Genomic DNA, 40,457 nt, shown 5'->3' on the forward strand with positions numbered 1-40,457 from the left:
ATTACGCTCACAGAAGACCCGTTGTGATAGATGACTGGATTGGTATTGCTCGAACAAGGTTTGCCATTCTTTGTTGGTGCGCCGTTTTGCCATTTCAAATCTCCTTGTAGTTGGAGATTTGATCTTATGGCGGACTGAGGATGATTAGAATGTGGGGTTTATGACGCGCTTACGATAAATAGATGATCTTTGAGTGATTGACGGTCTTTAGAAGTTCACAATAGAAAAAGGGAAGCGGAGGCTTCCCTTTTTTGTATGTGATTAACTGTTAAAGCTTATTGAGCTTTGTTTTGATTCGCTTGGCAAACTGCAGCTGTGAAGACAACGTCAGTTGAGCTGTTAAGTGCTGTTTCTGCTGAATCTTGAATTACACCGATAATGAAACCAACGGCTACCACTTGCATCGCGACATCGTTTGATATGCCGAATAGGCCACATGCGAGTGGAATTAATAGGAGTGAACCGCCTGCAACACCCGATGCCCCACATGCTGAAATTGCAGCAACAAGGCTTAGTAGAATGGCAGTGAAGATATCAATCTCAATCCCCATCGTGTGTACGGCAGCCAGTGTTAACACTGTGATAGTGATAGCAGCACCCGCCATGTTGATCGTTGCACCTAGAGGGATAGATACAGAGTAAGTATCTTCGTCTAGTTTTAGCTTTTTACAAAGGTTCATATTCACTGGAATATTTGCAGCGCTTGAACGGGTGAAGAAAGCGGTTACACCAGATTCACGGAGACACTGAAGTACCAGTGGGTATGGGTTCTGTTTTGTCTTTATAAAGACAAGCAGTGGGTTAACCACAAGGGCTATGATCAGCATTGAACTGAGCAGAACCGCTAATAGTTGACCGTAGCTCGCAAGAGCATCAAAACCGGTTGTTGCGAATGTCATCGAAACAAGACCAAAGATACCGAATGGTGCAAGACGAATAATGAAGCGAACAATGTGTGACACACTGTGGCTTAGGTCTTCGAAAACCGCTTTGGTGGTTGCTGATGCGTGGTGCAGCGCCAGACCAAGGCCGATAGCCCAAGCAAGAATACCGATGTAGTTCGCATTCATTAGCGCACTCACAGGGTTATCAACAAGTTTGAATAGAAGGGTATGGATTACTTCAGCAATACCTTGAGGAGGGTGAGCGCCTTCTGCACCAGCAACCAGTGTCAAAGTGGTTGGGAACATGAAGCTCAGTACTACAGCAGTCAGTGCTGCAGAGAACGTACCAATCAGGTAAAGCACAATGATTGGTCGCATATGAGTATGCTGACCCTTCTTTTGGTTTGCGATAGAAGCCGCAACAAGAATGAAGACTAAAATGGGGGCAACCGCTTTCAGAGCGCCAACAAACAGACTACCTAGTAGGCCTGCATCATGAGCTGCTGAAGGAGAAACCATGGCGAGAATGACACCGAAAACAATACCAGCAAGGATCTGTAGAACGAGATTTCCACGAGCGATGCGGGCGAGCATGTTGTGATTTTGCATAAAATACCTGCAATTGTTAATTTATTATAGTGATGTATCTTTTTATAAAGTGATACTCAATCCAACTATATATTAGCGGAATGGGCGGTTATATTATCGGGATCTACTGGGGTGTCTAGGAATAGTTTACATTTAGGGTGATTGTTTGCGCTATGTGGTGCTTTTGGAGCTAAATGTTAATTTTTTGTGGGGGGATGGGGTATAAATTCGTGTGATAATACTCTGTCGGCTCAATGTTCTGATGAAGGTGAGCTTAGAATCGATTTACAACATCATTATGCGCGAAATGCGGTTATCAAGATCAAGCTGAACCCCGAAAGCACTAAGCTTTATCGGTTATAAATGAATAAAGCGAATGAGCCTGAGTCGAATTTAATATAGATAGGGCTCTAGAGAGCATCATGTGTTATTGGGTAGGCAAGCAGTGTTCATTGATCAAACAATAGTAAACCGGGTAAAAATGTACGCTAGCCACGATGGTAAGAAATCATCGTGGCTGACATGATTTTATCATTTATGAACAGGATTAATGATGGTTGTGATTCATCTTTTTCATACCGCTCATTACTTTTTTCACGGGTGCATCAAAGGTCTGTGTTTCACCATTGGCGAAGGTCAGTGTCACTTCGATTTGCTCACCTTCTTTTAGGCTGCTGTTTAGATCGAACAACATGATGTGTAGGCTACCTGGTTTAAGTACCGCTTCACCATTCGCAGGAATAGTGATCTCTTGAACTTGGCGCATCTTCATTATATCGCCGTCGACGATAACATCGTGAAGCTCTACCTTTCCTGCCGCAGGCGTCGTTGCAGAAACGATAGCGCGATCTTTGTTGCTGTGGTTGACTAAGGTCGTGAATACTGCGCTGTTCACTGCTGAAGGCGGTGTTGCACGTGCATATGCGTCATGAATCAGAATGTCGTTATTCGCTTGAGCAAGAGGAGTGAGTAATAAGCCAGCGAGAGCCAATGCTTTTAACTTCATGTTGTTGTCCTTAATTGTTATGTTGTTGGTCTGGGAGCTGACTTTTTTCGAATTTTATTCATTAAGTTTTTTAATTTTCTATACGTTCTCAGCCGTTGGTGGTTTCGTGCGTTAATCTGTTGATGGCTTCAACAATTGGCGCTGGCGTTAACGTATGCGGCACTTTGGTTATCAGCGTGCCATCGGGTTTTAAAAAATAAAAATATGAGCTGTGATCTAAGGTGTATTCCAACTCTGAACCTTCAAGTTTGGTCTTTCTGAAAATCACCCCATAGTTATGTGCAAGCGTTGTTGTCACCTCTAACGGGCCACTCAATCCTTCCATCATTGGGTGGAAATATTGTGCATATTCGTAGGAGGCTTGCGCAGCATCACGTTCAGGGTCAAGAGAGACAAAAATTGGGCGGATTTTTGCTTTTGCTTCATCAGAGACTTGGTTAAGCGCCCCGGCTAACATCGCTAAAGAGGTCGGACAGACATCAGGGCAACGTGTGAAACCGAAATAGACGATACGAATTCTGTCATCATTGCCATCAAAGATTTTTGTTGGTTGGTTATCTTTACCGAAAAGGGTCGTTTCAGATAATTGTTGCTTTGCAGCGTGTTGTTTTTGAGTTTCGTATTGACCATCAAGATAGCTTTTAATGCCAAAGCCAAGTACAAACGCGACCACTAATGCTAACGACCAATTTTTACTCATCTTGCCATCCTTATTGCAGGGTTTACGGTTTTAACGCCATCGGTGAGTTCACCGAGCCAAGTCATTGTATTCATGGTACACGCAGGCAAAATGACGTCACCCTCATAGATATTATTCCCAATGTTTTTCAATTGAAAACGGGCGGATCCCATGTCCATTTCTAAGCCAGTCAGTGACAGCATTAATGTGTCAGAGGCTGCATCATCCCAAATGACGTTGACTTTGGTCGGGACCAGAGGTTGAGCGGTCTCATGTTCAAGAGTCATAGCAACCGCGTTTTGTTCGCAAGACGCAGTGGAAAGCATGCAGTAGTCATCTAAGTTAACGTCAACAGAAGCATGCGCCATGGCGGATTTTAATTGCTGAATGGCTTGTGGCCCATAAAAGCCAGCCACGAGAGCAATACCAAGAGTCGCAACCTTTAATGCAGAGTGCATGTCGTGTTCTCATCGAATGTTATAACAGCAGCGATGTTATCATACCCCTCAATACGAGCTTGTATCAAAAAGCAATTTTGTGCGTATCGTAGAATTAAAAAAGCGAAGCCTTAGGCTTCGCTTTTGTCTGTGCAATAGGGATAGAACTTAGTCTTTCTAAGTTCTATCCGCTCTAAACGCTTTTCAGCAGTTCGTTGAATGGTTAGTCAGCGTTGCGCTCTGCAAATTTCTCTAGCCCTAGGACTAGAACGATCGCGGCCAACATCATCACAATAGCAAGTGCAAGTTGAGATGGCTGAGCGGTCACTGTTTCGAAATTGAATGGCGACAGATTGTGTTGAAGTAGGGGAACCTGTTCACCTTTTGAATTGATGTGCCAGCTTATGGTTTCTTTCCAAGGCCAAATCTTAGGTAGCGTACCTATCATCAAACCCGTTAAGAACACCAATGTGAAATCGCGGAATGAGCGCAATAGCCAAGAGAGCACGTGTGAGAAAGTCAGTAGACCGATCACACAACCGACGAGGAAGAGCGCAAGCACATCTATCTGAAACCCTTTAACGGCGCCAAGAACGGGGCCATACATACCTATTAGCAAGAGAATAAAGCTACCGGAGATGCCAGGTAAAATCATGGCACATATCGCAATGGCACCGGCAATGAGCAAATTAATGCTGGTTGGCTCCATTTGTAGGGGCTTAATCACGGTAATGCTATAAGCAAAGGCCATACCAAGCAGTAAAAAGACAAATCGAATCATGTCGCGCTTTTCGACTTGCTTAAGCACATGGAAAACCGACACTAAGATAAGGCCAAAGAAGAAAGACCATAGTGGAATAGGGTGTGTGACCAATAACCAAGAGATCAGCTTTGCAAGCGTTGCAATACTGGTGAAAATACCTGCAAACAGCGAAATTAAGAAAGCTCCGTTGATGTGCTTAAACGCGGCTTTGAAGCCTTCACGTTTCCATAAGCCAAGCAAACTCGGGTTAACTCTTCGAATGCTCTCAAGTAGCGTATCATAGATGCCGGTGATGAATGCGATGGTGCCGCCTGATACGCCAGGGACAACGTCGGCTGCGCCCATGGCGATGCCTTTGAAAAAAGTACTTAAGTAGTTCATGACTTTATAGAGTTGAAGGTGATTTTGTGCAGTATACAAACTTTCGTATAAAAAAAGTATGGATATACTAGGGTCTGTTGACCTTTCGAATAAAATTGAATCACGAAAGATCAACAGACCCTAGCGAGAAAGCGCTTTTATTTTTTCCGTTTTTTCTTCTCGAAGCTACCAACGAAAAAAGCGAGCCACTACCCGTGACTCGCTCCGATTCGTTTTGAGTTTGAATGGGGCTTAGTATCCCATCAGTTGCAGTAAGTTCTTAGCGGTATTAATGGCTTCTTTACGGTTAGCAATGTTCAGCTTTTGATAAAGGTTCCGAATGTGAGTCTTGATTGTTGTCCCTGCGACATCCAACTCTTGAGCGATCTGCTCGTTACTAAAACCTGAGTAAATTAACCCGAGCACTTGCCATTCTCGCTGGGTGAGTGGGCTAGTGCGTACAAGCTCAGGGATGTTGGGGTGATTAACCAGATTCTCAACAAAATCTTCGTCAAAGTGAATCGAACGGCTACGCTGAGTTGTTGAGATGTCTTTCATGATTTGTTGAGCGCGATGACGCTCTAAATCGCCTAAACCCGGTTTATTACTCAGTTTGTCTACGATATGACCAATAATGCTACCGTCGATTAAAAAGTTACCGACCATGCCCGTTTGATTGGTCATATGCAGCGCTTCTTCAAGTAACACTCGCGCACTGTCTTCGTCGTTCGTTTGGGTGCGCAGCACCGCTTCAACAATTAAGTTTCGGTTAGTGTCAGTGACAAGGTGAGACCGTTGAGCTTCGCTTTTCAAGAACGTTAATGCTTCCTCTGCGTCTTCGTATTGCTCTAAGATGATGTGAGCACGAACAATATTTCTCCATTGCAGCTGGCAGAAGTGGTTACTGGCTGATTCCGGCCGAACCGCTACATTTAGCCAATCATGGATAGCATCTTTATCGCCTGTTATTTGCCAAAAAAGTATCAAAGAAAGAGAAGCGTTTGCTGTCCAATCAACGTGGTAAGTGGACTGGCGTAACAAGTGTTGAATCTGGTCGATAAATTTCGACGCTTTATCAATTTCGCCACGGCTTAGTGCGAGTCGAGCCAGCATTGAGTAGCTGTGTAAGTGCTTACTTGGGGAGTGATGGCCAAGGATATCTAAGCCTTTGTAACAACACTCTTCCGCTTCATCTAATCGGTTCCAACACCAGAAGATCTGAGCTCGAACACGAAGCAAAAATTCGTGTAAAGGTACGTATTGAAGTTGATGCTCTTCAATCAATTTAAACGCGCTATCTTGCAGCTCGAATGCCGCCTGAACATAACCTTGAGCAATTAGAATTTCACTCTGTTGCAGAATCGCCCACAGCGCTTGATGGTAAACCTGATGCTGACGTGCCAGCTTTTCAGTCTGTTGCATCATTGGCAAAGCACGGCTTAGATTACCTATCACGTGGTTGACTTCGCCAACAACGGAGGTGGCTACAATCCGGCTGCGGTATACGGTGGTATTGAGTTGGCTCAGTGCAAGCTCTGCTAACTCTAGTGCCTTTTCAGGTTCATTGTTGTTGATCGCCACTTGTGCGCGCAGGGCGTTGTATTGACCCTGTTGTTGAGTATCCAATTCGATGTTTCGAGCTTGAAACTGCGTTTCGGCTTCTTCTAATAGCGTACCCACTTGATTATAGCGGTGCTGACTTTGTGCAAGCCATGCGCGTAGCATGGATAACTTTGGATCACTGTATAGTTGATCCGTTGTTAACTGTTTGATGGCCATTTCTAACGATGAAAGCTCGCCTTGGTTGAACATTTGCCACCCATGTTCACTCAGGATTTGAATAATCAATTGTGGGTCGTCAGCGCGCTGGGCGTGTCGCAGTGCTTGATGAGGCGTTTTTTGTTTAATCCATGCTTTCGCCGCACTTCGGTGCAATTCGGCTTCTTGTTGAGGAATTCGAGCCTGACGCTCGTGCGCTAAAAACTCGCCGAACAGATTATGGAAGCGGTACCAGTTTTTTTCGCCCTCTAGCGGGTAGATGAACAGACCGAAGCGATTGAGTGACTCGATCATTCCGAGCGCATCTTCACGCTGTGTCAGCGCACTGGCGAGTTCGTCATTGAAGTGGTCGAGCACAGAACATTGCATCAAGAACTGTCGTGTTTCAGAGTCTAAAAGGTCGAACACTTCTTCAACTAAATAATCCCAAAGGTGAGCATGGTTAAAAGTTGAGAACGACTCTGCTGATTGGGCAAGGGTGCGTTTTTGGTGTTGTGCTTGCAGCGCGATCAGTTGCATTGCAGAAGGCCACCCCTCCACATAAGTACAAATGCTATCCGCCGTGACGTCATCAATGCCATCGGTCACGCGTTGATTGAAAAAGCGCGTGGTCTCTTCGGTATCAAAAGCCAGTGAATCGTTACCTAACTCAATCATTAAGTCTCGAACTCGAAGGTTAGCGGTACCAAGCGGCGGCATACTGCGACTGGTGACGACGACGGTCAGGTTATCGGGCATATGCTTTAGGAAAAAGCGCATGGCTTCGTGAATATCGTCATTGTTCACTAAGTGATAGTCATCCAATACCAAGAAACATTCTTGGTGGAATTCAGACATTTCAGCAAACAGTTCACCAAGTAAAGAGTGCAGTGATGAAAACTGGCGATTCTCTGCTAATTTTTGGGTTTTGGGACAGGCGTGTTGAGTCGCTTTGTTCAGTGATTGCAGTAGGTAGTTGAGGAAACGGAATGCATCATTGTCACTTTCATCGATGCTGTACCAACCCACATTGGGTTTATCGATTAACCATTGGGCAGCCATGGTGGTTTTACCGTATCCCGCTGGAGAGCGAAACAACACGAGCTTATAACAAGCTGCACCTTGTAGGAGGTCAAGCACTCTTGGGCGCAGTATTGCATTATGTAAGCGGCCGGGACGAGTCAGTTTCGAAGGGATCCACATATCGAAGTCTTTCACCTATTCCATGGCTTATGTTCTGGATTATCCCAATTTATCGTTGAGTGCACTCCAATGACATTAGCCTAATTACTTAAGTCTGCACTCATAGTACGTGACGCAAAGCGATGCAGACTATGATCCTCCTCTGAAACCTTGCACTTCTGCATGTTTTTGGCCCTCTACGCCCTATATTTGTGATTTAAGTCACTTGTCGGGCGATTTTTACCTGTCTTTATCTCCTACTGTGTACGGATTGTTGTGCAAAAAATGAGACGCAGAAAATATTTTCGTGATCTGAATATCAGATTTGGCAATGAGGTTAAATGCGTTCAGTTGACGTCAGATTCAGCCAAGTGACGTTATCGAATGGGAGCTTGTGATCTTAGTCACTTCAAGTTTTTGTTCTCAGGCAGAACATGAGAGTCAGATCACTAACCCAATCGCGTTACGCCCCCTACGCCCTCCCATCTACTCCTAGTCAGTGGTGTTAGCAGGATGATGTTTAGTTTATGGTGACCGTGCACGATATGTCACAGATGAATTAGAACTATTAAAAGCGAGATTTCTGAAATGAAACCAACTCAGCAAAAAACTTTCGATAAAGTGTCATTCCAAGAGAGTGTTAAGAAACATTTATCTGCAACCTACGCCACAACTGTTGAAACAGCAGACAGTCGTTCATGGTATCTAGCAATGGGTCGTGCTCTTGCAGAGCTCACGACTTTTGACCTGCTAGAAACTGAAAATGATGAAAAAATTAAGAACGCGAAAAGCGTTAACTACCTATCTCTAGAGTTTTTGATTGGCCGTTTAACCGGTAACAATCTGATCAGCATGGGTCTGTACGAGCAAATCACTCACGCGATGGAAGAGCTAGGTCAAAACCTAACGGACCTTCTAGAAGAAGAGCGTGACCCATCACTCGGTAATGGTGGTCTTGGTCGTCTAGCGGCTTGTTTCATGGATTCTTGTGCCGCTCAAGAATACCCAACAGTCGGTTACGGTCTTCACTACGAATACGGTCTATTCAAACAATCTTTCCAAGACGGTCGTCAACAAGAAGCACCTGATGCATGGCGTGGTGTGGAAGGTTACCCATGGGAAGTCGCTCGCCCAGAACTCGCACAACACATTGGTTTTTACGGTCATGTAGAAGTTGAATACATCGACGGTAAAGAAGTTCGTATTTGGGTTCCAGGTATGGAAGTGAAAGCAATGCCTTGGGATCTCCCTATCGTAGGTTACGAGTCAAACACGGTTTACCCGCTGCGCCTTTGGGAATGTCAGGCCATCGCACCATTCTCACTTGCGAGCTTCAACAACGGTGATTACTTCGAAGCGCAACACTCGCTCATCGATGCAGGTAACATCACTAAGGTTCTGTACCCGAACGACAACCACGAGAAAGGTAAAACTCTGCGTCTAATGCAGCAGTACTTCCACTCAGCAGCGTCGGTTCGCGATATTTTACGTCGTCACGAAGCCGCAGGTTTCTCTCTAGAAGATCTGCCTAAGCAAGAAACGATTCAGCTTAACGATACGCACCCAACGATTGCGATTCCTGAGCTAATGCGCATCTTAATTGACGAGAAAGGTCTATCTTGGGATCAAGCATGGGAAATCAGTGCTCATACGTTCGCCTACACCAACCACACGCTGCTTCCAGAAGCACTAGAGACTTGGTCTGAATCTCTGATCAAGCGTCTTCTTCCACGTCACATGGAAATCATTTTTGAAATCAACCACCGCTTCATGCAAGAAGTTCGCAAGATGTGGCCGGGTGACGGTGAGAAGCAAGCGAAGCTTTCTATCATCCAAGAAGGTTTCCACCGTATGGTTCGCATGGCAAATCTCTGTGTGATTGGTTCTTACAAAGTAAACGGTGTCGCGGCGCTTCACTCACAACTGGTTAAGAAAGACTTGTTCCCTGAGTTCAACGAAATCTTCCCAGGCAAACTGACTAACGTAACAAACGGCATCACGCCGCGTCGTTGGTTGAAGTTCTGTAACCCAGGTCTATCTACACTAATCACTGGTAAGATCGGTAGTGAGTGGCCAGCAAAACTTGAGCAGCTAGAAGGCATCGCTCAGTTTGCAACGGACGCGAAATTCCAAAAAGAATTCATGGCGGTTAAGAAAGAAAACAAACAGCGCCTAGCTGATTGGGTTCAAGAGAACATGGGTATCGAGCTAGATACTAACGCTATCTTTGACGTTCAAATTAAACGTCTTCACGAATACAAGCGTCAGCATCTAGATTTGCTCCACATTCTCTCTCTGTACCACCGTATTCTTAACGAACCGGGTTTTGAGTGTGAGCCACGCGTATGTTTCTTCGCAGCGAAAGCCGCACCGGGTTACCACTTGGCGAAAGAGATCATCTTCGCGGTTAACAAGATTGCAGAGAAGATCAACAACGACCCTCGCATCGGCAACAAACTGAAAGTGGTCTTCATTCCTGACTACCGTGTCAGCATGGCTGAAATCATCATCCCTGCCGCAGACGTTTCTCAGCAAATCTCACTAGCGGGTAAAGAAGCATCAGGTACGGGCAACATGAAGATGGCGTTAAACGGCGCGCTGACTATCGGGACGATGGATGGTGCAAACGTTGAGATTCGTGAAGAAGTGGGTGATGAAAACATCTACATCTTTGGTCTAGATGTTGAGGGTGTTCAAGCACTGAAAGCTCAGGGCTACAACCCATACGACTACTACAATGCTGACCCACTATTGAAAGCGTCTCTGGATCTACTGATTGGCGATGAGTTCACTCCAGGTCAACCGGGTCTTCTGCGCGCGACGTTTGATAGCCTGCTTGATGGTGGTGACCCTTACCTATGCCTTGCTGATTTTGCCTCTTACGTGAAAGCGCATGAAGATATGAGCAAGCAATACAAAGACCAAGCAGGTTGGGCTAAGAAAGCGATTCTTAACACCGCGTTGGTCGGTAAATTCACCTCAGACCGTTCAATTCGAGATTACGTGAATAATATTTGGAAACTTGAAGCGGTTAACCGTTAATACTTCCAAAGTAGCCAAGGCAGTGTCTGTCTTGGCTCAATTAGCTTGGCGGCAAATGGATAGGTTGCCTATCACTGGCCACTTTCAAACTGATTGCCACAAGCTAATTGATGAGTAATAGACTAAATAACAACCCTACAAGATTGAAAGCGTCAGAGCGTTTTCGGAGAGAGCGATGAAAGAACAGACCGTATTAAAACAAGTCGCAGAAATGGCACATATTGCCGACAGTTACGTTAGTGCGTGGGGCGATGAAGCACAAGTATCAGACGAAACGATCACGTCGCTACTGGCTTCATTGGGATACGATACGAGCAGCGATGATGCTCTGCTAAAGTCAGCAGAAAGAAAACACAAAAAAGAGGTGCTGGATCCAGTTCTTGTCTTGCGTGATGGTGAGCCAGTAGAAGTGGCGCTAAATTTAGGTGTCAGCGCTCGTGAAAGTGAGTTTAGCTGGTGCTTAGAGACCGAGCAAGGAGAGGTACTTGAAGGCTATCTTCAATCTCAAGTCGTTCGTGACGAGCGTGCCGAGGGTGGCCCTTTAGTGTTTGCACTGCCAGGTGATTTGGCATGGGGTTACCACAAGTTGATAGTCAGCCGTAAACGCCGTAAGAAGCCTTATGAGATGACATTGATTATTACACCAAAGGCGTGTTTTAAGCAGTCACCAATTGAGCAAGGCAAAAAACTATGGGGGCCAAGTGTTCAGCTGTACACACTAAGAACTCAGCATAACTGGGGCGTAGGTGACTTTGGTGATCTAAAACAGCTGGTGGCTGATATCGCCTCTCGTGGTGGTGACTTTGTCGGGCTAAACCCAATTCACTCACTGTTTCCTGCCAATCCAGAAGGCGCGAGCCCATACAGCCCATCTTCACGTCGTTGGTTGAACATTTTATACATTGATGTGAGCTCTGTACCTGAATTTGCATTAAGTGCAGAAGCACAACAAATTGTAGGCAGCGCTGATTTTCAGCTTCGTTTACAAAAAGCTCGCGAAGCGCACTGGGTCAATTATACGGAAGTGTCTGAGCTTAAAATGAGCATCTTACCTTTGTTATTCGCAGAATTTAAGGTCCGCCACCTAAACAAAAATAGTGACCGTGCCCAAGCGTTCTTAGCGTTTGTGGAAGAGGGCGGCGACAGCTTGATGCATCAAGCGGCGTTCGATGCTTTGCATGGTGAATTACATGCTGAAGATTCAGGTATGTGGGGATGGCCGGTATTCCCTGAGAAATACCGTACATTCGATAGCACTGCGACACAGAAATACATTAAAGAGAACCTAGAACAAGTGCATCTCTACATGTATCTGCAATGGTTAGCCGATTGCCAGATCAACGATGCACAGTCTCTCGCTGAAGAAAAAGGTATGGCGGTTGGCCTTTACCGAGATCTTGCGGTAGGTGTTGCAGACTCAGGCAGTGAGTCATGGGCTGATGACGGAAACCTAGTGATGGATGCAAGCATTGGCGCTCCACCCGATATTCTTGGTCCTTTAGGACAAAACTGGGGTTTACCGCCACTGAACCCTCAAGTGCTGAAAAACACCAGTTACGACGCTTACATTAAGTTGCTTCGTGCAAACATGAAACATTGTGGTGCGCTGCGTATTGATCATGTTTTAGGTCTACTGAGGTTATGGTGGATTCCTAAAGGTGAAGACGCAACCAAAGGGGCGTACGTCTACTATCCCGTGCAGGATATGTTGTCGATTTTGGCGCTTGAATCTCACCGTTACCAATGTAGCGTTATCGGTGAAGACTTAGGTACTGTGCCGGACGAAATTGTCGATATCCTTGCTGATGCGGGTGTGCACTCTTACAAAGTGTTCTTCTTTGAAACATCAAAAGAAGACGGTGGCTTCATCTCACCTCAGCACTACGCATCACAATCAATGGCAGCATTATGTACTCACGACATGCCAACGCTTCGTGGCTTTTGGCATTGTGATGATTTGAAGATGGGTCAAGAGATTGGCTTATACCCAGATGCTGCACAACTAGACACTCTGTTCGATGATCGCCTTGAATGTAAGCAAGGTATCTTAGATTCAGTGGCATGGCATGGTTTCCTACCGGAAGGGGTTGGTCGTGATGCAAGTCAAGTACCGATGGACTCTTATCTTGCTGAGGCACTTCAACTGCATGTTGCGGCTGGTGGTTCAACTTTATTAAGTGTTCAATTAGAAGATTGGCTTGAGATGGATAAGCCAGTAAACATTCCTGGAACTGTCGATGAGTACCCTAACTGGCGTCGTAAGCTATCAATGAACTTGGATGAAATTTTTGCTCACGAAGGGGTAAACCGTATCGCTTCCAAGCTGACAGAGACTCGAGAAAAAGCCGGTAAATAGTGTCATTGAGTGACTGGAATATAGGTGGCTTTTTGCTTATGGCTTATGAAACTACAACCTCGGTCACTCAATAATGAATGCTCATCTGGTAGAATAAATTGTCATAATATTGCCCGCATCAAGAGCGGGCATTTTTGTATTATATTTTTTGAATGTTTGGTTAGGGAGAAAGGTTTTGGAACTAAGTTCGATTTCAAAGCAAAAACAAATATATACCCAACTATCACAGGCTTGCTTCACTGACCCATTTGCGTTTTTAGGTCCTTACTTACCTTCTGATCAAGGTGCATTAAGAGTATGGATTCCCGGGGCAAATAAAGTCGAGTTGATCATTGGAAAGGAACCACGTGTTGAGTTAGTGCGAGAGGGTGAAAGTGGTTTCATCCTTAAGCAAGAAAGAGACTTACGTTACACACATTACAAACTTGCGGTGGATTGGTCCGGTGTCGAACAGATCATCGATGATCCATACCAGTACCATGATCTGTATATGAGTTACGAAGATCTTCATACGCCTAAAGAGATGTATCATCACATGGGGGCTCAGTTTATTACGTTAGAGCGTGATGGTCAGGCAATTTCGGGGACTCGATTTTTAGTCTATGCTCCGCATGCTACCGCGGCAAGTTTGATCGGAAACTTTAACTCGTGGGATGGCCGCCGCCACCCAATGCAACGCTTAGATTATGGTCTGTGGGGGCTATTTATTCCTGATCTGGAAGAAGGCACTCAATATAAGTTTGAATTGAAAGGACCAAATGGCGAAGGCTTACCGCATAAATCCGACCCATGGGGTTTCTACTCAGAGCAGTACCCTTCATTTTCATCGGTGACTTACGATCATGCTCGCTACCAGTGGCAAGATGCACAGTGGCAAAATCGCCCAGTGACGCAAAAACGTAAAGAAGCACTTTCCTTCTATGAATTACATGCAGGTTCTTGGAAACGTAATGCTGAAGGTGAATTCTTAAATTACCGTGAGCTAGCCGCCGAGTTAATCCCATACTTGACGGATCTTGGCTACACACACGTCGAATTAATGCCGGTTTCAGAGCACCCATTCTATGGTTCTTGGGGCTATCAGCCAATTGGTCTTTTTGCGCCAACGAGTCGTTTCGGCTCTCCGGATGACTTCAAATACTTCGTTGACCAATGTCACCAAGCCGGTCTAGGTGTCGTTTTAGATTGGGTTCCTGCCCACTTCCCAAGTGACGATCACGGCTTAGCGAACTTCGATGGTACACCATTGTTTCATGATCCAGACCCTCGTCGTGGTTGGCACCAAGATTGGAACTCGTACATTTACGATTTAGGCAAAGAGCATGTTCGTCGTTTTTTGGTTTCTAATGCATTGTACTGGTTCGAGCAATTCCACATTGATGGCATTCGTGTTGATGCAGTCGCTTCGATGTTGTACCTCGATTACTCGCGTAGCCACGATCAATGGATTCCAAATGCAGACGGTGGCAACGAAAACTATGACGCTATCGCGACCCTGAAGTGGATGAACGAAGAAGTTTATAAACACTTCCCGAATGCAATGACGATTGCTGAAGAATCGACGGCTTTCCCTGGTGTTTCAGCCCCGACTTTTATGGGCGGTTTAGGCTTTGGTTTTAAGTGGAACATGGGCTGGATGCACGATAGCTTGTCTTACATTCAAGAAGACCCAATCAATCGAAAATATCACCACGATACGATTACTTTCCCGTTGGTTTATGCCCATAGTGAGAACTACGTATTGCCTCTGTCTCATGACGAGGTCGTGTACGGTAAGGGGGCAATCCATAATAAGATGCCTGGTGATGAATGGCAGCAAACGGCAAACCTACGTGCTTATATGGGTTATATGTATGCGCAGCCGGGTAAAAAGTTAAACTTCATGGGATCTGAATTTGGTCAGACGGCTGAATGGAACCATGATGATCAATTACAGTGGTTCTTACTCGACTTTGAGCGTCATCAAGGTGTACTGCGCTTAACTAAAGATTTGAATAATCTATACCGTTCTGAAGTCGCGATGCATGATCTTGATTTTGACCCGAACGGTTTTGAGTGGCGGCTACAAGATTCTGCACAAGCGAGCATTTTAGCTCATGAGCGTATCAGTGAATCTGGTGAACGTGTATTGGCTGTATCGAACTTTACGCCTGTGCCTCACGAGCACTTCCGTTTAGGCGTTCCTGCGCAAGGACAATATTCACTGCTGCTTAATACTGACTCGGTTGATTACGCCGGCAGTGGTTTTGAAGTGAAGCCGATTGCAGAGATCGAATCAGTAGAAAGCCAAGGCTTAGGTACTTCTATTGAGCTACGCCTACCACCGTTATCGACGGTTTTTTACAAATTGCACTCGTTTAAAAGCTAAATCAATTCAAAAATTTAATGAATTGAGACCATGAAAAAGGGAGCTTTCGAGCTCCCTTTTTGTATTGCTTGCAAATGTTTATGTCACTTAACCGCGTGGTTTTTGGCTCTCTTATGATGTGGTTATATTATTTTGCCAATCTAAAAAGGGTACCAAAACAGTTGTTCTTCAAGCATTCGTTTTGTGATTGCCAATAAAACGATCAGTGCGATAACCGCTAAACAAACAAAATCGACACGTTTTAAAGGGGCGTAACTGTACCAAGTACGGGCTTTGTGTCGGCCAAAACCACGTAGGGTCATCGCATTTGAGATCTCGTCTGCTCGGTCTAAACTTGAAAAAATCAATGGCCCTAGAATCTTTGCGACGTTTTTAATGCGCGTAATGAGTGGGGCTTTTTTGGACAACTCCACTCCGCGAGCCTGTTGAGCGTGCATGATATTAATGAAGTCTTTTTTTACTTCAGGTAAGTAACGTAGCGTTAAGCTGACCGCATAGGCGATCTTGTATGGGATGCCGATACGATTGAGGCTTGCGGCAAACTCTGTGGGATGTGTTGTGAAGACAAAGATCAACGCAATCGGGAACATACTCATATACTTAAGCGTGACGGTGACTAAGTAAAACAGGGTCTCTTGGCTCAACGAGTAGTTACCCGGTAATGTCAGCAATAAGGTTTCGCTGCCGATGAGCTCTGTCCCTTGCTGTGGAGCCAGCAGATACATGAACAAAGCATTGAGGCTTAATACACTCGCCGTACCTAATAATAAAGGCTTATACACGCGTACAGGCACATTGGTCAGCTTTAACAGATATAAACCAGCCACAATAAGTAGCGTAATCAATCTTAGGTCGAACGTCGTTAAGACCACCGTTACCCAAGCTAAGAAGAGGGCAAATTTGGTGATGCCATTGAGAGCGTGCAGCGGTGATTTTGTATCGATGTAATTGATGCCGAACTTTACTTTTGATGCATTCATAGCGAATTTTTCTCGTGGTCGATGAAGTACTGCATGAACGCATTGGTGTCGTCGATTTTCATCATAGTGGCAAGTTCATAAATGCTGGTTGTACAAAGGTTTGCACGCTCTAAAAGCGAGGGTTGGCTAAAGACTTCAGTCATGGCTGCATTGGCGATTAGTTTACTATCTGCGAGCACAATTGAACGTGTGGTGTACTCGAGAACCAGGTGCATGTCGTGTGAGATGATCACCACAGTAATACCCAAATCGCGGTTGAGTTTTTGGATAAACGCCAGCATCGAGGTGTAGTTACGGTAATCTTGACCTGCTGTCGGTTCATCCAAAATAAGAAGCTCAGGCTCCAGCACTAAGATAGACGCGATGGTGACACGTTTTTTCTGACCGTAGCTCAGTGCTTCGATCGGCCAGTGGCGGAACTTGCTCAGCCCACACAACGCCAGAATATGCTCTACTTTTTCTGTGATCAGTTCTTCTGCAATATTGCGGTTACGAAGACCAAAAGCAATCTCATCAAAAATCATATGATGGGAGATCATATGATTGGGGTTCTGCATTACGACACCGACTTTCTGGCTTCTTTCAAAGATAGAAAGTTCAGATAGGTCTTCACCATTTAGATAGGAAGAGCCAGAATCGGCATCGATCACCCCCATGATGAGTTTAGTGATGGTGGATTTACCCGAACCGTTTTTGCCCAGAATCGAAACAAACTCACCTTTGCCAATCTTGAAGCTCACATCTTCGAGTGCGTTCTTCTCGCCGTCGTAAGAATAAGTCAGGCCATGAACTTCGAGTAAAGGTGGATACTGTTTTTCTGCAACAGGGGCGGGGCGCTCAGCAAACCAAGCTTGAACCGCAGGACGGAATCTTTTGTAATCTAACGCCTTGAGGTTTGACAGCTTATCTTCGTTAGTTAGCGGAGCTTTCGCCGCCTTTAACGCCGACAAGTAAAGCGGCTCGCGAATACCGTGTGTGCCAAGTAATTCAGAAGCCAAGATTTCATCGGGTGTGGTGTCTGCTACGATTTCACCGCGTTCCATTAAGATCACGCGGTCAATATCGCGGTGTAGCACATCCTCGAGACGGTGTTCGATAATTACGATGGTCTTGTTGGTTTCTTTATGCAGTTGGTCGATGATCTCAATCGTTGCCTTACCTGTTTTAGGGTCAAGGCTGGCTAGAGGCTCATCAAACAGCAAGATATCAACGTCATCAACTAAGATGCCCGCTAACGATACTCGCTGTTTTTGACCACCGGAAAGGTCGTGAGGTGAACGCTCAAGCATGTCCGCTAGGTCGACCATTTTTGCCGTCGACTTTACTAACGGGTACATGTCAATGTTCGACATCAACTGATTTTCTAATGCGAAGGCGATGTCTTCACCGATACTCAACCCCACAAACTGGCTGTCAGTATCTTGCAATACCGTGCCCACTTGCTCGGTATAATCGTGCATCGAAAACTCAGAGGTATTCCTGCCGCAGATCTCTAAAGAGCCCGTTACCTCACCTTTGATTGCATGAGGTATCAACCCATTGAGACACTGACCAAGAGTCGATTTACCACTACCACTTGGTCCAATAATGACGATTTTCTCTCCTTTCTCTATCCTTAGATTGATATTTTTTAGCGTCGGTTTGTCCAGCGACTCATATCTAAAAGAGAAGTTAGAAAATGCTATAGTCATTATCGCTTATGCCTCGGTCAAGTTGCGGCTTTGTTTGTTGCGTTTAGCGACTGATTTGAGGATCAGGAAGCCAACAATCGCAATGAGGACGGTATTACCCGCAGCGATAATAAACAGTTGAGTGAATACTTTAGTGAACGGTTCGGCGTATAGGATGGTGTCGAGGAACGCCGAGCAGCCGTAGCCTACAACGTTACCCGCGAGGGCAAGCACGATAAATAATACAAAGTCTTTCATGGGTAGTTCGCCATGTTGAAGACGATTCTTCGTCATCATAGGGAATAAGCCGATAACCATGCCTACGATACCTGAGCCAAGAACCCAAGTTAACCACACGCCCCAACCTGCGAATAGATCCGTTACCCAGTGACCAATAAAGCCGACTAAGAAGCCAACAATTGGGCCGAACAAAACAGAAAACAGTGCTAGGACTGCCATTGCTGGTTTCAATGTCGTGTTTGCAAACACTGGGACACCAAACATTGGTAAGCCACCAATGCCGTACAGTGCCGCGCCAATGGCAATAACAACCACTGTTTTAGCTGAAAAGTTCATAGATAACCTCGAATACTAAAAGATAAAGCTTAATAAAGAACGAATATTCGCCATTACTACTATGCTTCTCAATGAGAACATTTTTTGGGCAAATATAAAAAATAAGGCGCGCATTATACAGTAGAACTCTTCTATAAGGGAAGATAAGTGTCTAGATGTCTAAAATTCCATCTGAACAGCTAAATATTGTGTGAAAAGCGCACTTTTGTGGTTAATCAAGCAACAAAAAAGCCAGAATGGATCTGGCTTTTCATTCGCTTTAATTACCTGTTAAGCAGGTTGTTGTATATCTACGAACGTTTAGTGGTCAAGGTATAGATAGTTTTGCCAACTCTTCATGCGAATAAGTACTTTACGCATAATCGACACATGAGTGAAACTGTCGGAATAAACAGCAACCTCGACCGCAGTCCCCATCGGTAAATGGTAGTCAGACAGATCATCCGTGATGCTCAGTTTAACAAACACCCGACCACTGGTACGTAATGCATCCGTACCGAGAAGGGCACCTCTAGCTTGGAATTGGCTCTCACCAATGGCTGGAATTACTTCATCGATACGCCCTTTAAATACCTTTCCTGGCAAGGCTCTAAATAGGAACTCAGCTTCGTAACCCGGTTGTAGACGTTGTAAGGAGTTTTGTCTGAACGCCGCGGTATAGAACTGCTCCTCTGTGTGAACAAACGTCATCACAGGGGCCAAAGGAAGTGGTACTGCCATGACACCTGGGCGTAAGGCTAGCTGCGTAACGTATCCGTCAGTGGGCGCTCGAACCACGGTTTGTTCTAAATCAAACTGAGCTTTACGCAACTCCGCCAATAAGCTCAAAACGGCGGTGTTCTCGCCTCCTATTTCAGACTCCAAGGCGATGTTTGCTTGTTCCAGATTCGCATCGGCAACTTTAACGGCGGCTTCTGATGCTTTGTAAGCTTGTCTGCGAGTGTCTAATTGTTGCTCGGTAAAGGCGCCGCTGTCATAACCGCGTTTGTAACGAGAGAATTCACGTTGGGCTTTATCTCTCTCTGCGATGGCTTTGATTCTTGCAGCCTCTGCTTCAGCCACTTCAGATTCCATACTCAACGCACCTTGGCTCGCTTCTTTTACCTTGGCTTCTAATCTTGCGACTTCCGCTTCGAATGGCACGGGGTCGATTTTGAAAAGAATGTCCCCTTGCTTAAGAGGCTTATTTGCCTCTACAGGCACTTCGATAACTTTACCTCTCACACCGGAAACGATCGGTGTTGTTGAATACACTTGGTTACCGAGTTGCGTGAAAGGGTGGTTATAGTTCATCAATAGAATTAAGGTACCAATCAGGACGACACCCCCAAGCACAGCGGTTGGGACTGTCCATTTGTTGAGCGGAATATTAAAGACTTTGAAGATGGTGATACAAAGTGCCGCATAGGTCATTATCAGCAGTAAATCCATTACTTAGCCTCCTGATCTTGAGCGTTGTTTGTTTTTTTCTCTGAGCCATTTTGTGTGGTATCGGTGTGTTTGAGCTGCGCGATTTCTTCCTGAAGGGTGCTTACTTGATCAATTAAAATATCGACGCGATGATGAATGTCGTGTTGCTCTTCTTCTAATTTGGCGAAGCCCCAACCGCGATCTTTACGCCATAGCGTTGCCCAGATCCAAAGGAATGGCCAGATAGTGTGTAAGGTGAATAGGCTAACCCAGCCTGACACATGAATCGCATCTTGATGAGGGTGATTGCGTTCTTTCGCAATTTCATAGGGGATATCGTGAATGACGATGATGCCGTAAAAGATGACTAATGCGACGAAAACCAGTAGACCGAGTGCAAAGTAGTCTAAAAACATAACAGGTCCTTGTAATGTTATATATTAGTTATAAATATACTACGCTATCATTCAAGTAATTGTTATAAAAATGATTTGTTGAGTTAAAATAATGTGTCATCGATTCTGGTGCCAATAAAATCCTTGGCGGACTTTATAAGATCTCATCGTGTTTTAAGATAGGACTTCGACTGATGGCTTGGTGGTAGAGTTACATATCGCTACTCTGTACACACTTGATTACGACCGTTAGCTTTCGCTCGATATAGCGCTTTATCGGCGCGGTAGAAGGTGCGTTGAGTGTTTTCCCCCTCGCGATGCAAAGTGATACCGATACTGACCGTTAATCCACGTTCACCCAGTATGTCATGCCAACCAAATTGAAATATACGCTCACGATAATTTTCAGCGTGCATTTCTGCCTGCGCAAGATCGGTGTTTTCTAGGATGACTAAGAACTCTTCGCCACCAAACCTAATACATGAAGCACCTTTGAATTTGAAGTGAGAGCGCAGTTCTTGAGACACATTAACTATCGCCTTATCACCCACTAAGTGGCTCAGTTCGTCATTGATGGATTTAAAGTGGTCAATATCGACAACCATCAATGTAAAAGGCGTTTCATTCAGCAGCATGTCTTTCAGTTTTACATCTAACCATCGACGGTTACGCAAACCTGTCAATGGATCGGTGAAAACATCTTGTTGTAATTGTGCCACCGCATTCTTGTGTTGTTCGGTTGTCTCTTTCAGCTCTCTGTTTTCTTGCTCTGAGAGGATGAGCTTGAGTTGTAGCTCAAAGCGAGAAAGGCGGCGCAGTTGACTCGCTCCCAGTTCGCTGATTGGAATCTGCTTCATCAGATCGGTTTCAATTCGGTAACCTTTTTTCTCATAACTCAGCGCTTCTTGAAAACGTCCTTGTTTTACACACACTTCGCTCAAGGAGTCATAGAAACGCTTTGCAAGGACAGGAGAGGCGTATTCACTCACGCGTTTATCGGTACTTGAAAGGATCATGCTAGCGTATTCTTGTTTGCCGATAGCACTCAGGCAATGTGCCATTTCCAAGCGAGTCATCATCGCCAGCCAATTTGCTCGGGTATTATTGACGGGATACTGAACCTTCGCTAAACAGTTCAATGCATCGTTATATTTTTTCTTGCTACGAAGTACTTTTGCTTGGTAAAGCAGTATCTGAGTGGTCAGTCGTTTGTTGCTGACGAGAATACTCAGTTCTTCACATTCGTTCAGTAAATCATTGGCTGCGGTGATGCGGTTAAGCATGAGCAGGTTCGCGACCATATGAAGTTTAAATTTGAGCCGAAGAGAGCGACTGCTTATTGCATGGTCAATGCTATTGATCTTTTGGTAATAACGAAGGGCTCGATTATGATCACCATAGGCATCACATAGGTTCCCCATACCTAAAATAGCCGCCACATATTTATCAATGTAGCCGTATTCAACCGCCATCGATGACGATGTTACGAATTCATTCAGAGCTGCGTTGTAATCCCCAATTTTAACTAAACGGTCACTTAAACTGGTTTTAACTGTAAGAATATCTTCTATATCAGAGGGTAAGTGGAGTAGATCTAATGCATGCCTTAACTCTTCGATACTGGCTTGGTTTTGTTGCAACTTAGCCCGGTATTCAGAGCTGATGATATAACAATGCGCTTGTTCGGTTTTGGTCGTCGAAATATGTTGTCGAATATGATTCCAGAAAATGATCGCTTCTTCACCTGATACCGATGAAGGGTCCAAGCCGGCATCCGTGATCTTGCACAATAAGGTTTCCATCAAGATTGTACCTCAGTATCGTCTTCTTCAAGTTGTTCAAGGGTGAACGGAAACGTCAGAATATCATTGAGGCTGATGATAGGTTGCGGGCCTTTTAACCCCTTTCTGTGCCAAGGATAGATTTCCAACATGGTACTGAGCGTTTGGAAGGTCTGTTCTGCGGCGTGTCCTTTTTCTGAAAGCATAAGAGCAACCCGCTCTGAACTTAGCTTCGAAATGAAGTCGTTTCGATTACATAAAGTATGGGCAATCTCAGTGCAGATATCTAAGTAATCGGTATCTGGATGCTGAAACATAATGATGCTGTGGTTTGAGCGTTTGAGTTCTGTTTTAAATAGCACCAGTTGTTCCCACCAAAAGGTTTCCGAAACAACATAAGAAAAGTGTTTCTCGGGATTGTATTCGTGCTGACCCCGAATACGGTTAATCAGTTTTCTTGCTCTTTGTTCAAGTTGGCGTTTTGAACTGCGCGCTTTATCTAAGCCGACGCGGTTGGTCTGCTCTCGAAGCATACCGATAGAATATTGACGATACTTTTTAAAGGCGACGAGAGCGCCTTTAAAATCCAGGTTCTCTTCTGCAACGAGTGATTGTTGATAACATATCTGACTGAGTAGTTCGCCATTATCAAATTCGTTGGCCGACAGTTCTGCGAGTTTAAGCAATTCTGTGGCTTGTTCTGGCCTTTTTCTAAGCAACTCTAGGCGAGCTCGACTGATGTAGGAGTGCGCCTTCATCCATACTAAGTTGTGTTTTATCGCCAAGTTATGAGCTTTGGCTGTTGCTTTTTCCGCGTCATCTAAACGTTCTAAGCCAAGGAGAGCAAGCCCCCTAAAATCCCATACTTCGGCATGCCAAGTATTATCTTTATGGTATTTCAAGGCATCTTCTGCACCGTCGAGCACAGATAACATTTGAACATAATTATTGAGCAGGTAGTAATCCCAAGCGAGCAGTATTCTTGCTTTACCTTCAAGCCAACCTATACGACTGATATTGGCTACTTTTACCGCGAGTTGGTGGGTAGAGCATGCGAGTTTATACTCGTGAGTGATTCGCCAAATGTTGCCTAGGCCAATCAGGCATTCAATTTGTATCTCGATATCATCAGTCAACGCAGATTGCTCTAACGCATTGATCCAGTACTGTTGTGCGGAGTAATATTTGGCTTGCCCCCAGAATTGGAGAGCATGTAAATGGAGAATTTCAGGAAGAAAAAGGTCGGTATCTAATTGGCTTTGTCGTTTGTGGGCTTCTTTGATGTATTTTAAACCTTTCTGGTAATCCATCAGGTTCCAGCAGCATCTGGCCATTAACATCAGTGACTGGATCGCGCCCTCTTCAAACAAAACTTGTTCTGACCTGAAGAGGCATTGCTGTGTGATCTCTAGGATCACTGAGGGCTCAGAGTCGATGCGAGTTTTGAGTTGTTCTAGTTCTGTTTCAAGAAGGTGCTGATTTTTATCCAAGGCTTAGATCCATAATTATCGAGCATATTGATAACACAATCATTATAAGAGTGTTATCAAGGATAAGCATCATTTATCTCTCTTAGAGCGTCAAAAAAACAACTATCTTTTAAAATTATAGGTGTGACCTCATGTTGTCACTTTAAATCAATGAGTTCCAGAAGAAATACTAACACGTTTAGCTGTTATGAGAGCAGTTGCTTTAGGGTTAGTGGCCGCTCTGTCACACCTAGGCGTTGCGCAGCGGTGAGCCCTTGCTTATCTTGGTAGCATAGATTGTGCCAAGCTCTAAATATGTCCAGCAATGGTAAGATGCCTCCTGGGCGAAGCTTCCGCCTAGGTTCATTGATAAAACTATCAAATAACATTTGGAAGCGCTGCTGATAGAATTTAGTTTGTTGGATAGAAGCGGTATTAAACCACGGCTTTTGTTTTGAATTATTACCGGTTAAGTAGCAGATGCCTTTCTGATTGTCGCCTTGATTTGCGATAGCCCAGCGATCGCGCCACCAGCTCATATGAACGATGTCGATCTTTTCAAAACGTTGGTCGTCTTGCCAGCCAGAATCTTCTTCTACGTACATTAAGTCAATATTTAGACTCTGAATGCGTGGTAAACAGACGCTTAGTGCGGCGGATCTTAACAAGGGTTCTTGTGGCATATAGATCGTGACGTGTTTGTTTTCTTTACACATATCAAGCACATGCAAGAAATGAGCATATGAGGTATAAGGTGGTCGAATGAGGGCACCTTTAGAAGGGTAACTGAATGCAGTGAGGTTACCCATTGGGTCTTCAACATTACCCCGAGCAAGAATCACTTGGTATTGCTGCTCAATGCGCTCTTTCAGTTTGTCGGATGGTGGAGGGAGATCGAAATTTGCCTCTGACGAATACGCTTTTGAGACAAAGCGTGCAACGTCATCGTAAGGATCATGGTCAACTTTCCCCGACGGTTCTTCATGCTGAGAATAGTTGACATGCTGACAGAGGATATAGCCAGAATGCGCTTCACCTGTGGCGATCCAAAGCACACCATTATTACTTTTTGGTTGTAAACGCTGATAATGCGAAGCAAATTGATACTCTTCAGCATGATTGACCCATCTTGCATCAATCATTGCTAATTTTCGACGACAGCGGCTTGCGATATGCTCAACATGGTCATAGAAAGTCTTGGGATTGATTGCTAATTTTCTGCAGATCTCACGGACAGAATAACTCATAAACAATAAGCCCATGAGGTTTTCTTGAAACTGGAGTTTTTTGTTGGACCCAGACCACTTGTCAACAAAAGTTGATTGGCAATCTTTGCATCGATAGCGTTGCCTGTCACCACTGTAACCAAAGGCGTGATAGAGATGTTTATGGGTATGAACCGATAGGCCGAAGTTATCGCAATCATCATTACGACAAGCAGGAAGGCCATCGCTGTGAAGTTGTCTTAAACGATGAAGTTCGTTTAACACTTCACGATTATTAAGTAAGGGGGGGAAAGATCCACACTCACGACAAACCATCGCTGGACGCTTAGGATTCGCATGTTGCAAAACATAGAGTTTTGCATCGCTCAAGCCAAAGTTGTCACACGCCAATGTTTTACAAAAGTTGAGTTGTAATCCATCCGCATCTTTTGGCAGCTTGTCGTTGGACACGATCGCCCCCTCGGGGTTATTTAGGCAACCAAGCGAGCTTGGTTGCGAGGTATTGCGTTTCAATCTATGTATCGTCAAAAAGGAGCTAGTGCAAGAAAGTTAGCTTGAGTCTAGCGATTAAATGTTGATTGCTGTTTCAAGCGCAACGGTCATCATATCATTGAATGACTTTTGACGATCTTCTGAACTCAGTTTCTCACCACGGATGATGTGATCAGATACGGTAAGGATAGTTAGTGCTTTCGCGCCTAGATCCGCAGCCACACCGTAGATACCAGCCGCTTCCATATCAACACCAAGGATACCTAATTTTTCCATTTTTTCGAAAAGGTCAGCTTCTGGTGTGTAGAAAAGGTCGGCAGAGAATACGTTACCAACTTTAACTGGAACTTCTTGTACACGAGCTTGTTTAACGGCTTCTTCTAGAAGACCGAAATCAGCGATAGCCGCAAAATCGTGGTTGTTGAAACGAATACGGTTTACTTTTGAGTCAGTTGATGCACCCATACCGATAACAACATCCATGAGTTTAACGTCGTCACGTACTGCGCCACAGCTACCTACACGGATCACATTTTTCACACCGAACTCTGCGATTAGCTCATGTACGTAGATGCAGCATGATGGGATACCCATACCGTGGCCCATAACGGATACTTTTTTACCTTTGTAAGTACCTGTGTAGCCAAACATGTTGCGAACGTCACAAACTTGCTTCACGTCATCAAGGAAGGTTTCTGCAATGTATTTTGCGCGAAGCGGGTCGCCCGGCATCAGTACTGTTTCTGCGAAATCACCAGCTTGAGCATTAATATGAGGTGTTGCCATGGTCGTTCTCCAAAGTTTAAACGGTAATTATAGGAACAGGATTAATCAATTACCGATTCTGTTGAATTGAATTCGTTTTGTTGAGGCAATATTAGCGAGTTAAAACGAGGTCCCATGAGATGTTTGTCACAAAATGGCCTCAGTTATACAGTTTTATTGATATAAATAACTAAATCTGTTGAAAGCGCAAAGGCAATCGATTTTGCGTGACCAAATCGATATGCAACAAGAGGGTAAATATGTCTGGTAACGTAAACCTATAGGTGTTTAGCGATAAGTAACCGTTGTAGAGATGTTAAATCAACGATAATCTAAACTTAGATAAAAGGTAATCCAAGGAAATGTATGTCTTACTGCGCTCACGCGACGTTTTTTCACTTTATGAGAACACAACTACGTAAGATAGCCCTGCTTGCGGTTAGAAGCTTTTTGATTATTGGAGTCGCTTCACCGTGGGTGTCTGCAGCAACATTTGAACTTCCTCCTGCAGAAAGTCGCATTGTAGGGCGCATACAACAACACGAAGTGGCTGCTGGCGAGACGTTGGCCAACATTGCAAAGCAATATGATATTGGCTTTCTCTCTTTAATGGCTGCAAATAAAGGGGTGGATCCTTTTCTGCCCGCAGAAGGTTATGTGTTAAGCATCCCTAGTCGTTTAATTTTGCCTGATACGCCAAGGAAAGGCATCGTCATCAATCTTGCAGAGCTAAGGCTGTATTACTTTGAGCCTGAAAAAAATCAGGTGCACGTGTTTCCTGTCGGCATCGGTCGAATCGGGCGTGATACTCCTGAGATGATCACTAAAATAAGCCAAAAAAGACCCAACCCAACTTGGACTCCACCGAATTCAATCCGTGAAGAGTACCGAGCAAAAGGCATTGAATTACCTCAAGTGGTGCCTGCAGGGCCGGAAAATCCGCTTGGTGATTATGCATTGCGACTTGCTTATGGTGCCGGTGACTATTTGATCCACGGCACCAACAAGGATTTCGGAATAGGTTTACGGGTCAGCTCTGGTTGCATTCGAATGGAACCCAAAGATATAGAGTGGCTTTTTGAGCAAGTGCAGCGTGGTGAACAAGTCACCATTATTAATGAACCGATCAAAGTGTCATTGGAACCGGATAGAAGTGTGTTTGTAGAAGCACATGAACCATTGACGCGAAGTGATGGATCTAAGAAATTGCTGCAAATTCCGGTTGAATTAAAATGGTGGCTTCAAGATGCCGATATTCCTAGCGCAAAGGCGAAAGCGGTTATCTTTGCCCAAAACGGCGTCCCTGTTGAAATCACACCCCCTATGATTGAGTTTTAGTTCGATAGGTTCCTTGAAACGGATTTCTGCTTGCTCTCTCCCTTAAATAAAAAACACCACCTCTATTTGGAGGTGGTGATATCAATTTACTGCATTTTGCGACTGATTTAATCTACAGCTTCATTGCGTATGTCTGACTACTTCGTGTAAGACTGTGCAATGTTGTCGATACGTTCGTTCGCACGATCCGCTTCTTCTTTTGCTGCCATTGCGGCTTCAGATGCTTCTTGAGCCTTCATCTCAGCTGCCGCTTTGTCACTCTTAAGCGCTTCAACTTCGTTGCTTAGTTCAGCAACTTGGTTCGTCAATTGGTCCATCTCTGACATTGCAGCTTCTTCTGGCTCAGAAGAACAACCAGCTAAAATGAAAACTGAGGCTGCAGCTGCGATTAACGTCTTATTCATAAGAACTCCTTGCTTATTTATCATCAAAAGATGCGCTATACATTCTTTATCATATAGTCGCTTCATTAATGATTGTAGCGACTAATTTTTTAAGCGCAAAATCAATAACTAAAGAAATCGTTAAATTATTGAAGGTAACTAGCTAAGCATCACAATGTGTCTCATTTTTGAGATGCGACATATTTGAAGTCGGCTTTGACGATGTATCGTGACGCTATCCCTTTGCTAGCAATAGATACAATGTTCTAGCTAACGATAGATTCAAGGATAAATTTACGGTGATCTCTATCCTTATAAAGCACTTTCGCGGTATCATGTTACGTTAAATTAATTTTATTCAATACCATCATGACTGGAGAGTCCTTTGCACTTTAAAGATTTAGGCTTAGATAACCGCTTACTGAAGAACTTAAAACATTACGACTTCAAGAAAGCGACAGAGATCCAAACAAAAGCGATCCCTGTTGCTATTGCTGGTAAGGATCTATTGGCTTCATCAAAAACGGGATCAGGCAAAACATTGGCGTTTGTGTTACCAATGATTCACAAAGCATTAAAAACAAAAGCGTTTTCTGCTAAAGATCCTCGTGGTGTAATTTTGGCTCCTACTCGTGAGTTAGCGAAACAAGTTTACGGCGAACTACGTAGTATGCTTGGTGGCTTATCTTACGAAGCGGCGCTTATTTTGGGTGGGGAGAACTTTAACGATCAAGTTAAAGCGCTGCGTAAGTACCCGCGTTTTATCGTCGCGACTCCAGGCCGCCTTGCCGACCATCTAGAGCATCGTTCATTGTTCTTAGATGGTGTTGAAACGTTGATCCTTGATGAAGCTGACCGTATGTTGGATTTAGGTTTTGCTCCTGAATTACGTCGTATTGCGAATGCCGCTAAACACCGTCGTCGTCAAACGTTGATGTTTTCTGCGACGCTTGATCATGCGGAAGTCAATGGCATTGCTAATGAAATGCTAGACGCACCGAAGCGTATCTCTGTAGGCGTGTCTAACGAACAGCACCTTGATATTACTCAGAAGTTTTACCTGTGTGACCACTTAGATCACAAAGAAGCGATTTTAGACCGAGTTCTGGAAGAGGCGGAATACCGCCAGGTGATGATCTTCACTGCAACGCGCGCTGATACGGATCGCCTAACGGATAAGCTAAACGAGAAGAAGCTGAAAGCAGTGGCATTGAGCGGCAACCTCAACCAAACACAACGTAATGCCATCATGAGTCAGTTTGAGCGTGCGGTTTACAAGATCTTAGTAACAACCGATGTTGCTTCACGTGGTATTGATATTCCAAACGTAAGCCACGTTATTAATTTTGATATGCCAAAGCACACCGAAGAGTACGTACACCGTGTGGGTCGTACGGGTCGTGCTGGCAACAAAGGTGATGCAATCTCTTTGGTTGGCCCAAAAGACTGGGATAGCTTTAAGCGTGTTGAGCTTTACCTCCAACAAGATCTTACTTTCTCAGTGCTTGAAGGCTTAAAAGGTAAGTTTAAAGGCATCAAGCCACGTAAACCGACTTTTGTGAAAGGTGGCCCGGCTAAGAAGAAGACAGCGACTCAAGCTAAGAAAACGCCGAAGAAACCGGTTAAGCGCGATAAGAGCTTCCACCAGAATGTGGCCGTGGGTGATAGCGTATTTATCCCTAAGAAGAAAGTGGCTCCAAAAGTGGACGACGAGTAATCAACTCACCACAGTGATAATCGAAGGTTGATAAAAACCGATCTTTATAAAAGCTAATGCAAATAAAAACCGCCGACGATGGCGGTTTTTTTGTCTTTGCTCTTCGAACTACGGTAGGTGGAATGGGGAACGGTTCTACTTAAAAAGAGAAAATAGGCTGAAGGATATTGACCAGTAAGGCTTTGCTCAAAAGTGTATCGTTGAAAAAAAAACAGTCATATGTGACTGGTTTTTGGCGTGATTAATATTATCTTTGGTGCGAAATGCAATGAGATAATTAAATTAAACCTTGAAGAAATCCAACTGCTGTTTTTGTTGTTCAGCGAGTTGCGATAATTCATGACTTGCAGTTGTCGCTTGGGTGATACCGGTTACGTTTTGGGTCACCAAATTGTAGATATTGGTAATATTACGATTGATATCAGCGGTTACTTGGCTTTGCTCTTCTGCGGCAGAGGCAACTTGCGTATTCATATCGGTCATGTCGGTGATTGAATTCGCGATATTTGATAATGCTGAGCTCACTTCACCCGTCAGGTGTTGGTTGCGTTCCAGCATTGACAATGAACGGTCCATGCTCTCATTTGCGTTACCTGACTCAACTTGTAAGCCTTCGATAATCGCTTGAATCTCTTTGGTAGAGTCTTGTGTACGTGCTGCTAACATGCGGACTTCATCGGCTACGACGGCGAAACCACGACCAGTTTCACCAGCACGAGCGGCTTCGATTGCAGCATTGAGTGCAAGAAGATTGGTTTGCTCAGAGATACTCTGAATTACCTCAATCACTTTACCAATTTGTTCAGATTGTTCTTTCAATGTGCCCACAACATTTGCGGCTTCGCTAAGCTGAATTGCCATTTGTTCGTTCGCTTGGTTGCTCTCATTAAACAAACTCATGCTGTGCGTTGCCATTTCATCGGCTTGCTTTGACGCGACATCGGCTTGCACTGCATTCTCGTTAACGTGTGATGCCGTGCTTTCAAGTTGATTGACAGCAGAAGCAACTTGTTCAACTTCTTGTCTTTCTTGGTCTGAGTTCGCACTTGATTGTGTCATGACAGCAGCAAGCTATGTTGAAGCTGAAGCGACTTCCATACTAATTCGAGAGAGTGAGCTGACGGTGTTTCGTAATTGTACGATGGATTTATTGACATCTTGCGCTAGGCGTGAGATTTCATTGTTACCATGCTCTTCAGCTTTAACCAATAAGTTACCCGTAGCGACTTCACGCATCGTTTCCTGAATATTACTGATGGGCTTAACAATCACACCAGCGAGTATCCAACTGATAATTAATGAAGCGGAAAGAATGATTATCAGAACAATGGTGGCGATATCGAGTGTACTCTTATGGTGTGCGCCATTTCTATCGACTTCTTGGGTGGCAATACGATTCAACTGTTTAGACAGAATATCGATAGCTTTTACCATCTCATTACCAGCGTTACGGAATTGATCGATCGCTATTTTGTAACGGTTATCAAAGTCAGAGGTGAGAGTGGTATTACCGTGTTTCACTTTTAATAGCGGCAGTATGGCTGTTTGAGATAATTCGACGTAATGATTCATTGCCTTACGCATCTCATTTACTTCGTTTTGCATCCCTTCTACGGAATCTAATGAATCTAATAGGCGAGCATTTTGCGCACGCTTTTGATTCAGTTGTTCAACTAACGTTTTCATATCATCGGCGTTGAACAAACTGTAAATAGACTTAATACGCATATCGTAGCTGTTGTCGACGATCTCGCTGAGTTCTTCTTTATGTATGATCAACTGATCGGTTGCGACTGACACATCACTAAATGCATTTTCAAGCTCTTCACCACCGACAATGATACCCGCCAAAAGTAATACGACGGAAAAAAGAACAGGAATTAAAATCTGTATTTTTATAGATAAGCCACTGAGAAGATTTCGCATGTTGTGTATAACCTTGAATAAATYTATAAGAAGAGAGCCGTTATTATCAGAATTATAGGTTGATTCTAATGAATGGGACTAACAATTCAATCTGTAATGGTATTGATTTTATCATACGATAGTAGGAATTTAAAAACATGTTTATTTATTATTTAGATAAGCAAGGTTGTTACATATATTTTTTATTTCTTTTACATTTTTCAGGTTTTTAATCTAGAAATATATTGATAGGTGTCCATATAAATAGAAGAGRTAGTTTGATATTTTTAAATATATGTCGATAAAGCAGAGCAATCATTAAGTTTGATTAATATGTGATGAGCCATTGTTCGAATAAGAGCGAAATTTATTATAAATCTGTCGTTGTCACACAGGCTTCAATTAAGTGAAACACAACTGTCACATTTGGATTTTAAAGTAGGCACCGTTCGAGTAAAACACAACGGCAATAACGCCACTTAAGGAAATTTGTGATGAAAAAGACAGTTATCGGTGCAATCGCTCTTCTAGGTGCACTCATAGTGACTCCGGCTTCAGCTAAAGAAACTATTTCAGCAGTTGGTTCAAGCAGCGTGACTCCACTGATGGAAGTTTTCTCTGAAACATACATGAAAACGCACTCAAACGTATTTATTGAAGTACAAGGCCCAGGCTCTTCGGCTGGCGTTAAAGCTGCGAAGAACGGCAGTGCTGATTTAGGTATGTCTTCTCGTAATCTTAAAGATGATGAGAAAGAAGCGACATTAATTGAAGAAGTCATTGCTCGTGACGGCATTGCCGTCGTGGTTAACCCTAAAAACGGTCTTAAAGGTCTGACGGCTGAGCAAGTGACCGCTATTTACAAAGGCAAAGTAACGAACTGGAAAGACGTTGGTGGTGCAGACAAGCCCATCGTAGCAATCACTCGTGACACTGCATCCGGTACTCGTGGTGCATTCGAAGATATCATGTCTCTTAAAATGAAAGTGTCTGGCATGAAAGTATCAGCAATCTCTCAACGTGCTCAAGTTGCGAACGGAAACGGTGCACTAAAAACAATGGTGGCATCTAATCCTTACGCAATCGGCTATATCTCTTTAGGGACTGTCGATAGCTCAGTACATGCTCTTGCCATTGATGGTACTGAAGCATCTGTCGACAACGTGAAGAACGGTTCTTACAAAGTGGCTCGTCCTTTCCTTGTCCTTTACAAAAAAGGTAAGCCTTCTTCTGAAACTCAAAAGTTCCTGGATTGGATGTTAACGCCGGAAGCGCAGACGCTTGTTGAGAACAAAGGTTACATCTCAATTCACTAATCTCAAATTACTTAATATTGCTCAGCCGACCTTTTCTGGCTGAGCCTTTTTTATCCCACTTCGAGTGACTTCGTGCGCTGACAAAGCGTGTTAAGGATCATCGATATGTGAGACTTGTTATGACCATCGCAACGAATAGTGAACAGCTTATGAATAGCGAAGCGACTCAACTCAAACCCAGTCTACGTCAAAAGAAACGTATCGATTGGAGAGAACACATCTTCCACGGCTTATTTCTTACCAGTGCCATCATCGGCATCGTATCTCTTGCTGTTATTGCTTACTTCATCGTTAAAGAAAGTATCCCAGCATTCCAACAAGCGGGCCTTGCGGGCATCGTTTTAGGGCAAAACTGGCTACCACCGGCACTTTATGGTGTCGCGACTATGATTGTTGCTTCTGTTGTATCGACATTAGGTGCGGTCGTGGTTGGCGTGCCTATTGGTGTATTGACGGCAATCTTCATTGCTGAAATCGCTCCCAAGCGTCTAGCGGACATCATTCGCCCTGCTGTGGAGTTGTTAGCGGGTATCCCATCGGTAGTTTATGGTTTCTTTGGCCTAGTGATTATCGTCCCCCTGATTCAAAACGTGTTTCAAGTGCCCGCGGGTAATACCATTTTGGCCGGTATTATTGTACTGGGGGTGATGATTCTTCCAACGGTAATCACGGTTTCGGAAACCTCCATTCGAGCAGTACCAAGAACATACAAAGAAGGGTCTTTAGCGTTAGGTGCATCAAAGATCTTCACCATCTTCAAGCTTCTCGTTCCTGCTGCTCGTTCAGGCATCATGACAGGGGTGATCTTGGGAATTGGTCGGGCGTTAGGTGAAACGATGGCAATCATTATGGTGATGGGTAATGCGCCAGCAATGCCTGAAGGTATTTTAGATTCAGCTCGTACACTCACCGCGAACATTGCGATTGAAATGTCTTACGCGAGTGGTATTCACGCAAGTGCGCTATACGCGACGGGCGTTGTTCTCCTTATTTTCATCATGTCTCTGAATGCAATTCTACTTTATTTGAACCGTGAGAAGGCGAGGTAAATATTATGTCTTTGGAAAATAATGTCACACCTCAAGCTAACCCAACGAATTTGCGAGGCAAGACGATGAATGAAGTCGCGTTAAAGAAAGCTCGCGCACGCAAAGACGCGGTATTAAGTGGTTTCATCTGGACTGCGGCAGCGCTAACGGTGGGTTTCTTATTCTGGATTATGTGGTACATCCTTTCTAACGGCTTACAGCACGTTGATTGGAAGTTCATTACGGATGATTACACACGTACCGGTGATGAGCATGGTATCTTTCCGATGATCATCTCCACGATATACATGGTTATTGCGTCAATAGCGGTAGCGGCACCACTTGGCATCATGACGGCAATTTATCTGACTGAATACGCAAAAGTGGGCAGTCGTTTAGTTAAGGTTATTCGTTTTTGTACCGAGTCATTGGCTGGTATCCCATCCATTATTTTCGGTTTGTTTGGTATGACATTCTTCGTTGCGATTTTAGGTTTAGGTTTCTCTATCCTATCTGGTGCGTTGACATTGAGTATCTTGATCCTTCCAGTGATTATTCGTACCACTGAAGAAGCGTTGATGGCTGTTTCTCAAACTTACCGCGAAGGTTCTTACGGTTTGGGGGCTTCAAAAATATACACCATTTGGCGTCTGATTCTTCCTAGTGCGATGCCGGGTATCCTCACTTCCGTTATTCTGAGTATCGGTCGTGTGATTGGTGAATCCGCCCCTGTGTTCTTGACCGCAGGTATGGTGGCTCGTATCCCAGACTCATTGATGGATTCTGGACGAACACTCACCGTTCACTTATATAAATTGACGACAGAGCTGTTTACCATTGAAGAATGGAATCAAGCTTACGGTACAGCAACAGTACTGATTGTTCTTGTACTACTGATCAACACGCTGACTAAGTTGATCGCCAGACGTTTTAATACAGCCACTTACTAAGCAGAGGCTTCTTGAGCCAAATAAGCTGATAAAACGAATACAGTACAGATTTTGATGAATTACGAGATGATGAACATGAACAAATTTAATATTAAAGATTTAGACCTTTTTTATGGCGATAACCAAGCACTTAAATCGATTAACTTACCTGTACCTGAGCGTCAAGTTACCGCTTTGATCGGCCCATCGGGTTGCGGTAAGTCAACGTTATTGCGCTGTCTGAACCGCATGAATGATCTGATTGAAGGTGTCAAAATTACTGGTTTACTTGAGATGGACGGTATTAACATTTACGGTAATATTGATGTCGCTGACCTGCGTATCCGCGTTGGTATGGTCTTCCAAAAACCGAACCCATTTCCTATGAGTATTTATGAAAATGTGGCTTATGGTCTGCGTGCACAAGGCATTAAAGATAAAAAGCATATTGATGAAGTGGTTGAAAGTTCGCTTCGCGGAGCCGCATTGTGGGATGAGGTAAAAGATCGCCTTAAAGCGCACGCATTTGGTCTATCTGGTGGTCAACAACAACGTCTGTGTATTGCTCGCACGATTGCGATGCAACCTGACGTGATTTTGATGGATGAACCCACTTCAGCGCTAGACCCAATTGCGACACACAAGATTGAAGAATTGATGGAAGATCTGAAGAAAAACTTCACTATCGTGATTGTCACGCACTCAATGCAGCAAGCGCGTCGTATCTCAGATCGTACAGCTTTCTTCTTAATGGGCGAGTTGGTTGAGCATAACGAAACGAGTGTTATCTTCAGCGAACCAAAAGATGATCGTACCAAAGGCTATGTAAACGGTGATTTTGGTTAATTGATGATTTAACGCTTCTCATTGATACGCAAGTTAGATAATCGAACCGCTCGATAAAATTATCACTATAACTATAAGCGATGGATGTTTTGCCCTACTTTAGGTGGGGCTTTTTTAGTGTTTCAACAAAAATCTCAAGGTCGATAAAATTTTGGGCAGAAAATCCCATTTTTGTCGTCCTTCTCATGCTTGTGACAATGTAAAAATAGAAATTGCGATCCGCTTAACATCTCATTTTTAGTTATATTGATTGCATATCAAGGCTTCGGTATTTTTCGCTTAACCATCAACCATCAACCATCAACCATCAACCATCAACCGCCAATGGATGAAAGCGTGTCGACTCAAGTCTTTGCAAAACAAATTTCTGCTGCGCGTAACCACCGTTTATTGGCAGAACCTCTTTTTGACTACCTTATTAAACGGCTCTCGCCCCAGGGGATCGGTATCTTTGTTGAGCCGACACCTGAAAGTGATGTGTTACCACTATTTGCTTACGGTGATTTAACGTCACTCGCACAATACCCTGCGACATTCTGGCCTTGGGTTTCCCAGTTCGATATCACGGACGGCATGCTTGCTATGGCAACCAATACGTGTCAGTGGCAGCACGAGGGAGTGTTGGGTGGTGAGTCATTTATCATGATGCTCGATAACAGGGCTGCCTATAGAACTTTTTTAATCGTTCAAAATTGCAATCAAGAAAAGGCCCAAAAAACGTTTGATCAAGCGTTTGATTTTTTTCAATTAGTTGCAGCTCGTTGGCAGTATATACGCGCAGAGAAGAATGCCGAGTGTGAGAGCAAATATAAAGATGCCCGTGAAGCACAATATCTCGACGAAATTAAGCTTCGTGAATTGTTTGTTGAAAATATTAAACTGGTTCATGAGGTGGCGTTAGAGCTTTCTAACCCAGAATCGTTAGATGCCTTGTATAAAGCTTCAGTAGAAGCGGTTCGAGACAGGTTAGGTTTTGACCGTGCCATCTTTATGCTGCTTGATATGAAAAAGTGCAGTTTTAGTGGAACTTACGGAACAGATGAAGCGGGGAAAACCAACAGCGAGTACCACACTCAATACGACCTACATCAACTCGAAGTCGAATATATAGAAGCTCTGTCTGACAACCACACTAACTTAGTTATTATCGAACATGCACCACTCTATACTGAGGGAAAAGTCGTCGGTCAAGGGTGGAATGGTATGTTGATCTTACGTGAAGGGGACAAACCGGTCGGCTGGATTGCCATAGACAACTATATTAAACGCTCGCCAATAACTCATTACCAAAAACAGATGCTTGAATCTTTTGGTTCTCTGCTCTCTCAAATATACATCCGTAAACGTCAAGAACAAAATATACGCATGCTGCATTCGAGCATGGTTGAACTGTCTCGTTGCGATAGTGTCAGTGGAGTGTGTAAGTCGGCAGTCAGCTTCGCGATACAGCACTTAGGCATAGATCGATTAGCGGTTTTTCTTACCGATAAGAATTGCAGTTATATGCAAGGTACTTGGGGGACAGACGTTAAAGGTAACATTGTCGATGAATCTTATTACTTATCGGAGCTGGTGGAACGTAACATTGTGTCGGCAGCTCGCGCTTGTCCTAATCAAGTAGCCTTTGAAGAGTCAGTACCCATCTATCACGACTTTAATATTGTGGGAGTCGGTTGGACGGCAATGACCATGCTTACCACGAATACGGGGCAGCCTATTGCATTTATAGCGGCGGATAATTTGTTGACTCGCAGCCCCCTAACGTCGCAGTTGCGCGAAGTGATTCGTATCTTTGCTTCTAGCCTTGCTGAAGTCCTTCAAAGAACCATGGCACAAGAGGAACTTAAAAAGCTGAATGAAACGTTAGAGCAAGAGGTCAGTAAGCGCACTCAAGAGCTTAAACGAGCAAATGAGCAATTGGATATCATCTCTAAACTCGATCCTCTGACACGTCTTGGAAATCGTCGTAAATTGGCACAGGTTTTAGATAATTTGAATTGTGATGACCAAGGTTTGATGGCCGTGCAAGAGGAGGTCACATTTGGATTGATCCTGGTCGACCTCGATCATTTTGGTCTGTACAACAGCGTTTATGGCCACGCGGAAGGTGACGCTGCTTTGCGTATGGTCGGTCAGATATTAAACAACCATGTTTATAGTGATAAAGAGACGTTTTGTCGTATTGGTGGTGAAGAGTTTATGCTGTTGATGATCGGCACAAACTACTCTGAAACGAAACAGCGTGCAGAGTTGATCAGAAAGCGTATCGAAGAGGAGAAGATTCTGCATTGTGAAAGCTGCACCAGTCGATATTTAACGGCATCCGTCGGTTACGCTTCGATAACTTCTGATCAACAACAATTCGATTTCGACCTGCTGTATGAGATGGCAGACAAAGCGTTATATCAAGCCAAAGATTCGGGACGCAATCGGGTTGTCTCTGCGTTAAAAAAACAAAAGGTGGCTGCGACACTTTCTTAAAACATGACCTGATTTCGCTGATTAATTCTCTCTTCTTATTCTAAAAATAAAGGCCGTTGATTTTAAAGTGATCAACGGCCTTTATGCGTAACTATTTTAGAGGAAAACCTTTAACTAAAGCGCTTCTAGTGAGCTATTACGTCCTTTAGTGGCGACTCGTTTGGGCTTTTTTACGGTCTTAATTGCCAATTTAGGGTTCCATGGTTGAGTGGATGAACTTGCCTCTCCGTAGAGGTTCTGGGTTAGCTTCACGAGTTCAGTTTCGATAGTTGCTATCGACTCATCGCTTAGATCTGGATTTTCAGATTTCCACTGTTCAAACAAGGTGCGTGTCATTACTCCATCGTGTGCCTTAAGAGCGGCGGTCAGCGCTTCTTCAGTGTTGGAAGGGCGTTGAACTGGCTGAGTTGATTCCGTGAGTGCGCCACGGCGTGACCAGAAGTAGAAAGCCATTACTGCGCTGATTACCCACAAGACAGCAAACAGGGCGGTGAGATAAGGCCAAACGCCTGGATTATCTACCTTAATCACTCTTGGTGTGGCTTGTTGGGCTGGGGGCGGAGCGACAGGTGGTATACTTGCTGCCACACGATCGCTAGCCTTTACGGTTAACTCTAGCCCCGGTGCTTTACTGGTTTGCTGTGATTGTGAATCGGTATTGAACCAAGCTTGAGAGACATCCGGAAGTGAGATATTTCCTGCTTCTTTCGGGATCAATACCTGCTTGTAAACCACCACCGCATCGCCAGATTGTGTTGTACCAAATTGTGGTTTCTCTTCGTACACACGTACCGAGCTGGGGTAGGTGATGTTCAGTTTTGGTAATTGATGTTGGGCCAAGTTGCTGGCAGTCATGGTAATGGTTCGAGTTAGAGAATCACCCGCTTCCATTTCAATCTTGTGCTTGTTACCGCCTAACGTCTTGTTATCTGTCAGCTCGTTGCCTTGGCTATCTGACCACTTCTGAATCAGCTTGAAGTGAGCGGTGGGTAACCACTCACCTTGGTAGCCCTTTGGTACCGGCTTGACTGTTACGTTTAAGGTCTCTACCGGAGTGTCGAGTTGGAAAAGGCGCGTTGCGCTCGAGTTGTTGGTTGAGTAAACCACCGCCCCGGTTAACTTCGGACCCTGAAGTTTAAATTGCCCTGCGTGTTGTGACGAGATATGAAAAGACTGTTGAACAACCGTGACTTCTTGTCCATTGATCACATCTTGAAATTGCTTCGATTCGCCAATTGGCTCTATGTTCAATTCTGTAGAGCTTGGTGGTGCGATTTGAGGGTCTTGCAGCCTTCTTGGATCCGCTTTAATGATGAGCTTTACATCAAGCTCGGCGACTTCTTGAGGGTACAGGGAGTCTTGACTCAGATTGAGCTGGAACTCTGCCATATCACTCTGCGTTGGAGCGGCTTTATTTACCGAAACGTTAATGGTGATAGGTTGGGTTTTGGCGCCGTTAATATCTAGGCTAGGGATCGTCAATTGGCCCAATCGAAGGGGGGCAAGGGTAATGTTCCATTCGCTAGACACTGTGCGACTGCCGTTCACAATTCGTACCGAAGAACCAAAGTTTGGTCTGGCGACATAAAAATCCTTTTGCAGTGCTTTTAGGTCTAAAGCGTCAGATGAGACTTTTTCGTCGGTTGCGACTCTGAGTTGAAAGACTTCATCTTGGGTAACACGGTTTTGGGAAACACTCGCAAAAGCGTTCGCGGCTAATGCCGAGTGTGATGAGAAAACACTGATCACCAGTGTCAGTAGCATCGATAAAAATGGCTTAGTTAAAAATCGCATGGTTACCACTTTTTGTTTTGGTTGTTAGGGGCACTTTTTTGACGTGCTTGTAAAAACATTTGTGCTTTCAGCAGCTGGCTCGGATCACGGACACTTTCTACTTGTTCAAGTTTTCGCATATCAGGATCACTCGACATAGGCTGATCGGATGCCTGTGTTACAGCTTGCTGATCTTTCTTATGACTCTCTTCTTTAGTCGCCCGTTGTGCGTGAGCACTCTGAGGTTTTGAGTCATCTTTGTCATGTGATGGTCGACCGGCTTGGCTCGCTTTATTTTGCTGCGCAGTTTGCTTGGTGTTGTCTTCATTCGTCTTGGAGTCCGAGTGATATTTAGACTGGCCTTGATCTGCGTTTTGCTCTTGGTTGCCGCTTGGGTTGTGTGACTTTCCGTTGTCGGCTGAATGTTGCTGTTGATCCTGCGAGTTCTGTGAAGAATCATCTTGCTGACCTTGCTGACCTTGCTGACCTTGCTGACCTTGCTGACCTTGCTGACCTTGCTGACCTTGCTGACCTTGCTGACCTTGCTGACCTTG

At 44.3% G+C, this 40,457-nt stretch carries 27 protein-coding genes and 3 pseudogenes; 10 read left to right on the forward strand and 20 right to left on the reverse strand.

Annotated features, from left to right (window positions below):
- The 7 genes and pseudogenes from L4B77_RS10550 to malT all read right to left on the reverse strand — a co-directional run.
- Positions 1 to 93, reverse strand: a pseudogene (locus L4B77_RS10550) (IS66 family insertion sequence element accessory protein TnpA); the annotation flags it as partial.
- 182 nt (positions 94 to 275) lie between these two features.
- The gene (gene sstT / locus L4B77_RS10555; protein WP_429750326.1) at positions 276 to 1,493 is read right to left on the reverse strand and encodes a serine/threonine transporter SstT; all 1,218 of its coding nucleotides are present in this window, start codon (positions 1,491 to 1,493) and stop codon (positions 276 to 278) included.
- Positions 1,494 to 2,019: 526 nt separating this feature from the next.
- Positions 2,020 to 2,478, reverse strand: a complete 459-nt coding sequence (locus L4B77_RS10560) for a copper chaperone PCu(A)C (protein ID WP_372040560.1) — start codon at positions 2,476 to 2,478, stop codon at positions 2,020 to 2,022.
- A gap of 88 nt (positions 2,479 to 2,566) precedes the next feature.
- Positions 2,567 to 3,178 carry an SCO family protein gene (locus L4B77_RS10565; protein WP_261840600.1) on the reverse strand — a complete coding sequence of 204 codons (612 nt, stop codon included), beginning with the start codon at positions 3,176 to 3,178 and terminating at the stop codon, positions 2,567 to 2,569.
- A complete protein-coding gene (locus L4B77_RS10570) occupies positions 3,175 to 3,615 on the reverse strand; it encodes a hypothetical protein (RefSeq protein WP_261840601.1) in 441 nt (146 codons plus the stop codon). Before L4B77_RS10570 ends, L4B77_RS10565 begins: the two co-directional genes overlap by 4 nt.
- Before the next feature lie 202 nt (positions 3,616 to 3,817).
- Positions 3,818 to 4,738 carry a polyprenyl-phosphate transporter gene (locus tag L4B77_RS10575; RefSeq protein ID WP_261840602.1) on the reverse strand — a complete coding sequence of 307 codons (921 nt, stop codon included), beginning with the start codon at positions 4,736 to 4,738 and terminating at the stop codon, positions 3,818 to 3,820.
- A 231-nt stretch (positions 4,739 to 4,969) separates the two neighbouring features.
- A complete protein-coding gene (gene malT / locus L4B77_RS10580) occupies positions 4,970 to 7,678 on the reverse strand; it encodes an HTH-type transcriptional regulator MalT (RefSeq protein WP_261840603.1) in 2,709 nt (902 codons plus the stop codon).
- A 567-nt stretch (positions 7,679 to 8,245) separates the two neighbouring features.
- Here malT and L4B77_RS10585 point away from each other — a divergent pair.
- From L4B77_RS10585 to glgB, 3 genes are all read left to right on the forward strand, one after another.
- Entirely contained in the window at positions 8,246 to 10,699 is a 2,454-nt protein-coding gene (locus L4B77_RS10585) for a glycogen/starch/alpha-glucan phosphorylase (protein WP_429750329.1), read from the forward strand.
- 175 nt (positions 10,700 to 10,874) lie between these two features.
- Positions 10,875 to 13,055, forward strand: coding sequence for a 4-alpha-glucanotransferase (gene malQ / locus L4B77_RS10590; RefSeq protein ID WP_372040563.1), 2,181 nt, complete (start codon positions 10,875 to 10,877; stop codon positions 13,053 to 13,055).
- Positions 13,056 to 13,230: 175 nt separating this feature from the next.
- A complete protein-coding gene (glgB, locus tag L4B77_RS10595; protein ID WP_429750331.1) occupies positions 13,231 to 15,423 on the forward strand; it encodes a 1,4-alpha-glucan branching protein GlgB in 2,193 nt (730 codons plus the stop codon).
- A gap of 140 nt (positions 15,424 to 15,563) precedes the next feature.
- On the opposite strand, the gene L4B77_RS10600 is transcribed toward glgB, so the two are convergent.
- The 9 genes from L4B77_RS10600 to deoD form a co-directional block, all read right to left on the reverse strand.
- Positions 15,564 to 16,403 carry an energy-coupling factor transporter transmembrane component T family protein gene (locus tag L4B77_RS10600; RefSeq protein ID WP_429750333.1) on the reverse strand — a complete coding sequence of 280 codons (840 nt, stop codon included), beginning with the start codon at positions 16,401 to 16,403 and terminating at the stop codon, positions 15,564 to 15,566.
- Entirely contained in the window at positions 16,400 to 18,094 is a 1,695-nt protein-coding gene (locus L4B77_RS10605; protein ID WP_372064812.1) for an ABC transporter ATP-binding protein, read from the reverse strand. The genes L4B77_RS10600 and L4B77_RS10605 overlap by 4 nt, the downstream gene beginning before the upstream one ends.
- Before the next feature lie 6 nt (positions 18,095 to 18,100).
- Positions 18,101 to 18,649 (reverse strand): ECF-type riboflavin transporter substrate-binding protein, encoded by a 549-nt coding sequence (locus tag L4B77_RS10610; RefSeq protein ID WP_261840609.1) that lies wholly within the window; start codon positions 18,647 to 18,649, stop codon positions 18,101 to 18,103.
- Between the two features lie 300 nt (positions 18,650 to 18,949).
- Complete coding sequence (locus tag L4B77_RS10615; protein WP_429750336.1) at positions 18,950 to 20,080, reverse strand: HlyD family secretion protein; 1,131 nt, start codon at positions 20,078 to 20,080, stop codon at positions 18,950 to 18,952.
- Complete coding sequence (locus L4B77_RS10620; RefSeq protein ID WP_429750338.1) at positions 20,080 to 20,475, reverse strand: DUF3302 domain-containing protein; 396 nt, start codon at positions 20,473 to 20,475, stop codon at positions 20,080 to 20,082. The genes L4B77_RS10615 and L4B77_RS10620 overlap by 1 nt, the downstream gene beginning before the upstream one ends.
- A gap of 200 nt (positions 20,476 to 20,675) precedes the next feature.
- Complete coding sequence (locus tag L4B77_RS10625; protein ID WP_261840612.1) at positions 20,676 to 22,256, reverse strand: GGDEF domain-containing protein; 1,581 nt, start codon at positions 22,254 to 22,256, stop codon at positions 20,676 to 20,678.
- Positions 22,256 to 23,725, reverse strand: a complete 1,470-nt coding sequence (locus L4B77_RS10630) for a tetratricopeptide repeat protein (RefSeq protein ID WP_429750340.1) — start codon at positions 23,723 to 23,725, stop codon at positions 22,256 to 22,258. The genes L4B77_RS10625 and L4B77_RS10630 overlap by 1 nt, the downstream gene beginning before the upstream one ends.
- Before the next feature lie 185 nt (positions 23,726 to 23,910).
- Positions 23,911 to 25,380 (reverse strand): lactate dehydrogenase, encoded by a 1,470-nt coding sequence (locus L4B77_RS10635; protein WP_372040567.1) that lies wholly within the window; start codon positions 25,378 to 25,380, stop codon positions 23,911 to 23,913.
- Positions 25,381 to 25,497: 117 nt separating this feature from the next.
- Entirely contained in the window at positions 25,498 to 26,208 is a 711-nt protein-coding gene (gene deoD / locus L4B77_RS10640; RefSeq protein WP_261840615.1) for a purine-nucleoside phosphorylase, read from the reverse strand.
- A 345-nt stretch (positions 26,209 to 26,553) separates the two neighbouring features.
- On the opposite strand from deoD, the gene L4B77_RS10645 reads away from it, so the two are divergent.
- Positions 26,554 to 27,525, forward strand: a complete 972-nt coding sequence (locus L4B77_RS10645) for a L,D-transpeptidase family protein (RefSeq protein WP_372064817.1) — start codon at positions 26,554 to 26,556, stop codon at positions 27,523 to 27,525.
- A 137-nt stretch (positions 27,526 to 27,662) separates the two neighbouring features.
- On the opposite strand, the gene L4B77_RS10650 is transcribed toward L4B77_RS10645, so the two are convergent.
- The gene (locus L4B77_RS10650) at positions 27,663 to 27,929 is read right to left on the reverse strand and encodes an Lpp/OprI family alanine-zipper lipoprotein (RefSeq protein WP_261840617.1); all 267 of its coding nucleotides are present in this window, start codon (positions 27,927 to 27,929) and stop codon (positions 27,663 to 27,665) included.
- Between the two features lie 364 nt (positions 27,930 to 28,293).
- Here L4B77_RS10650 and L4B77_RS10655 point away from each other — a divergent pair, with 364 nt between their 5' ends.
- A complete protein-coding gene (locus L4B77_RS10655) occupies positions 28,294 to 29,625 on the forward strand; it encodes a DEAD/DEAH box helicase (protein WP_261840618.1) in 1,332 nt (443 codons plus the stop codon).
- Between the two features lie 282 nt (positions 29,626 to 29,907).
- Here the strand turns inward: L4B77_RS10655 and L4B77_RS10660 are convergent.
- A pseudogene (locus tag L4B77_RS10660) lies at positions 29,908 to 31,551 on the reverse strand (methyl-accepting chemotaxis protein).
- 473 nt (positions 31,552 to 32,024) lie between these two features.
- Between L4B77_RS10660 and L4B77_RS10665 the strand changes: the two are divergent.
- The 5 genes from L4B77_RS10665 (at position 32,025) to L4B77_RS10685 (ending at position 38,130) form a co-directional block, all read left to right on the forward strand.
- Positions 32,025 to 32,846, forward strand: coding sequence for a phosphate ABC transporter substrate-binding protein (locus tag L4B77_RS10665; protein ID WP_429750344.1), 822 nt, complete (start codon positions 32,025 to 32,027; stop codon positions 32,844 to 32,846).
- A gap of 119 nt (positions 32,847 to 32,965) precedes the next feature.
- Positions 32,966 to 33,895 (forward strand): phosphate ABC transporter permease subunit PstC, encoded by a 930-nt coding sequence (gene pstC, locus L4B77_RS10670; protein WP_261840733.1) that lies wholly within the window; start codon positions 32,966 to 32,968, stop codon positions 33,893 to 33,895.
- A gap of 65 nt (positions 33,896 to 33,960) precedes the next feature.
- Entirely contained in the window at positions 33,961 to 34,824 is an 864-nt protein-coding gene (gene pstA, locus L4B77_RS10675) for a phosphate ABC transporter permease PstA (RefSeq protein ID WP_261840734.1), read from the forward strand.
- Positions 34,825 to 34,899: 75 nt separating this feature from the next.
- The gene (gene pstB, locus L4B77_RS10680) at positions 34,900 to 35,649 is read left to right on the forward strand and encodes a phosphate ABC transporter ATP-binding protein PstB (RefSeq protein ID WP_261840621.1); all 750 of its coding nucleotides are present in this window, start codon (positions 34,900 to 34,902) and stop codon (positions 35,647 to 35,649) included.
- A gap of 324 nt (positions 35,650 to 35,973) precedes the next feature.
- Positions 35,974 to 38,130: a GGDEF domain-containing protein gene (locus L4B77_RS10685; RefSeq protein WP_429750348.1), complete on the forward strand. Its 2,157-nt coding sequence runs from the start codon at positions 35,974 to 35,976 to the stop codon at positions 38,128 to 38,130.
- Between the two features lie 114 nt (positions 38,131 to 38,244).
- On the opposite strand, the gene L4B77_RS10690 is transcribed toward L4B77_RS10685, so the two are convergent.
- Positions 38,245 to 39,924, reverse strand: coding sequence for a BatD family protein (locus L4B77_RS10690; RefSeq protein ID WP_429750346.1), 1,680 nt, complete (start codon positions 39,922 to 39,924; stop codon positions 38,245 to 38,247).
- A 2-nt stretch (positions 39,925 to 39,926) separates the two neighbouring features.
- Positions 39,927 to 40,457: pseudogene (locus L4B77_RS10695) on the reverse strand (hypothetical protein); the annotation flags it as partial.

It is taken from the genome of Vibrio minamisatsumaniensis (assembly GCF_050337445.1).
Taxonomy (GTDB): domain Bacteria; phylum Pseudomonadota; class Gammaproteobacteria; order Enterobacterales; family Vibrionaceae; genus Vibrio; species Vibrio artabrorum.

Excerpts from the sequence above, each read along its gene's own strand:
- sstT (WP_429750326.1), bottom strand. The coding sequence starts at position 1,493 with ATGCAAAATCACAACATGCTCGCCCGCATCGCTCGTGGAAATCTCGTT.
- L4B77_RS10560 (WP_372040560.1), bottom strand. The coding sequence starts at position 2,478 with ATGAAGTTAAAAGCATTGGCTCTCGCTGGCTTATTACTCACTCCTCTT.
- L4B77_RS10565 (WP_261840600.1), bottom strand. The coding sequence starts at position 3,178 with ATGAGTAAAAATTGGTCGTTAGCATTAGTGGTCGCGTTTGTACTTGGC.
- L4B77_RS10570 (WP_261840601.1), bottom strand. The coding sequence starts at position 3,615 with ATGCACTCTGCATTAAAGGTTGCGACTCTTGGTATTGCTCTCGTGGCT.
- L4B77_RS10575 (WP_261840602.1), bottom strand. The coding sequence starts at position 4,738 with ATGAACTACTTAAGTACTTTTTTCAAAGGCATCGCCATGGGCGCAGCC.
- malT (WP_261840603.1), bottom strand. The coding sequence starts at position 7,678 with ATGTGGATCCCTTCGAAACTGACTCGTCCCGGCCGCTTACATAATGCA.
- L4B77_RS10585 (WP_429750329.1), top strand. The coding sequence starts at position 8,246 with ATGAAACCAACTCAGCAAAAAACTTTCGATAAAGTGTCATTCCAAGAG.
- malQ (WP_372040563.1), top strand. The coding sequence starts at position 10,875 with ATGAAAGAACAGACCGTATTAAAACAAGTCGCAGAAATGGCACATATT.
- L4B77_RS10600 (WP_429750333.1), bottom strand. The coding sequence starts at position 16,403 with ATGAATGCATCAAAAGTAAAGTTCGGCATCAATTACATCGATACAAAA.
- L4B77_RS10605 (WP_372064812.1), bottom strand. The coding sequence starts at position 18,094 with ATGACTATAGCATTTTCTAACTTCTCTTTTAGATATGAGTCGCTGGAC.
- L4B77_RS10610 (WP_261840609.1), bottom strand. The coding sequence starts at position 18,649 with ATGAACTTTTCAGCTAAAACAGTGGTTGTTATTGCCATTGGCGCGGCA.
- L4B77_RS10615 (WP_429750336.1), bottom strand. The coding sequence starts at position 20,080 with ATGGATTTACTGCTGATAATGACCTATGCGGCACTTTGTATCACCATC.
- L4B77_RS10620 (WP_429750338.1), bottom strand. The coding sequence starts at position 20,475 with ATGTTTTTAGACTACTTTGCACTCGGTCTACTGGTTTTCGTCGCATTA.
- L4B77_RS10625 (WP_261840612.1), bottom strand. The coding sequence starts at position 22,256 with ATGGAAACCTTATTGTGCAAGATCACGGATGCCGGCTTGGACCCTTCA.
- deoD (WP_261840615.1), bottom strand. The coding sequence starts at position 26,208 with ATGGCAACACCTCATATTAATGCTCAAGCTGGTGATTTCGCAGAAACA.
- L4B77_RS10645 (WP_372064817.1), top strand. The coding sequence starts at position 26,554 with ATGTCTTACTGCGCTCACGCGACGTTTTTTCACTTTATGAGAACACAA.
- L4B77_RS10650 (WP_261840617.1), bottom strand. The coding sequence starts at position 27,929 with ATGAATAAGACGTTAATCGCAGCTGCAGCCTCAGTTTTCATTTTAGCT.
- L4B77_RS10665 (WP_429750344.1), top strand. The coding sequence starts at position 32,025 with ATGAAAAAGACAGTTATCGGTGCAATCGCTCTTCTAGGTGCACTCATA.
- pstC (WP_261840733.1), top strand. The coding sequence starts at position 32,966 with ATGACCATCGCAACGAATAGTGAACAGCTTATGAATAGCGAAGCGACT.
- pstA (WP_261840734.1), top strand. The coding sequence starts at position 33,961 with ATGAATGAAGTCGCGTTAAAGAAAGCTCGCGCACGCAAAGACGCGGTA.
- pstB (WP_261840621.1), top strand. The coding sequence starts at position 34,900 with ATGAACAAATTTAATATTAAAGATTTAGACCTTTTTTATGGCGATAAC.
- L4B77_RS10685 (WP_429750348.1), top strand. The coding sequence starts at position 35,974 with ATGGATGAAAGCGTGTCGACTCAAGTCTTTGCAAAACAAATTTCTGCT.
- L4B77_RS10690 (WP_429750346.1), bottom strand. The coding sequence starts at position 39,924 with ATGCGATTTTTAACTAAGCCATTTTTATCGATGCTACTGACACTGGTG.